This window comes from Kitasatospora sp. NPDC056800 (genome assembly GCF_042789775.1).
In the GTDB taxonomy this organism is placed as follows: domain Bacteria; phylum Actinomycetota; class Actinomycetes; order Streptomycetales; family Streptomycetaceae; genus Kitasatospora.
On the sequence record NZ_JBHUAL010000057.1, the window covers coordinates 1 to 41899 of the forward strand.

Sequence of the window (41899 nt, forward strand, 5' to 3'; positions counted from 1 at the left end):
CTCACCGGGCGGGGGCGCTCGTCACGCGCGGGGCGGGATCAGCCCTGGGCGGCGATGATCTCGCGGGCCAGGCGGGCGGTCTCGGACGGCGTCTTGCCGACCTTGACACCGGCGGCCTCGAGGGCCTCCTTCTTCGCCTGGGCGGTGCCCGAGGAGCCGGAGACGATGGCGCCGGCGTGGCCCATGGTCTTGCCCTCGGGGGCGGTGAAGCCGGCGACGTAGCCGACGACCGGCTTGGTGACGTGCTCGGCGATGAAGGCCGCGGCACGCTCCTCGGCGTCGCCACCGATCTCACCGATCATGACGATGAGCTCGGTCTCCGGGTCCTCCTGGAAGGCCTTGAGCGCGTCGATGTGGGTGGTGCCGATGACCGGGTCGCCACCGATGCCCACGGCCGAGGTGAAGCCGATGTCCCGCAGCTCGTACATGAGCTGGTAGGTCAGGGTGCCGGACTTCGAGACCAGGCCGATCTTGCCGGAGCTGGTGATGTCGGCCGGGATGATGCCGGCGTTCGACTGTCCGGGGCTGATCAGACCCGGGCAGTTCGGGCCGATGATGCGGGTCTTGTTGCCCTTGGCACCGGCGTGCGCCCAGAAGGCGGCGGTGTCGTGCACCGGGACGCCCTCGGTGATGACGATGGCCAGGCCGATCTCGGCGTCGATGGCCTCGATCGCGGCGGCCTTGGTGAAGGCCGGCGGGACGAAGAGGACCGTGACGTCGGCGCCGGTCTTCTCCATGGCCTCGGCGACGGTGCCGAAGACCGGGATCTCGGTGCCGTCGACGTCGACCGTGGTACCGGCCTTGCGCGGGTTGACGCCGCCGACGATCTGGGTGCCGGAGGCGAGCATGCGGCGGGTGTGCTTCATGCCCTCGGCGCCGGTCATGCCCTGGACGATGACCTTGCTGTCCTTGGTAAGGAAGATAGCCATGGTGTTAAGTCCCCTTCCTTACTTGTTGGCCAGCTCGGCGGCGCGGTCAGCGGCGCCGTCCATGGTGTCCACGCGCTGCACCAGCGGGTGGTTGGCGTCGTCGAGGATCTTGCGACCCAGCTCCGCGTTGTTGCCGTCCAGGCGGACGACCAGCGGCTTGGAGACGTTCTCGCCCTTGCTCTCCAGGAGCGCCAGGGCCTGCACGATGCCGTTGGCGACCGCGTCGCACGCGGTGATGCCGCCGAAGACGTTGACGAAGACCGACTTGACGTCGGGGTCGCCCAGGATGATCTCCAGGCCGTTCGCCATCACCTCGGCGGACGCGCCGCCACCGATGTCGAGGAAGTTGGCGGGCTTGACGCCGCCGTGGTTCTCACCGGCGTAGGCGACCACGTCGAGGGTGCTCATGACGAGGCCCGCGCCGTTGCCGATGATGCCGACCTGGCCGTCGAGCTTGACGTAGTTCAGGCCCTTGGCCTTGGCGGCGGCCTCCAGCGGGTTGGCCGCGGCCTTGTCCTCCAGGGCCTCGTGCTCGGGCTGGCGGAACTCGGCGTTCTCGTCCAGGGAGACCTTGCCGTCGAGCGCGATGATCTTGCCGTCACCGGACTTGATCAGCGGGTTGACCTCGACGAGGAGGGCGTCCTCCTTGATGAAGACGGTCCACAGCTTCTGCAGGACCTCGGCGACCTGGTCGGCGACCTCGGCCGGGAACTTCGCCGCGGCGACGATCTCGGCGGCCTTCTCCGGGGTGCAGCCCTCGTTGGCGTCGACCGGGATCTTGGCGAGCGCCTCGGGGTTCTGCTCGGCGACGACCTCGATCTCCACGCCGCCCTCGACGCTGGCCATGGCCAGGAAGGTGCGGTTGGTGCGGTCCAGCAGGAACGAGACGTAGTACTCGTCCTTGATGTCCGCGGTCTGGGCCAGCATCACCTTGTGAACGGTGTGGCCCTTGATGTCCATGCCGAGGATCTGCTCGGCCTTGGCGACGGCGTCCGCCGGGTCGGCGGCGAGCTTGACGCCGCCGGCCTTGCCTCGGCCGCCCACCTTCACCTGAGCCTTGACGACGGCGCGGCCGCCGAAGCGCTCCGCGATGGCGGCAGCGTCTGCGGCGGTCTCGATGACATCGCCGTCAAGCACGGGCACACCGTGCTTGGCGAAGAGGTCCCTCGCCTGGTACTCGAACAGGTCCACGTGTTTGTCCTTGTTCGTGGTCGCGGATTGTGTCTCTACGAGCGTGCCACGGCAGGATCTTCGCTGCGGGTCGTCGGGGCGGTGCGGGTACGCAGAGGTACGGCCTTGCGGCCCACACAGCCACGGGCGCTCACGTCAATCAACACGCGCGTCACGTCCGTCTGGCAGGTTATCCCCGCAGGGCCGGGCAGTTCCGCCCGGGGCCTGTCCACCCCGGGTGAGAACCGTCACAAACAGCCCGGCGGGACGGGGTGGACGGCCGGTCCGCCGATCGCGCGGATTAGCGCGTCCGGGTGAATTCCTCACGCCCCCTGGTCGGCCCCCCTGATCAGGCCCCGCGGGATCGGGCGCTTCTCGATGGCCGCCGCCATGATCTCCGGGAACGCGTCCGGGGTGCAGGCGAAGGCCGGGGCGCCGAGCGAGGCCAGGGCGGCGGCGTGCGCGTGGTCGTACGCCGGGGCCCCCTCGTCGGAGAGCGCCAGCAGGGCGATGAACTGGACGCCGGCCGCCTTCATCGCGGCGACCCGCTTGAGCATGCCGTCCCGGATGCCGCCCTCGTACAGGTCGCTGATCAGCACCACGACGGTCTCGGAGGGCCGGGTGATCCTCGACTGGCAGTAGGCGAGCGCGCGGTTGATGTCGGTGCCGCCGCCGAGCTGGGTGGCGAACAGGACGTCGACCGGGTCGGTGAGCTGCTCGGTGAGGTCGACCACCGAGGTGTCGAAGACGACCAGGCGGGTGTCCAGGGTGCGCATCGAGGAGAGCACCGCGCCGAAGACCGCCGAGTGGACGACCGAGGGCGCCATCGAGCCGGACTGGTCGACGCAGAGGATGACGTCCTTCTTCACGGCGCGCTGGGCGCGGGCGTAGCCGACCAGCCGCTCGGGGACGACGGAGCCGTGCTCGGGCAGGTAGTTCTTCAGGTTGGCCCGGATGGTGCGGTCCCAGTCGATGTCGCGGTGGCGGGGCCGGTTGACCTTGGCACTGCGGTCGAGGGCGCCGCCGAGGGTGGCCCGGGTGCGGTCGGCGAGCCGGCGCTCCAGGTCGGCGACCACCTTGCCGACCACCGCCCGGGCGGTCTCCCGGGTGGTCTCGGGCAGCGCGTGCTTGAGCGACAGCAGGGTGCCGACCAGGTGCACGTCCGGCTCGACGGCCTCCAGCATCTCCGGCTCCAGCAGCAGCCGGTCCAGGCCGAGCCGGGAGATCGCGTCCTGCTGCATCAGCTGCACGACGGTGGACGGGAAGTACGTGCGGATGTCGCCCAGCCAGCGGGCCACCTGCGGGGCCGAGCCGCCCAGCCCGGCACTGCGGCGGCCGCCGCGGGCGGCCCGGGCGCCCTCCTCGGGGGCGCCGCGGTAGAGCGCGCCGAGGGCGCCGTCCATCGCGGCGTCGCGGCCGCGCAGGGTGCAGCCGGTGCCGTCGGCCTCACCGCCGAGCACCAGCCGCCAGCGGCGCAGCCGTTCGTCGGTCGTGGGCGCTGCCATCTCGTCCTCCTTCGCCGGGTCGGGCGTCATGGGTCGGGTGTCGTGGGTGTCGGGTGTCACGGGTGGGGTGTGCGGGCCGGGGGTCGTGGGCCGGGGGTCAGGTGTCCCGGCCGGCGGCCTGCCGGGGGATCGTCGGACGGATCCCGAGCAGCAGGGCCACCACGGGGACGGCGGCGTCGGCGCGGGCCCGGTCCAGCTCGCCGGCCTCGGCCCGGACGGCCGGGAGCTCGTCGAGCGGACCGGCCGCGACCCGGCCGCCGATCGTGGTGCGCACACCCGCCTCCAGGGCGGCGAAGGTGCGGCGCAGCAGCGGCAGGACGTCGGTGAAGACCTCGTCGCCCACCCCGGTCAGCCACTCGTCCAGCAGGGCGAGCAGCCGCGGGTCGTGCAGCAGCAGGGCGCCGCCGCCGGTCAGGAAGCCCTCGACCCAACCGGCCGCGTCCGCCGGGGCGTTGGCGACGGAGAGCACCAGCCGGAGCCGGCGGCCGGCCTCCTCGGAGTCGAGCCGGCCGTCGTCCAGCAGCAGTCGCACGGCCCGGCCGCGCAGCAGCCCGGGGGCTCCGGTGGCCGGGCCGCCGGCCGGCTCGCGGCGGGCCAGCGAGCCCAGGGCGGCGGCCCAGCGGTCGGCCAGGCCGGCCAGGCCGTCGGGCTCCGGCACGGCGTCGGCGGCGGTGCCGGCGGTGGCGGCAGCGGTGTCGGCGGCGGTGCCCGGATCGGCGGCCAGCAGGCCGATCGCGCCGTGCACCTCGTCGAGGCGGCCGCGCATCGTCGCCGCGCCCTCGGCGTCCAGGCCGACGCAGGCGGGCGGCAGCCCGACGCAGATCCGCTCGGCCAGGCCCGAGGCCGCCCCGGCCAGCGCGCCGTGGTCGGTGCCGCGCACGTCGCCGTAGCGCAGCGCCCGGACCAGGGCGGGCAGCGCGCCCGCGAGGTGCGCGACGTCGGTGTCCAGGGCCGCGCAGTCGGCGAGCACCCGCATCACCGCGGGCAGGGCGCCGGACAGCCCGGCCAGCAGGCAGGTCTCCACCAGGCCGGTCAGTTCGGCGAGTTCCTCGGCGGCCCGGGCGGTGCCGACGGCCTTGTTGGCCGCCGCCTCCTCGACCGTGGTGCCCCACTGGGCGGCCTCGGCGATCCGGACCGCGAACTCGGGCTGCCAGCACAGCCGCCAGCTCTCCCGGAACGTCCCGGTCGAGTTCACCGAGGAGCGCGCGGGCACGCCCCAGTCCACGCCCAGCAGCCGCAGCCGGTGCAGCAGCCGGGAGCGGGCCGCGTCGTTCTCCTTGCGCAGGTCGAGGTCGACGTCCTTCGGCGCGGCCTCGGGCTTGAGCCGCAGCGAGCGCTGCAAGCGGGTCAGGTCGCGCTGGAGCGGCACCGCCGGTGCGGCGTCCGGGACCTCGCCGAGCGCGTCGCCGACCACCAGGCGGTCCCGGACCAGCTCCAGGGCGACGTCCGAGCCCTCGCAGAGCACCGCGCGCACGGCGTCCAGGGTCTCGGTCAGCCCGGCGAGCGGGCGGCCGCGCAGCACGGCCAGGGTCTCGGCGAGCCGGACCGCCTCGATCACGTGCGCGGAGGAGACCGGGTGGTCCTCGGCGCGCAGCAGGTCGGCGGCCCGGGTGAGCCAGCGCGGCACCGGGTCCCCGTCGGTGGTGAACAGGTGGTGGTACCAGCCGGGCGACTGCACGCCCGCGCCGTAGCCGGTGGCCTGGGAGAGCCGGCGGTGCGTCCACGGCACCCAGGTGATGTCCGTGCGCACCTTCTTCGGCAGGCCGGCGAGCAGCGCCCGGTCGTGGGCGACGGTGGGCATCCGTTCCAGCGCGGGGACGTGGAAGGCCCCGCAGACCACGGCGATCCGCAGGTGCCCGGCGCGCCGGGCGGCGCGGATCTGCTGGCGCATGTACGCCTCGCGCAGCTGGTCCCGGCGGGACTCGCCGAGGCCCTCGGCGCGCAGCGCGCCCATCGCCTCGGCGACGGCGGCGAACGGCGCCAGCGCGTCGGTGCCGGGCGCGCGGTGCTCGACCACGTCCTCCCACCAGCGCTCGGCGTCGTCGTGCCCGGCCGCCTCGGCGAGCAGCGCCAGCGGGTCGGCGACCGGGTCGGCGCCGGCCTCATCGGCGTCGTTCTCCTCGGCGTCGCAGGCCTCACCGTCCTCGGCAGGAACGGCGGGACCGACGGGCTCGGCGGGCGCGAAGCCGTACGCGGCGGGCAGGTCGATGAAGCGGACCGGCAGGTCGTGGTCCACGGCGTGCCGGATCGCCACCCACTCCGGGGAGAACTCGGCGTACGGCCAGAAGGCGGCCTTCGCCGGGTCGTCCACCGCGTGGGCGAGCAGCGCCACCGGCGGGACCAGGTCCTTCTCGGCCGCCAGGTGGACGATCGCGTCGGCCTCCGGCGGGCCCTCGATCAGCACCGCGTCCGGCCGCCACTGCGCCAGCGCGGCGGCCACCGCCCGGGCCGAACCGGGACCGTGGTGGCGGATGCCCAGCAGGGCGACCTCAGGGCTCGTCATACGGTCACCTCGCGGGCGGCGCGGTAGAAGTCCTTCCAGCCGTCGCGCTCGCGCACCACTCCTTCGACGTACTCGCGCCAGACGGCCCGGTCCGCCACCGGGTCGCGGACGACGGCGCCGAGGATGCCGGCCGTCACGTCCCCGGCCCGCAGCACGCCGTCGCCGAAGTGGGCGGCCAGCGCGAGCCCGTTGGTCACCACCGAGATCGCCTCGGCGGTGGAGAGGGTGCCGCTCGGGGTCTTGACCTTCGTCCGGCCGTCCACCGTGATCCCGGCCCGCAGCTCGCGGAAGACGGTGACCACGCGCCTGATCTCCTCGGCGCCGCCGGGCAGTTCGGGCAGGTCCAGGGAGCGGCCGAGCTGGCCGACCCGCCGGGTGACGATGTCGACCTCCTCGTCCAGCGAGCCCGGCAGCGGCAGCACCACGGTGTTGAAGCGGCGGCGCAGCGCGCTGGACAGCTCGTTGACGCCGCGGTCGCGGTCGTTGGCGGTGGCGATCACGTTGAAGCCGCGCACGGCCTGCGTCTCGGCGCCCAACTCCGGTATCGGGAGCGTCTTCTCGGACAGGATGGTGATCAGACTGTCCTGCACGTCGGCCGGGATGCGGGTGAGCTCCTCGACCCGGGCGATCTTCCCGTCGGCCATCGCCCGCATCAGCGGCGAGGGCACCAGGGCGTCCCGGCTGGGCCCGTTGGTGAGCAGCTGGGCGTAGTTCCAGCCGTAGCGGACGGCCTCCTCGGGGGTGCCGGCCGTGCCCTGCACCAGCATCGTGGAGTCGCCGCTGATCGCCGCGGCCAGGTGCTCGGACACCCAGGTCTTCGCGGTGCCCGGCACGCCGAGCAGCAGCAGCGCCCGGTCCGTCGCCAGGGTCGTCACGGCGACCTCGACGATCCGGCGCGGGCCGATGTACTTGGGGGTGATCCGGGTGCCGTCGGGCAGTTCGCCGCCGAGCAGGTACGTCGCCACGGCCCACGGCGAGAGCTTCCAGCGCTCGGGGCGCGGACGGTCGTCCTGCGCGGCCAGCGCGGCCAGTTCACCGGCGAACGCGTCCTCGGCGTGCTGCCGCAGAACGTCGGTCATGGGGGCTCCTTCGGGTCGGCCGCCGGGCACACGGGTGCCCCGGGCGGAGTGGTGATCGGGGGGAGCCAGGTCGGCGTCCCGGCCTGTGGAACCAACCCTGCACCGAGCCACTGACAACCCGCCGGGGGCTGCGGACGGGCCGTCAGCCACTGTCAGTGCCGCCGCCTACGGTCGGTCGCATGGAGGAACGCTGGAGCACCGAACACGTCCTGTCCCTGGCACCTGACGCCGCCTCGCAGAAGGCGGCGGGCAAGCTCTCCGCGCCCGCGCCGTGGTCCGGCACCGGCACCGACGGCACCGCGCTCTGGGGTGAGTGCAAGGGCAGCGGCCGCACGCCGTACCGCACCGCGATCGAACTCGCCACGCCCGCCTACCAGTGCACCTGCCCCAGCCGGAAGTTCCCGTGCAAGCACGCGCTCGGGCTCCTCCTGCTGTGGAGCGGCACCCCGGCGGCCGTCCCGGCCGGCGAGCCCGCCGACTGGGTCTCCGAGTGGCTCGCCTCCCGCCAGGAGCGCGCCGAGAAGCGCGCGGAGAAGAAGGAGGAGGACCCGGAGGCCACCCGGCGCCGGCTCGAGAAGCGCGGCGCCAAGGTCGCGGTCGGCGCCGCCGAGCTGCGGCTGCGGCTGGCCGACCGGGTCCGGCACGGCCTGGCCGACCAGTCCACCGCCGGCCCCTGGGAGGAGGTCGCCGCCCGGATGGTCGACGCGCAGGCCCCCGGCCTGGCCGCCCGGGTCCGCGAACTGGACGCGCTGCCGCAGGAGCGGCTGCTGGAGGAGTACGCCATGCTGCACCTGCTCGCCACCGCCGCCACCCGGATGGACGAACTGCCGGCCGAACTGGCCGCCACCGTCCGCACCCGGGTCGGCTTCCCCGCGGACCCCGGCACGGCCGGCCCCACCGTCCGCGACCGCTGGCTGGTCCTCGGCACCCGGGACACCACGGACGAGCGGCTCACCACCCGCCGGGTCTGGCTGCGCGGCGCCAAGACCGGCCGCCCGGCCCTGCTGCTCTCCTTCGGCCACCAGGGCCAGGCCCCCGCCCTCGCCCTGCCCACCGGCCGCCTGGTCGAGGCCGACCTCGCCTACTTCCCCGCCGCCCACCCGCTGCGCGCCGACCTCCGCGAGCGCTACGGCGCCCCCGAGCCGGGCCCCGCCGGCCCGCCCGCCGGGCTCACCGTCGCCGAGGCGGTGGCCGGCTACGGCACCGCCGTCGCCGACGACCCGTGGCTGGAGAGCCGGCCCACCGTGCTCGGCGACGTCGTCCCGGTCCGCACCCCGGACGGCTGGTTCCTGACGGACGGCCACCACACCGTGCCGGTCCGCGCCTCGGCCGTCCCGGAGGCCGCGCTGTGGCGGCTGGCCGCGGTCTCCACCGGCCGCCCGCTGACGGTCTTCGGCGAGTACGGCCACCAGGGCTTCGCCCCGGTCACGGCCTGGGCCGCCGACCAGCGCCCGGTCGGCCTCACCAACCTTTAGGGCGTGTCTTGTGGATCCCTGCCGGGCGCGCGACGCTCCCCCAGCCTTCGGCCGGGAGGTACCCCCAGGGCACAAACGCACCTCGCCGCGTTGTCGTCGGTCGCCAATGGCCCCCAGCCTTCGGCCGGGAGGTGCCCCCACCGCAGTGGCTCCCTCCTCCGCCTTGCGATGCACGCACCCCAACGCCGCGCCCTGATCCGACAAAACCCACAAGACACGCCCAGGAGCACCAGGAATGACGATCACCCAGGACCCGTGGGAGACCCTGCACACCAGCGCCCTGCTCGGCACCGACCGCCGTCCGCTCCCGGCCACCGCCCTGCCGCTCGCCGACGCCGTGGACCAGGGCGATCCGGCCACCGCCCTGCTGGAGCTGGCCGCGCTGGCCGCCGTCCGCCGCCGGGCCGGCGCGCTGCCCGTACCGGCCGACGGGCCGCCCGGCCCGCCCGCGGCCGAGGACACCCGCCCGGAGCTGCCCGAGCCGGCCGCCCGCCGGCTGGCCGTCCTGCTCTCGGGGCGCACCGGCGGCGGCACCGGCGCCGGCGGCACCCTGGCCAACCTGTCCGAGCTGCTGCCGCAGTGGCTCGCCACCGCCCGGGCGAGCGGCCTGCGCCCGCCCGCCGCGCTGATACCCGGCCTGCTCGACGCCGCCCGCGCCCGCAGCGAACTGCGCTCCGACGCCGTGGCGTTGGCCGGTCCGCCGGGCCGCTGGCTGGCCGAGCAGAACCCCGACTGGCGGTTCGTGCTGCGCACCACCGCCCCCGAGCTGCCGCAGCGGCCCACCGACGACCGGCTCTGGCACGAGGGCCTGTTCGCCGAACGGGTCACCCACCTCACGCAGCTGCGCCGCCGCGATCCCGCGGCCGGCCTGGAGCTGCTGCGCGGCACCTGGTCCACCGAGCGCGCCGAGGACCGCCTGCTCTTCCTGGACGCCCTCCAGGACGGCCTCTCCCCCGCCGACGAACCGTTCCTGGAGGCCGCCCTCGGCGACCGCAGCAAGAACGTCCGGGCCACCGCCGCCGAGCTGCTCTCCACCCTGCCCGGCTCCGCGCTGGCCCGCCGGATGGCCGAGCGGGCGCGGGCCGCCGTCCGGCTCGCCGACACCGGCACGCACCTGCTGGTCACCCCGCCGACCGCGTGCGACGCGCAGATGCAGCGCGACGGGATCGCCCCCAAGTCGCCCACCGGGCGCGGTGAACGGGCCTGGTGGTTCGGCGAGTTGGTGGCCGCCGCACCGCTGTCGCTGTGGCCGGAGAGCACCGGGCTGACGCCCGGGCAGCTGCTCGCCCTGCGGGTCGGCGACAGCATCGACGAGACCAGCAGCAGCTGGGCCGACGACCTGCGGGAGGCCTGGGCGCGGGCCGCCGTCCGCCAGCAGGACGCCGACTGGGCCCGGGCGCTGCTCGGCCCGGCCCCGGTCCCGTCCGGGCGCGGCGCCCGGACCCGCGCGCTGCGCACCACCGGCGCCCCGGCCAAGCTGCTGGCCGTCCTCCCGCCGGAGGAGCGGGCGGTCTGGACGGCCGCGTTCATCACGGTGCACGGGCTGGGCGAGGCCTTCCAGCTGCTCGGCGCCTGCGCCACCCCGTGGACGCCGCCGCTGTCCACCGCCGTGGTGACCGCCCTGGCCCGGGCGGCGGCCTCCGGGGCGTACCCGTGGAGCCACAGCGGGGTGCTCGGGATGACGGAGCGCGCGCTCGCCCCGGAGACGGCCGCTGCGGTGGAGGAGCTGGCCGCCGGGGCCGCCCCTGACTCCGCGTGGTCCGAGACCTTCTCCCGGCTGGCCGGCACCCTGCGCTTCCGGGCGGCGATGCTCGCGGAGCTGGCGGGCTGAGGGCGGGCCGGGCCCGCGGTACGCCTCCGAAGACGACGGAGACGACGGAGACGACGGAGACGACGGAGACGACGGAGCGGGCCGGCCCCCGGGAGGGCCGGCCCGCTCGACGCGCCGTGGCTCAGCCGGCCCGCAGGTTCGACTCGACCCAGGCGACCACGTCCCGGGTCGGCGTGCCCGGGGTGAAGATGTCCGCGACGCCCAGCGCCTTGAGCTCGGCGATGTCCTCGTCCGGGATGATCCCCCCGCAGAAGACCTTGATGTCCTCCGCGTCGCGCTCCTTCAGCAGCTCCAACACCCGGGCGCACAGCGTCATATGGGCACCGGAGAGGATCGACAGCCCGATGCCGTCCGCGTCCTCCTGGATCGCGGTGTCGACGACCTGCTCGGGCGTCTGGTGCAGTCCGGTGTAGATGACCTCCATACCGGCGTCGCGCAGGGCTCGCGCGATGACCTTGGCACCACGGTCGTGACCGTCGAGCCCGGGCTTGGCGACCACCACACGGATCGGCCCCGACACACTCATGACTGCCTCCTGGACCTCGTCGTCCACCATCCGACCGGGCCTCGTGGGCCGCCGGCGCGGTTAACGGTCGATAACCAACCTGAGGGGAGGTTAGCGCCACCCGGCACGGTTGACCGCGCCACCCCCGAAGAGGAGGGCAAAGTCACAGCTCCGGGCCTTGCTACCAGCGGGTATACCCGTCCTTCCCGCAACCTCCGCACAGACCCCCCGGCCGACCCCTTGACATCCGGAGGTTTTTCCGGGGCGTCGCCCTTGGGACTACAGTCACGGCTGCCCTTGGGACTACAGTCACGGCTGTTCTCCCCTCGTCCGACGACGCCCGAGGCCCACCGAGGAGGCAGCCCCCGATGGCTCCCGATGCAGCCGCCCGTCCGACCCGCGCGGAGCTGCGCCTCGCCGCCCGCGAGCAGTCCCGTGCCCAGCGCCGCGGCGCCGCCAAGGCGGCCACCCGGACGGCCCTGTTCCGGGTCGCGCTGCCCTCGGTGGCCGCGCTCGGGGTGGCCGCCGCCGCGGCGGTCACCGTGCAGGGGGAGGCCGACCAGCAGCGCGCCCAGGCCGCCGGACGGACGCCGCAGGCCACGGCGCCGGACACCGCGGCCGCGCACGCGGCGACCCAGGCGCTCGCGGCCGGCGCGCCGACCCAGGCCTCGCGCGGCGACGCCCGCCAGCCGCTGGCCGGCGCCCAGCCCACCGAGGCCCCCACCGCGCAGCCCACCGCCGAGCCGGCCCCCGAACCGGTGAAGCCCACGGTGGTCATGCCGGTCGCCCGGCACGGCCTCGGCGAACTGTTCGGCGAGGCCGGCACCCACTGGGCCAACCGGCACACCGGCATCGACTTCCCGGTGGACGGCGGCTCCGAGGTCTACGCCGTGACCGACGGCACGATCCGCACCCAGTGGAACCCGTTCTACGGCTACATGACGATCCTCAAGATGCCCGACGGCACCGAGGCCTGGTACTGCCACCTGCGGGCGTACAAGGTGCGCAAGGGCCCGGTGAAGCAGGGCGACGTGATCGCCTTCGTCGGCAGCAGCGGCAACAGCACCGGCCCGCACCTGCACTTCGAGATCCGGCCGCAGGGCAACGGGCCGATCGACCCGCTGCCCTGGCTCCTCTCGAACGGGCTGGACCCGCGCTAGCGGGTCGGAGCGGCTCCACGGGGCAGAGCCGCTCCGCCGCTCAGAGCTTCTCCACCGGCGCGTAGCGCAGCAGCAGCTGCTTGCGCCCGTCGGTGCCGAAGTCGACGGTGGCCTGCGCCCGGTCGCCGACGCCCGTGACGGCCACCACCGTGCCCAGCCCGAAGCTGTCGTGGGTGACCCGGTCGCCGACCGCGAGCGAGACCGCCTCGCGCTCCACCAGCTGGCCGCCGCGCCGCGCCGACTGCCCCCAGCCGGCCTTCGGCTTGGCCGCCGCGGCCGACGAGGAGGAACGCGAACTCCCGCCCCCGGACGAGGACTTGCCCCAGGACGAGCCCGATGAGTAGCCGCGCTGGACCGGCGCCTGGGCCGCCCCGGTGCGCTTCCACTCCACCAGCGTCTCCGGGATCTCCTCCAGGAACCGCGAGGCCGGGTTGTAGGCCGGCTGCCCCCAGGCGCTGCGCAGCACCGAGCGGGTCAGGTACAGCCGCTCGCGGGCCCGGGTGAGCCCGACGTACGCGAGCCGGCGCTCCTCCTCCAGCTCCTTGACCTGGTTGAGCGCCCGCATGTGCGGGAAGATCCCGTCCTCCATGCCGGTCAGGAAGACGACGGGGAACTCCAGGCCCTTGGCGGTGTGCAGGGTCATCATCGTGATGACGCCCTGCCCGTCCTCGTCGTCGTCCGGGATCTGGTCCGAGTCGGCGACCAGCGCGACCCGCTCCAGGAAGTCGGCCAGCGAGCCGACCGGCGGCGTGCCCTCCTCGTCGGCGTCCGGCCGCTCGCCCGGGTCCTGCTCGTACTCCAGGGCGACGGAGGCGAGCTCCTGGAGGTTCTCCACCCGGGTCTCGTCCTGCGGGTCGGTGGAGGCCTGGAGCTCGGCCAGGTAGCCGGTCTCCTCCAGGACGGCCTCCAGCACCGCCGCCGGGCCCGCGCCCGACTCGACCACCTGGCGCAGTCCGGCCATCAGGGTGTTGAACTTCTTGACGGCGTTGGCCGAGCGCGCGGCCATCCCGTACGCCTCGTCGACCCGCACCAGCGCCTGGGCGAAGGAGATCCGCTCCCGCGAGGCCAGCGCGTCGATCATCGCCTCGGCCCGCTCGCCGATGCCGCGCTTGGGCACGTTGAGGATCCGGCGCAGCGGCACGGTGTCCTCCGGGTTGGAGAGCACCCGCAGGTACGCCAGGACGTCCCGGACCTCCTTGCGCTCGTAGAAGCGCACCCCGCCGACGACCTTGTACGGCAGGCCGACCCGGATGAACACCTCCTCGAACACGCGGGACTGGGCGTTGGTCCGGTAGAAGATCGCGACATCGCCGGGCTTGGCCTCGCCCTTGTCGGTGAGCCGGTCGATCTCGTCGGCGATGAACTGGGCCTCGCCGTGCTCGTCGTCCGCGACGTAGCCGACGACCTTCTCACCGTGGTCCCCGGCCGTCCACAGCTTCTTCTCGCGGCGGTTGGCGTTGCGCTCGATGACGGCGTTGGCGGCGCTCAGGATGGTCTGGGTGGAGCGGTAGTTCTGCTCCAGCAGGATCGTGGTCGCGTTCGGGTAGTCCTCCTCGAACTGGAGGATGTTGCGGATGGTCGCGCCGCGGAAGGCGTAGATCGACTGGTCCGCGTCACCGACCACGCACAGCTCGGCCGGCGGCACCTCAGCCAGCCGCCCGGCCGCCGGGTTCACCAGCTCCCCGTCCACGGTGCGCCTGGGCGCGGCGGCGACGGATCCTCCGCTGAGCTCCCGGACCAGCATGTACTGGGCGTGGTTGGTGTCCTGGTACTCGTCGACCAGGATGTGCCGGAACCGGCGCCGGTAGTGCTCGGCGACGTCGGGGAAGGCCTGCAGCAGGTTCACCGTCGTCATGATGATGTCGTCGAAGTCCAGCGCGTTGGCCTCGCGCAGCCGCCGCTGGTAGAGCGCGTACGCCTCGGCGAGCTTCTTCTCCATCGGGTTGGCGGCCTGGTCGGCGAAGGTCTCCTCGTCGATCAGCTCGTTCTTGAGGTTGCTGACCTTCGCCGTGAACGACTTCGGCGGGTACTGCTTCGGGTCCAGGTCGAGGTCGCGGCAGACCAGCGACATCAGCCGCTGCGAGTCGGCCGAGTCGTAGATCGAGAAGCTGGAGGTGAAGCCCAGCTGCTTGGACTCGCGGCGCAGGATGCGCACGCAGGCGCTGTGGAAGGTGGAGACCCACATCGCCCGGGCGCGCGGGCCGACCAGCGCCTCGACGCGCTCGCGCATCTCGCCGGCCGCCTTGTTGGTGAAGGTGATCGCCAGGATCTCCCCCGGCTGCACCCCGCGGGCGCCCAGCAGGTGGGCGATCCGGTGGGTCAGCACCCGGGTCTTGCCCGAGCCGGCGCCGGCCACGATCAGCAGCGGCGAGCCCGCGTGCAGCACCGCCTCGCGCTGCGGGTCGTTCATCCCCTCCAGCAGCTGCGCCGGGTCCACCACCGTCCGCGCGGCACCGTTGCGGTACCAGGCGTCCCGCTCCGCCTCGGCGGCGTGGTTGGTCTGGAACAGGCCATCCGGGATGGCCTCCTCGTACGCGTCGTACGGGGCCTCCTCCTCGTACGGCGGGGGCTCCTCACCGATGGCGTCGACGGGCGCGTCGGGCTGCTTCGACCCGGCGGCGGGTGCCTCGAAACCGGGGAGCGGAAGGTCGTCAAAGAGGCTACTCATGGCACATCGAGTCTATGGCCACCCACCGACAAGCCCGCCCGCCCCGGACGATCCGGGGCGGACGGGCTCCGTAGCGGCGCCCCAGGACGCCGGGGTGCCTCAGACCAGGCGGCGGGCGGTGGCCCAGCGGGTCAGCTCGTGGCGGTTGCTGAGCTGGAGCTTGCGCAGGACGGCGGAGACGTGGCTCTCGACCGTCTTCACCGAGATGAAGAGCTGCTTGGCGATCTCCTTGTAGGCGTAGCCGCGGGCGATCAGCCGCAGGACCTCGCGCTCGCGCTGGGTGAGCCGGTCCAGGTCCTCGTCCACCGGCGGGGTGTCGGTGGCGGCGAAGGCGTCCAGCACGAAGCCGGCCAGCCGGGGCGAGAACACCGCGTCGCCGTCGGCGATCCGGAAGATCGCGTTCACCAGGTCGGTGCCGGTGATGGTCTTGGTGACGTAGCCGCGCGCGCCGCCGCGGATGACGCCGATGACGTCGTCGGCGGCGTCCGACACCGACAGCGCCAGGAACTTCACCCCGCCCTGCTCGCCCATCACCCCGACCGAGCGGCGCAGCACCTCGACGCCGCCGCCGCCCGGCAGGTGGACGTCGAGCAGCACCACGTCCGGCCTGGTCTCGGCGACCACGCGGACCGCCGAGTCCACGTCGTCGGCCTCGCCGACCACGTCGATGCCGGTCACCTCGGTGCGGCCGATCTCGGCCCTGACCCCCGTCCGGAACATCCGGTGGTCGTCCACCAGCACGACCCGGGCCGTGCGCTCCGGAGCTGCCTCAGTCATTCGTTCTCTCCATCTCCAGCTCGACCTCGGTGCCGCCGCCCGCCGCCGGCCGCACCCGTGCGGTGCCGCCGTTGCGCTTCATCCGGCCGATGATCGACTCCCGTACGCCCATCCGGTCCTCGGGCACCGTGTCGGGGTCGAAGCCGGGGCCGTGGTCGCGGACGAACACCGACACCGTCCTCCCCTCGACCTCGGCATAGACCTGGACCGGTCCCCCGCCACCGTACTTGGCCGCGTTGACGGTCGCCTCCCTCGCGGCCTGCATCTGGGCCGCGATCCGCTCGTCCATCGGGCAGTCGCCGACGATCACCAGCTCGACCGGGACGCCGTGCCGGTCCTCGACCTCGGCGACGGCGGCCCGCAGGCTCTCCGCCATGGTGTCCGGCGCCGCCTCGGCGGCGGCCTCCGGGCGGTACAGCCACAGCCGCAGCTCGCGCTCCTGCGAGCGGGCCAGCCGCAGCACCTCCTTGGGGTCCTCGGCCCGGCGCTGGATCAGGGTCAGGGTGTGCAGCACGGAGTCGTGGATGTGCGCGGCGATCTCGGCGCGCTCCTGGGCCCGGATGCGGGCGGTGCGCTCGGCCCCGAGGTCCTGCCAGAGCCGCAGGCCGTACGGGCCGAGCAGCACCAGCACACCGGCCAGCACGGCGAGCGAGGCCTCGATCACCGAGGCGAGCGTGGAGCCGCTGCCCTGCATGGCGAGCAGCGCGATGGTGCCCGCGACCGCGAGCAGCACGCCGGCGCCGACCCGGGTGTAGGCGCCGCGCCGCTTCTCGCCCTCCTCGATGCCGAACCAGCGCTGCCAGCGCGAGTCGTCGGCCTGCCGCCAGACCAGCGCCACGCCGACGCCGATCGCCAGCAGCGGCCAGGTGTACGGCTTGGCGGTCTGCCAGCCGAGCACGTTGAGCAGGGCGATCACGCCGACCACCGTCATCACCAGGGCGGCGAGCTGGCCGAGACCGCCCTGCCCGGCCTTGCCGGCCGACTCGGCCTCCTCCCCCTCCGCCGGGGCGCCCACCGGCTCGCCCTGCAGGGTGAGCTGGAGCAGCCGGCGCATCCGGCCCACCCAGCCGCCGGCCTGGCCGGCCTTGCTCAGCAGGCCGCCCTGCACCCCCGGCGAGGCCGGGACGAACGCCCCGTTGAAGTACACCCACTGGGCGCCGGCGCGCTGCGAGGGCTCGCCGATGCCGATCGGCACCACGAACCAGAAGGCGGCGTACAGCAGCGCACCGATCCCCTGCGCGAAGAACAGCACGACGAAGGCGATCCGCACCCACCGCACCGGCAGCCCGAGGTGCACCGCCAGGCCGTGCGCGACGCCGCCCAGCATCCGTCCCTGCGGGCTGCGGTAGAGCCGGCGGTAGGGCGGCCGCCCGTCGTCGGGCGCGCTCGGGTCGGCGCCGGCCGACGACGCGGTGTCGGGGGCGATGGATCGGGGATCGGTACCGGGGGCTGCCACGCCACCGATGGTTCCACGCGGGCACCCGCGGGCGCATCAGGGTGTGTCCCCATCCCGTATCAGGGACAAGTCAGGGTACGGACAGGGCTCGACCCGGTTGGGCCGGGCGGTCCTCTGCCGGAAGGATGGTGTCCATGACCGAGGACCCCCGCATCGAGGAAACCGGGCCCGCCGCCCCGCCGGAACCGGACCGCCCGCCACTGACCAGGACCGAGCACCACCGCGTGGTGGCCGGCGTCTGCGGCGGCCTCGGCCGGCACCTGGACATCGACCCGGTGGTCTTCCGGGTCGTCACGGTGGTGCTCTGCCTCTCCGGCGGCCTCGGGCTGTTCCTGTACGGCCTGGCCTGGCTGATCGTCCCGACCGACGACGGGGCCAAGGGCCGCGGCGGGCGCACCGAGCTCCAGCGGGTGCTCACCGGGCGGGTGGACGGCCAGTCGGTCGGCGCGGTGCTGCTGACCGTGATCGGCACCGGGGTGTTCTTCTCCTCGATGGGCGACGGCGGCCAGCTGTTCCCGCTGCTGCTGCTCGCCGCCCTGGTCTTCCTGGCGGTGCGCTACGACCCGGACCGCCGCCGGGGCCGGGGGCGCGAGCACCGGAACGGCGGCCCGTACGACCGCCACTTCCCCGGGTCCGAGGGCACCGGCGGCACCGCCGCGGACGGTGCCGGGGCCTACCGCTGGCCGCGGCCGGAGCAGGACGGGGCCGCCCGGGCCGCCGGGAAGGCCCCCGCCGACGGCGCCGGCGGCTACCTGTGGGACCCGCGCCACCCGGAGCGCAACCCGTACGGGGCCACCGCCCCGGCCGCCCCGACCCCGCCCCACGGCACGCCGACCCCGCCGTACGGCACCCCGGTGCCGCCGGCCGGCACCCCGGCCCAGCCCTGGTGGCAGCGCGCCGACCTGCCGGAGGGCGACCCGCTGCGCAAGGAGGGCGCGAAGCGCCGCCCCGAGGCCGCCGCCGCACGGCGCCCCCGGGAGCGCTCGGCACTCGGCTTCTTCGGCTTCCTGCTGGCGATCGGCGCCGCCGCCGCGGTCTGGTCCGCCTCCGTCGACCGCGGCCACAACCCCACCGTGCTGAGCGCGACGGTGCTGGCCACCGCGCTGCTGGTGGTGGGCCTGACGCTGCTGGTCGGCGCGAAGTTCGGCCGGGCCCGGCGGCTGGCGGTGACCGGTCTGCTGCTCACCCTGGCGCTGGCCTTCGTCGGCCACTCGCCGGACTCCGTGCGCGACGCGGTGGGCGACCGCGCCTGGACCGTCGCCTCGGCCTCCGACCTGCACGACCGGTACAACCTGGGCGCCGGGGAGATCAGGCTGGACCTGTCCGGACTCGACCCGGCCGGGGCCGCCCTCGCCACCAAGGTCGACCTGGGCGTCGGCGACATGACCGTCACCGTGCCGGACGACGTGACGGTGAACCTGGTGACCCGGATCGGCCTCGGCAACGTCGCCCTCCCCGGTGACCGGAGCGACGGCACCGGGCGGCACACCTACCTGATCGGCCCTGCCAACGGGCAGCCGGCCAAGGGGACCCTCAATCTCGAACTCGGGATCGGGCTCGGCAACATCAAGGTGGTCCAGCAGTGAGGAAGCACCGGCTCGACCTGTTCTCGCTGATCGCGGGCGCGCTGTTCACGGTGATCGCCGTGCTCTACCTGGTCGCGGCGCTCAACGACCAGTCGGTGAACGGGCGGATCGTCATCCCGGTCACCTTCATCGTGCTCGGCGTCGGCGGCCTGGCCGGCGCGGTCGCGGCGGTGGCCCGGCGCGGCCGGCCCGACCGCGAGGAGTGACCCGCCCCGCCCGACCCTGGGGCGTCAGCTCTGCTGCGGGCCCAGGGTCAGCCGGTCCCCGTCCTTGCTGACGGCGTACCTGGGCAGCGGCTTGACCGCCGGCCCGTTGACCACCGCGCCGGTCGCGGCGTCGAACCGGGAGCCGTGGCAGGGGCAGTACAGCTGGCCGTTCTTCGGCGCGTCCACGGCGCAGCCCGCGTGGGTGCACACCGCGGAGAAGGCGCAGTACTGGCCGGCCTTGGGCTGGACGATGTAGACGGCGTCCCCGGTGGCCGGGTCCTTGACCTGGGCCGAGCCGCCGACCGGCACGCTCGCGGCGGGCACCGCGGGGGCCGGGGCGGTGGCGGCCGGGGCACCGGGGGCCGGGGCGCCGGAGGCCGGGGCCGCCGACTGCTTGGGCGCGACCGTCCGGTCCCGGCCGAAGGTGCGGGTCAGCGAGCCGGTGAGCAGCCCGGCCCCGCCGATCGCGACGGCCGCGATCCCGCCGTCCACCAGGGCCCGGCGCTTGACGTGGTCCTCGCCCAGCCCGCGCTCGTGGTCCCGCCCGGCCCGGCGGGCCAGGTAGCCGTCCACCGACAGGTACGGCGTGCCGGCCAGCAGCAGCGGCGTCCAGGCCATCAGGTAGGCCAGGTCGTTGCCGAGGTAGTACGGCGAGACGCTCCAGCTGACGGTCAGCCACAGGCTGAGGTTGAGCAGGGCGCCGCCGAGCGCGGCGGCCCGGCCCCAGAGGCCGACCAGGGTGCCGAGGCCCACCGCCAGCTCGCCGAAGGCGATGGCGAGCGCGAACAGGGTCGGGTGGTCGAGGGCGGGGCCGAGCAGGAAGGAGATCGGGCTGCCGCCCGCCTTGGCGGCCTGGGTCTGCGAGACGAAGGAGGCCGGGTCGCCCGCTCCGGCCAGGAAGTGGGCGTCGGAGAGCTTGTCGAGGGCGGCGTAGACGAACGTGACGCCGAGGAAGAGCCGCAGGGGCAGCAGCGCGTACCTGGACGCGAGCGCCCTCCGCTGCGCCGCCCGGGCGGCCCGGCCGGCCGCTCCCCCACCGGCCGGCACCGGGTTGCTGGCCTCCGACATCCCTCACACCTTCCCTCGCCGCCCGCCACTCCCTGACAGGTCCGGTCCGCATTCTGCCCGCTCCCGACCGCTTTCGGTGGGAGGTCCCTCCCGGAGAGCGGCGCCCGCACCGCGAAACGGCCGCGCCGTCGCTCCCTTCAGTACGGGAACGACGGCGCGGCCGTTCAGGCATCGGCCTCAGGACGAAGAAGCGCCCCGGCGGCCGGTGGGAGGGGTCACTCCCACTCGATGGTGCCCGGCGGCTTGCTGGTGACGTCGACGACGACGCGGTTCACGTCGCGGACCTCGTTGGTGATCCGGGTGGAGATCTTCGCCAGCACGTCGTACGGCAGGCGCGACCAGTCGGCGGTCATGGCGTCCTCGGACGAGACCGGGCGCAGCACGATCGGGTGACCGTAGGTGCGGCCGTCGCCCTGCACGCCCACGCTGCGGACGTCGGCGAGCAGCACGACCGGGCACTGCCAGATCTCGCGGTCCAGACCGGCCGCGGTCAGCTCCTCGCGGGCGATCGCGTCGGCGTCGCGGAGCAGGTCCAGACGCTCCTTGGTGACCTCGCCGACGATCCGGATGCCCAGGCCCGGGCCCGGGAACGGCTGGCGCTGGACGATCTCCTCCGGCAGGCCCAGCTCCTGGCCGACCATCCGGACCTCGTCCTTGAACAGCTTGCGCAGCGGCTCGACCAGCTGGAACTGGAGGTCCTCGGGCAGGCCGCCGACGTTGTGGTGGGACTTGATGTTGGCGGTGCCCTCGCCGCCGCCGGACTCCACCACGTCCGGGTACAGGGTGCCCTGGACCAGGAAGTCGACCGACTCGCCGTGCTCGCCGGCCTCGGCGATGATCTCGGCCTGGGCCTGCTCGAACACGCGGATGAACTCGCGGCCGATGATCTTGCGCTTCTCCTCGGGGTCGGTGACCCCCTTCAGCGCGTTCAGGAAGCGCTCGGAGGCGTCGACGACCTTCAGCTGGACGCCGGTGGCGGCCACGAAGTCCTTCTCGACCTGCTCGGTCTCGCCCTTGCGCATCAGGCCGTGGTCGACGTAGACGCAGGTCAGCTGGTCGCCGATGGCGCGGTTGACCAGCGCGGCCGCGACCGCGGAGTCCACGCCGCCGGACAGGCCGCAGATGGCGCGCTTGTCGCCGACCTGCTCACGGATCAGGGCGACCTGCTCCTCGACCACGCTGCCGGTGGTCCAGGTGGGGGCGATGCCGGCGCCGCGGTAGAGGAAGTGCTCCAGGATCTGCTGGCCGTGGTCGGAGTGCAGCACCTCGGGGTGGTACTGGACGCCGTACAGCCGGGCCTCGTCGTTCTCGAAGGCCGCGACCGGGACCAGGTCGGTGGAGGCGGTGACGGCGAAGCCCTCCGGGGCGGCCGAGCAGGCGTCGCCGTGCGACATCCACACCGAGTGCTGCGCCGGGACGCCCTCGAACAGGGTGGAGCCGCTGCGGGAGACGGTCAGCGGGGTGCGGCCGTACTCGCGGGCGCCGTTGTTGTCGACGGTGCCGCCGAGGGTCTTGGCCATCAGCTGGAAGCCGTAGCACATGCCGAAGACCGGGACACCGGCCTCGAAGATCGCGCGGTCGATCTGCGGCGCGCCCTCTTCGTAGACCGACGACGGGCCGCCGGAGAGGATGATCGCCTTGGGGTTCTTGGCGAGCATCTCGGCGACCGGCATGCTGCTCGGCACGATCTCGCTGTAGACCCGCGCCTCACGCACCCGACGGGCGATGAGCTGGGCGTACTGGGCGCCGAAGTCGACCACCAGAACGGGGTCGTTGTCCGGCGCGGACTGGACGGGAATTGCAGAGGACACAGACGGCCTTCCGGCAGCGGTATCGAGGTGCCCGCGCGTGACCGCCTCCCCGGCAGGGGGGCTGCGGCTGCGGCGGACGGTGTGGGGTGTCTGGACACCGATTCTACCGGGCTGTCCGGTTTCACTCGTCTGCCCGTCCGAACGACCGTGACCGGGCGGGGCGGCGGTTCGTTGCTTCCTACGAACGTACGGCCGCGCCGCGTCCGCCAGACGCGCCGCCCGCCCCCGCGGGGGCACCGCCGTACGGCAGCAGGACCACGCGTGGAGTTCCATCCCAGTCCACCGGCGCACGTGGTGCCGCCGCCCGGCCCGCCGGGCAGCGGCACCGTGGGACCGTGCGCGGGTGCCGCGGCCGGCCAGCAGGGGACAGCGACCCCGGCCGCGACTGGGCCGAGAGGTGGGACGGCCGGAGTCCGGGGACGCCCGGGGCCGGCCGTCGCACCCCCGGTCCGGTCCGGTGCGCGCCCGGGCGCACTCCCCCCTTCACCCCGCGCCGCTACGCGCGTCCCCGTGCGCCACAACCATCCAGACCACTACGCACCGTGATCATCGACGGCGGCCCCGGCAGGAAATGCTCTGTGCCGAACTGTGCCGAACCGGTTGCAGAGCGAGCCCTCCGTCCAGCACGATGCTCGTTGTACGCGGTTCTCCCGGCGCCTCACGGCTCACCGAGGGGGCCCGCGACGGCGTTCTCCGCAGCCGCGCCACGGAAGGCGGCCGCGGTTCCTCAGTTCACGCTCCGTGAGCGTAGGACCGGCGCGACCTGTGCGCCGAGCCACCGCGCACGGGCGTGCGCGCCCCGCGCGGCCGGCCACCCACGCCGGAGCCGCGCGGCGCGCCCCGAAGCCGACCGACCCGACGGCGCTCCTCCCCCGGCGCCGTCACCCCAGCACCGGCGCGGCCCTGACGCCGAGTGCTGAACGACAAAGGGCCCCGTTCCCCCGCGGGGCCCTTTGCCCTTTCCTCTTCCTCAGGGATGCGCGCTCAGGGGTGCCCGCTCAGGGGTGCTCGCGCCACACGCTCGGGTCGACCGGCTCCTCGGCCGGAGGCGGCGGCACCGCGCCGGGCACCGGCCTCCCGCCGACCGGGGCGGGCGGCTCCTCGTGCGAGCCGAGCACCTCGCTCACCCCGCCGCCGGGGGCGAACGGCGCGTCCTGCGGCGCGTCGGCCTGCGGCGGCACCCCGTGGCCCGGAACGCCCTGGGCCGGCACCCCCTGGGCCGGAACGCCGTACGGCGGCGTCGCGTACGGCACCGCCGGATGGGGCACCGTGCCCCGCCCCGGGGCGAACGGGGACTCGGCGTACGGCACGGCGCCCTGCGGCGCACCCGCGCCCCGGCCGCGGAAGGCCGCCAGCAGCGGCGGCACCAGCAGCGCGCCGGCCAGCGCCCAGACCGCGTTGGCCACCAGCACGCTCACGAAGGCCAGCCCGCCCGACTCCTCCTGGGAGATCTCCATCCGCGCCGAGCCGATCCAGCCCGAGCTGGACGTGGTCCGCGTCATCAGCACGCCGGAGACCGTCATCAGCAGGGTGAGCGCCCCGGCGTGCACGGCGGCCAGGCGCAGCCGGTCGGCCGCGTCCAGCCCCCGCCGGAACGCCACCCGGCCGAGCAGGGCCGCCGAGACGAGCGCGAGCAGCCCGGCCCAGCGCCAGTCGCCGGTCAGGTCGTGCAGGTCGAAGAAGGAGAAGTCGGTCTCGCTGCTGCGGTCGCCCCAGGAGGAGTCGCCGCGGGAGCCGTCGCTGCCGGACAGTCCGGAGTGCGCCCGGAAGGTCGCTCCCGAGCCGAAGCCGAGCAGGTTGAGGCCGAGGTTGGGCAGGAAGGCCAGCGAGATCCCGGTCTGCGCCCCGCTCTCGCTGGTGGCCGCGACCAGGACGAAGGCCGTCACCGAGGACAGCCCGACCGTGACCGCCAGCGCCTGGCCGGCGGCCAGCGCGGACACCGCCCAGCCGCGCACCGCGCGGCTGCGCCAGGCGGCCCAGCGCAGCGCGTCGGTGCCGTGGACGAGGAAGGCCAGCAGGCCGGCCAGCACCGCGGTCCAGGCGACCGCCTCCAGCCAGCCGGAGCCCGCCGTGATCAGCGGTTGACCGGACTTCTGGGCGCCGGAGCCGAAGTCGCCGAAGTAGTCGGGTTTCGCGGCGCGGCCCGAGGGGTTCCATTCGGTGCCGCCGAGCAGCCCGAGCAGTCCGCTCACCGCCGCGAGGACCAGGGCGGTGCGCAGCGCCTCGGCGGCGGCCTGGCCCCGGGTGAGCTGGCCCACCACGGCCTTGCGCCGGCGCAGCCCGGCCCGCAGGCCGAGCCAGAGCGCCAGGCACCACAGGACGGTGACGGTCATCGGCAGCACCCGGAGGGCGATCTCCAGCCGGTCGGTCCGGTCGTGGCCCAGCGGGCTCTGGTACCCGAGCCGGAACGGTGCGCCGAGCGCGTTCAGGGCCATCGACACCGCCGAGCCGAAGCGCTCGCCGAAGCCGGCCGACTGGAACCGGTACTCGTACTGGTAGTCGCTCGGGATCGCCGCGATGAGCGCGGCGGCCAGCAGGACGAGGGTCGGCGCGACGGCGACCTTGACGGCCGGGCGCCAGTCCGCGGCGGTCAGCAGGCGCTGGAAGGCGGGCTGCTTGTCGTACTCCTGCCCGGCACCCCAGCTGCCCAGGGCGGGCGGGACCGCGGCCACCGGCCCGTACCCCGGCTGGGGTCCGTACCCGGGCTGCGGTCCGTACGGCGGCGGGACGGGCGGAGCCGCACCCGGCGGAGGCGGTGGGACGGGCGGGGCGGCGGGCGGGGCGGCGGCCGCCGGGGCAGGGGGCGCGAACGGCCGACCGCACGACCCGCAGGCGGGCGCCCCCTCCTCCGAAGTCGCCCCGCACGATGTGCAGTTGGCCATGGCCCGCGTTCCCCCCGCTCGACGAGTCCCTGGCCGCTCCAGGGAGCCCGTTTATCCCATCGGACCCGAACGGATGTCAACCGGGAACCGGGGCAGGCGGATTGGCCCGTCGGGCCGGTCTCAGCCGCGCTTCTTCGGGACCTCCGGGACGGGCAGCAGCGGCAGCCGCAGCGCGCCGAACGCGCCCTCGGGCACGGCCGGCCGGGCCGGCGCCACCGCCGCCACCCGCAGGTACTCCGCGCCCTGGGCCGGGCGCTGGTCCGCCTCGCCCTTGTTCGGCCACATCGACATGGCGCGCTCGGCCTGGGCGGTGATGGTGAGCGAGGGGTTGACGCCCAGGTTGGCGGAGACGGCCGAACCGTCCACCACGCTGATCCCGGGGTAGCCGTACAGCCGGTGGTACGGGTCCACCACTCCGGTCTCGGGGGCGTCGCCGATCGGGCAGCCGCCGAGGAAGTGCGCCGTCATCGGGATGTCGAAGATCTCGCCGACGGTGCTGCCCGGGAAGCCGTTGATCTCGTCGGCCAGCGCCTGGGCGCCCCGCTCCGCCGCCGGGATCCAGGTCGGGTTGGGTTCGCCGTGGCCCTGGCCGGAGGTGAGCCGGGCCTTGCCGAGCGGGCCCTTCTTCAGCGAGACGGTGATCGAGTTGTCCAGCGACTGCATCACCAGGCCGATGATCGTCTTCTCGGACCAGCGGCGCTGGTTCATCGAGCGGGCGAAGGTCACCGGGTGGAGCGCCGTGTTGCCCAGGTAGCGCAGCCAGCGCGGGACCGCCCCACCGCCCCTGACCTGGGCGATGGACAGCGCGCCCATCGCGTTGGAGCCCTTGCCGTAGCGGACCGGCTCGATGTGGGTGTTGGCGTCCGGGTGGATCGAGGAGGTGATCGCCACGCCCTTGGTGAAGTCCGCCTTGCTGCCGTAGCGCCGGTCGGTGGTCTGCGCGCCCACCAGGGCCTCGGAGTTGGTGCGGGTCAGCTCGCCCAGCCGCGCCGAGATCCGGGGCAGGTGGCCGCCGTCCCGCATCCGGTGCAGCAGCGACTGGGTGCCGTAGGTGCCGGCCGCGACGACCACCCGGGCCGCGGTGACGGTCCGCGCGCCCGCCTTCACCCGGTCGGTCCTCGACCGCGCGTCGGTGCGGCGCACGTCCACCGCGTAGCCGCCGCTCCCGTCGGCCCCTTCGATCTCCCGGATCCGGGCCACCGTGGTGAGCGGGTGGATCTCCGCCCCGCCCCGCTCGGCCAGGTACAGGTAGTTCTCGGTGAGCATGTTCTTGGCGCCGTGCCGGCAGCCGGTCATGCACTCGCCGCACTCCACGCAGGCCTTGCGGGCCGGGCCGGCGCCGCCGAAGTACGGGTCGGCGACCTCGCTCCCGGGGGCCGCCTTGGCGGTGCCGTCGGTGTCCTCGCCGTCGCCGAAGAAGACCCCGACCGGCGCCATGTGGAAGGTGTCGCCGACGCCCATCCGCTCGGCGGCCGCCTTGAGGTGGACGTCGGAGGGGGTGAGGGTCGGGTTGAGCCGGACCCCGAGCATCCGCTGCGCCTGGTCGTAGAACGGCGCCAACTCCTGCTGCCAGTCGGTGATGTGGCGCCACTGGCGGTCCTCGAAGAAGGCCTTCGGCGGCACGTACAGGGTGTTGGCGTAGTTCAGCGAGCCGCCGCCGACCCCGGCGCCGGCCAGGATCAGCACGTTGGCCAGCAGGTGGATCCGCTGGATGCCGTACAGCCCGAGCGCCGGCGCCCACAGGTAGTTCGGCAGGTCCCAGGAGTTCCTGGGCAGTTCGTCCCGGTCGAAGCGCCGGCCGGCCTCCAGGACGGCGACCCGGTAGCCCTTCTCGGTCAGCCGCAGGGCCGCGACCGAACCGCCGAAGCCGGACCCGACCACCACCACGTCGTAGTCGAACTCCGCCGCACCGCCGGACTGCACCATCTGCCACCGCTCCTTCACCGGGTGAACCTGCCTGTGGGTACCGCGAACCGGGCCCCGCCGCAGGTGCGGGGCCCTGGGGCCTGTCTGCGGGGGCCTACTTGAAGCGCAGCGCCTTGAGCACCCGCAGCCCGCCGGTCATCAGGGCGGCGAACTGCTTGTCGTCCAGGCCGAACGAGGGCGCGATCGGCATCAGCCGCTGGGTCGCGACGGTCTGCGCCTCGGTGAAGCGCAGGATGCCCTCCGCGCCGTGCCGGCGGCCCAGCCCGGAGTCGCCCATGCCGCCCATCGGCGAGCCGACCGAGCCGTACGCGGCGGCGTACGCCTCGTTGACGTTGACCGTGCCGGTGCGCAGCCGGGCCGCGACCGCCCGGCCGCGCCGCAGGTCCCTGGTCCAGACGCTGGAGTTCAGGCCGTACGGCGTGGAGTTGGCGGCGGCCACCGCCTCCTCCTCGGTGTCGAAGCGGTAGAGGGAGACGACCGGGCCGAAGGTCTCCTCGGCGCAGACCGCCATCTCCGGGGTGACGCCGTCGAGGATGGTCGGCTCGTAGAAGAGCGGGCCGAGGTCCGGCCGGGCGCGCCCGCCGGCCACCACGGTGGCGCCCGCCTTGACCGCCTCCTCCACGTGCCGGCCGGTGGTCTCCAGCTGGCGGGCGGAGACCAGCGAGCCCATGTCCGCACCGTACGCGAGGCCGCCGCCGAGGCGCAGCGCCCGGGTGCGGGCGGCGAAGCGCTCCAGGAACTCGTCGGCCACCGAGCGGTGCACCAGCAGCCGCTCGATCGAGATGCAGAGCTGTCCGGCGGAGGAGAAGCAGGCCCGTACGGCGCCCGCGGCGGCCGCGTCGAGGTCGGCGTCGGCGAGCACCAGCATGGCGTTCTTGCCGCCGAGTTCGAGCGAGGCGCCGACCAGCCGGGCGGCGGCGCGCTGGGCGACGTCGCGGCCGGTGCGGGTGGAGCCGGTGAACGAGACGTAGTCGGCGTGCTCCACCACGGCGGGGCCGATCACCGGGCCGTCGCCGATCACGATCTGCCACAGGTCGGCGGGCAGTCCGGCCTCGATCAGCAGCTCGCGGGCCCACAGCGCGGTCAGCGCGGTCTGGGTGTCGGGCTTGTTGACCACCGCGTTGCCGGCCACGAAGGCCGGCAGGGCGTCACCGACGGACAGCTCCAGCGGGTAGTTCCACGGAGAGATGTGGCCGACCACGCCCTTGGGGCGGCGGGCCTCGACGGCGTGGGTGAGCACCGGCAGCGCGCCGCCGTGCCGCTTGTCCTTGAGGTACCCGTGCGCGGCCCGCCCGTAGTGCCGGGCGGCCATGGCGACGGCCAGCACCTCCTCGAAGGCGTGCAGCCGGGCCTTGCCGGTCTCCGCCTGGACGAGGTCCAGCACCTCGTCCTGCCGCTTGAGCAGCAGGTCGTGGAAGCGCAGCAGGACGGCGGCGCGGCGGCGCACCGGCAGCGCGGCCCAGGCCCCCTGGGCGCGGCGGGCCAGCTGGAAGGCGACCTCGACGTCGGCCGGGGTGGACTGCGGCAGGCTGGCCAGCCGTTCGCCGGTCAGCGGGGCGACGGTCTCCACCAGGTCGGGTTCACCGGTGGCGGTGACGCCGGTGGCCAGCCTGGCGACCAGGGACGGCGGGACGGCCGCGGCGACGGTCCGGCCGCCGCCGGGGGCCGCCGGGTTGCCGGCGCCGGAGGGTTCGGTGGCCACTGCGTCTGCTGTGAGGTCCGACATACGGCGCAGCCTAGGCGCTCGGCGGCCGGTCCGGTACCCGTCGGTAACAAGAATCTGCCGCAGTCGGGCGAAAGCGGGCGCCCCCGCCCGACCCGGTCAGCGGCTCGGGGCGAAGTTGTTGAGCACCGCGTAGAAGCGCTGCTCGGCCTCGTTCCACTCGTTGCCCCGGTCCGGGCTGGACGAGTAGATCGCGTAGCTGGTGCCGTCCTGGCTGATGAACTCGGTCTCGATCGCGCGCCGGCGGCCGCCCTCCTTGGCCAGGTAGCTGAACTCCCAGACCGCCGCCTCCTGGCCCTTCACCGCCGTGCCGGCCATCCGGTGCTGCTTGTAGTCCTTGAGCGACTTGGCGACGGTGGCCTCCATCTGCCGCATGTGCTCCAGCGGCTTGACCGACTGGCCGACCGTGACGGCGAACTGGAGGTAGTGCACCTTGCCGTCGGGGCTGTAGTAGATCTGGTTGTCCCCGGCGCTGATCCGCTGCCAGGACGGGGTGCCGTTCGGCAGCGGGAAGCGGAAGCCGGCCGGGTCGTCGACCCAGTGGTAGCCGCTGGGCGGCGCCGCCGCGGGGGTGGCGTCGCTGGTGGGCTCCGGTCCGGTGGACTCGGCGGCGGTCGGCGTCGGGTCGTCGGGGGTGTCGCCGCCGACCACGTGCCGGGTGACCAGGAAGGTGCCCGCGGCGGCCAGCAGGCCGACGGCCACCGCTATGCCGACGATCTTCAGCAGGTTGCGGCGCTTGGCCGGTCCCCGCTCCGGCGCAATGGAGTGCGGCACCGGCGCGACGGGACCGGTGTGCGCCCGGGCAGCGTCCTGCGCGCCCCCGGCGGTGTCCGGTTCGGCGAGGACGGGCGCGGCGGGAACAGCGGCGACCGCAGGGACGGCGGGCGCGGCGGGGACAGCGGGGACGGCGGCCCCGGAGGCCTTCGGCTCGGTCGGCTCCTCGGAGCCTTCGGCCGGCTCCACCACGGCCACCGGGCCCTCGGTGCGGTCCACCACCGGCACCGACCGGGTGGGCGTACGCACCGACGGGACCGACTTCAGGCCCATCGTGTGCCCGGCCCGCACCTCGGCCAGCATCGCGGCCGCCTCGTCCGCGGTGGGCCGCTCGGCCGGGTCCTTCGCCATCAGCGCGGCCAGCACCGGCCCCAGCGGCCCGGCCCGCCGCGACTCCGGCAGCGGCTCGTCGACCACCGCGGCGAGCGTGGTGATCGGCGAGTCCCGCCGGAACGGCGACTGGCCCTCGACCGCCGCGTACAGCGTCGCCCCGAGGCCCCACAGGTCGGAGGCGGGACCGGGCCGCTCGCCCTGGGCGCGCTCCGGCGCCAGGTAGTCCGGCGAGCCGACCAGGTCGCCCGGCCGGGTCAGCTCGGTCGAGCCCTCGTACTTCGCGATGCCGAAGTCCAGCAGCACCACCCGCCCGGTGCCGCGCTCCAGCAGCACGTTGGCCGGCTTCACGTCCCGGTGCAGCACGCCCAGCTGGTGGCCGCGGTGCAGCGCGGCCAGCACCTGGCTGCCGACCTCGGCGGCGGCGCGCGGCTGCAGGGTGCCGTCCTGGCTGATCACGTCGGCCAGCGAGCGTCCGTCGACCAGCTCCATCACGATCCACGGCCGGCCGTCCTGCTCCAGCACGTCGTGCACGGTGATCACACCGGGGTGCTTGATCCGCGCGGCCGCGCTGGCCTCGCGCTTCATCCGGGTGTGCAGGATCTGCAGGTCCTCCTCGGGCAGGTGGTTGACGGTCAGCTCCTTGACCGCGACCTCCCGGTCGAGCATCCGGTCCCAGGCCCGCCAGACGGTGCCCATGCCGCCCCGGCCGAGCCGCTCGCCGAGCTCGTACCGCCCGGCCAGCAAACGCTCCGCCTCGGCCGCCTCCGGCCGGTCCTGCACGCCCATCTGCGCCCGCTCCCCCACACATTCCGCCTGCCGTCACCGCGACGGAGGGCCTGGTGCAGACCACTGTTCGAACAAATCCCACGCACACATTAGGCGCACCTTGCCGCCCCCGGTAATCACGCCCACCCCCCGGACCGGTGGAACGGAATCCGGGCGGGCCGTCAGCCTGCGAACAGCACCACCGCGACGATTCCCAGCACCAGCAGCACGAACACTCCGCCCACCAGCAGCGGGCCCCACAGGGAGGGGGGTATCCGGGGCGGCTTCGCCCCGCTCCCTGCCCCCAAGTCCCCACCGTTCCGGCCCTTTCGGGCACTCCTCCCGGCCCTGGAGCCGACGGCCCTCCCGCCGCGCCCGCGCGGCACCGCCGGCGTCTCCGGCACCGGCACCGGCCCCCCTGCGGCCCGGCTCCGCTCCTCCGCCTCCCCGTCGACCGGCTCCGGCGCCCCCGCCAGCAGCCCCGCCAGCTCCTCGCGCACCGCCTCCGCCGTCGGCCGCAGCACCGGATCGGGCTGCAACAGCCGCTCCACCAGCGGCGCGAGCGGCCCGCACACCACCGAGGGCTCCCGCCGCCCGTCCCGTACGGCCGTCACCAGCTCCGGCACGTCCCGCTCCGGGTACGGCGAACGGCCGGTGACCAGCCGGTGCACCAGCACCCCGAGCGCCCAGCAGTCGCCCGCCGGGCCGCCGTCCAGCGGCCAACGCTCCGCCACCGGGCCGACCAGGGTCGCCCGCACCTCGTACCGGCGCCGCCCGCCCGGCCCGCCGAGCTCCTCGGCCAGCGCCTCCTCGGCCACCCCGGCGAGCAGCCCGCCGAGCATCGCCGCGCCGTCCTCGCAGACCAGCACCGCCTCCGCGGTCAGCGCGCCGTGGGTCAGCCCGGCCGCGTGCAGCGCCCGCAGCGCCCCGGCCAGGTCCGCCGCCAACTCGGCCGCCCGGTACGGCGGCAGCGGCCCTTCGGCGAGCAGCTCGGCCACCGTCCGCCCGACCGGCCGCTCCTCCACCGTCCACAGCAGCTCGCCCTCGACGAACGCGCCGACCCCGCGCAGCAGCCGCGGATGCGCGACCGGCGCGGTCGAACCGACCGCCGCCACCCGGCGCACCATCCGGTCCGCCTGCGCCGCGGCGGCCGCCTCCGGATCCTGGCCCGCCGTCAGCACCCCCGGCAGCTCCAGGGCGCCCAGCAGCACCGATTCACCGGTCCGCTCGTCCACCGCCTGGGCGCGCAAGGGTTCGGGGCGGTCCGTCAGCCGGTACCGCCCCGCCAGCAACTGACCGGGGCCGCCTCGCATGCCAGTTCCTCTCACTCACCGAGCAGCCTACTGAGCGGCTCCCAGGGCCTGCCGTCGAATTCCCTCGCCTCCGGGCGAACGACGGGAGTCCGACGACAGGCCCTAGGCTCGATCCCATGGACTGGACCGATCTGATCGACACCGCCTTCGAGGCATCCGGGAACAGCAGCAAAGCCAACCAGGCCGAGGCCGTCCGCGCCGTCGAGGCGACCGTCATCGACGGCGAGAAGCCGGTCGCCTCCACCGCCGGGCGCCACCCCGACCACTTCCGCAAGGGAGTGCTCGTGCTGACCACCCATCGGCTGCTCTTCCTGAAGGACGGGAAGCCGCCGGTCCCGGTTCCGCTCGCCGCCGTCACCGACGTCACCGTGACCCGCACCAAGCTCAACGGCGAAGTGCTCCTGGTGGTGGCGCTCAGCGGCTCGCACCGCTTCGAGGACGTGGCCAAGGCCGAGTTCTTCGCCGAGCAGCTCCGGGCCTCCGCCCGGGCCGCCCGGAACGCCCCGAAGGCCGGGCCCGCCGCCACCCCGGTCGAGGCGTCCGCCGGCGAGCAGCTCATCGGCCAGCTGGAACGGCTGGCCGCCCTGCGCGCCTCCGGTGCGCTCACCGAGGACGAGTTCACCCGCGCCAAGCAGCGCCTGATCGGTTAGGACCTGCCGCCCTACGGCGCGGGCTGGAAGCTGTTGAAGACGACGTCCCGGAGCGGGGCCTGGGCGGCCCACTCCGCGTCCGGGACTATCCAGTAGATCGAGTACCCGTACTTGGGCGGGGTCCCGGTCACGAAGCCGCGGTTGAGCGAGTGCATCCTGGGCGTGCCGTTGGTCCACTCCCAGTCCGCCGCGTTGGTCCACTGCCGGTAGGTGATCGCCGCCAGGTTGAGCCGCTGGTAGTTGCTGACCTGACCGCGGACGTTCGGCTCCGACTCCTGCCAGTCCGCGACCGCGCTCGCCCCGGGCGACGTGGTCCACTCGATCCGCAGCTGGCTGCCGTCGGCCGCGTTCTTGAAGATCCGCCGGTTGGCGTCCGACCCGGTCGGCTGCAGACCGTCCGGCAGCACGACGGAGAAGCCGCTCGGGTCCTTGTACTCGTGGTACCCGGCCGGCACGGCACCCGGCGCGGCCGACGCGGGCTGCGCCGGTGCCGCCGGGGGCTGGACGGGAGCCGCCGGCGCACCGGCGGACTGCGCGGGCGCGTCCGGCGCCGCGGCCGGGTCGCCGGTCGGCTGGGCGGGCGCCGGGGCGGGCGCGGGTTCGCCCGTCGGTGCCGACGTCGGCACCGGCTCGGTACCGGTCGCCCCCGGCGAGGTGGCGACCGCGCTCTGCGAGGCCGCGCCGTTCGCGCCGCCGTCGTCGGTGCCGACCATCCGGACGACCGCCACCACTCCCGCGATCAGCAGCAGCACCACGATCACGGTGGCGATGGCCAGCCGTCGCCGGCCGGTGCGCGGATCGGCCCCGGCCGCCTGGGTCGCGCCCATCGTCCACTCGCTGGTCACCGGCCGGATCGGCTCCGCGCCCGGCTCCTCGGACGGCGTCCCGGCGGGCTCCGCGTCCTGGGCCCGACTCCCGACCCGGACCGTCCCCAGCAGCCCGCCCACCGACCGCTTGCGGCCGTTCCCGGTCTGCTCCGGCTCCTTCGGCGAAGACTCCGAGGGCTCCGAGGGCTCCGCGGACTCCGCCGAGGTCGACGCCGACGCCGACGGCTCGGACGGCTCCACGGCGTTCGACGCCTCCGCCGGCCCCGCCGCCTTCGACAGCCCCGCCTTCGACAGCCCCGACGCCTTCGAGGCCTTCGGCTCCTCGGCCGGCTTCTCCAGCGGCACCGCGTGCTCGGTGGTGGACTCGGCCCGCGCGGTCGCCTCCGCGACCACCCGCTTGAGCATCGACCGGGTCTGCGAGGCGTCCAGCCGCTCGGCCGGGTCCTTCGCCAGCAGCCCCTCGATCACCGGCTGCAGCGGCCCGGCGTTCACCGGCGCGATCAGGTCCTCGGTCATCACCGCGGTCAGCGTGGCCAGCGCCGAGCCCCGGTCGTAGGGCGGCCGGCCCTCGACCATCGCGTACAGCGTGCCGCCCAGCGACCACAGGTCGGCCGGCGGCCCGGGCTTCTGCCCGCGGGCCCGCTCCGGGGAGATGTACGAGGGCGCGCCGACGAGCATCCCGGTCGAGGTGACGGAGGCGTCGCCCTCCACGCTGGCGATGCCGAAGTCGGTGAGCACGACCCGGCCGTCCTCGCCGATCAGCACGTTGGACGGCTTGACGTCGCGGTGCAGGATGCCGAGCGCGTGCGCCGCGCTGAGCACGCCCAGCACGTCGAGCGCGATCTCCGCCGCCCGGGCGGGGGCCAGCGGCCCGTCCTCCCGGACCACGTCGGCCAGCGAGCGGGACTCGACCAGCTCCATGACGATCCACGGCCGGTCGTCCTCGTCGACCACGTCGAAGACCGTCACCGCCGAACTGTGCCGGATCCGCGCGGTCGCCTTGGCCTCGCGCAGCGTCCGGGTGATCAGCCGGTGCTTCTCCTCCTCGTCGACGCTGGCGTTCATCCGCAGTTCCTTGACCGCGACGGTCCGGCCCAGCATCTCGTCCTCGGCGCGCCAGACGGTGCCCATGCCGCCGCGCCCGAGCACGCCGTTCAGGCGGTAGCGGCCGGCCAGGAGGCGGCCGGTGGAACCCTGCGCCTGGGTCATTCGGAACGTTCCCCCATGTGCTGCTGGCGGTCGTGGTGACGGCGCGTCGGCCCGACCTGGGGCCCGGACGCCCAAGCCTCCATCATCTCCTGTCCGGAGGGCCCGCGACCACCCGGCCCCCGCATCGAGCCGGTACGAACCGGAACGGAGGCGGCGCTCCGTGCCCGATCTGTGATCGAAAACTCGCCAAGATCTGTCCGGACCACTGCTACCGTTCGGCAGCTCATCGTATTCCGGGGGGATTCGACGCCCATGACCGCACCCGCACCGGGCACTGACGGCCCATCGATCCGGCCGCACACCGCCCAGCACTACTCGGTCGCACCACCCCCCGTCTCCCCCGAGGGCTACGTCGCCCCCGGCATGCCCGGCGCCCCCGTGGCCGGCTTCGACCCCGTCGAACCCACGCCCAGGACCGCCCCCCGGCACCGCACCGCCCTGGCCGTCTCCCTCGCCCTGCTCGCCATGCTCCTCGGCGGCCTCGCCTACGGCAGCGCCCCGCTGCGCGCCGCCGACAGCCTCGGCTGGCTGGCCATCGCCCCGGCCGGCCTGGTCGCCCTCCCGCTCGGCCGGCTCGGCGGCCAGGGCCGCTTACTCCCCCCGCTCGGCGCGCTCCTCGCCGCCGGCGCCCTGCTCCTCGGCCAGCTGATCGAGCACCTCCGCCGCGTCCACGCCGACGGCCCGGCCCCCGGCGGCCTGCTGCACGACACCGTCACCGCCTGGCGCGCCGACCTCCGCCCCCTCGACGCCGCCTTCTACGCCATCGCCCTCATCGGCGGCTTCCTCCTCACCCGCCGCAGCGCCACGCGGAGTTGACCGCCCGCCCCGTCCCCTCCCCGCACCGCACCCGCCTCCCGCACCGGGAAAAGGAGAAGGCCCCCGCCGTCACCCGGCAGGGGCCCCTCGATCAGGTCAGGTCAGGTCAGGACTCAGCGGTGGTCGAGCGCCGGGTTGACGGTGACCTCGACCCGCTGGAACTCCTTGAGCTCCGTGTAGCCCGTGGTGGCCATCGCCCGACGCAGCGCGCCGAACAGGTTCATGGTCCCGTCCGGCGTGTGCGAGGGCCCGGTCAGGATCTCCTCGGTGGTGCCGACGGTCCCGAGGTCCACGCGCTTGCCGCGCGGCAGCTCCTCGTGGACGGCCTCCATCCCCCAGTGGATCCCCTTGCCCGGGGCGTCCGTCGCCCGCGCCAGCGCGGCACCGATCATGACCGCGTCCGCGCCGCAGGCCACGGCCTTCGGGATGTCCCCGCTGTAGCCGACGCCGCCGTCCGCGATCACGTGCACGTAGCGGCCACCGGACTCGTCCATGTAGTCGCGACGGGCGGCCGCCACGTCGGCCACGGCGGTGGCCATCGGCACCTGGATGCCCAGGACGTTCCGCGTGGTGTGGGCGGCGCCGCCGCCGAAGCCGACCAGCACACCGGCGGCACCGGTCCGCATCAGGTGCAGGGCCGCGGTGTACGTGGCGCAGCCGCCGACGATCACCGGGACGTCCAGCTCGTAGATGAACTGCTTGAGGTTGAGCGGCTCGGCGGCGCTGGAGACGTGCTCGGCCGAGACGGTGGTGCCGCGGATGACGAAGACGTCGACGCCGGCGTCCACCACGGCCTTGGAGAACTCGGCGGTGCGCTGCGGCGAGAGCGCGGCGGCGGTGACCACGCCGGAGTCGCGGACCTCCTGGATCCGCTGCTTGATCAGCTCGGCGCGGATCGGCGCGGCGTAGATCTCCTGGAGCCGGCGGGTCGCGGTGGACTCGTCGGTGATCGCGGCGATCTCGTCCAGCAGCGGCTGCGGGTCCTCGTAGCGGGTCCACAGGCCTTCGAGGTTCAGCACGCCCAGACCGCCGAGGCGGCCGATCTGGATGGCCTGCTGCGGCGAGACCACGCTGTCCATCGGGGCGGCCAGGAACGGCAGCTCGAAGCGGTAGGCGTCGATCTGCCAGGCGATCGAGACCTCCTTCGGGTCCCGGGTCCGGCGGCTGGGGACGACGGCGATGTCGTCGAAGGCGTACGCCCGTCGGCCGCGCTTGCCTCGCCCGATCTCGATCTCAGTCACTTCGAGCCCTTCTGCTTTGTTGCTCATGCCCGCCGGGTCACCCCGGCCGCCCCCCAGTATCCCGTACTGCCGCTGGTCCCGCCCCGACGGCCCGCGCCCGGGCGCACCGGCAGGGGCCCGCCGCCGCGGTGCGGCAGCGGGCCCCTCGGTGGCCGGTGGCTCAGCGGGCCGAGTAGTTCGGCGCCTCGACGGTCATCTGGATGTCGTGCGGGTGGCTCTCCTTGAGGCCCGCCGAGGTGATCCGGACGAAGCGGCCCTTGCTCTCCATCTCGGCGACGGTGCCGGCGCCGACGTAGCCCATGGTCTGGCGCAGGCCGCCGACCAGCTGGTGCAGCACGGCCGACAGCGGGCCGCGGTAGGGCACCTGGCCCTCGATGCCCTCGGGGACGAGCTTGTCGTCCGAGGCCACCTCGGCCTGGAAGTAGCGGTCCTTGGAGTACGAGCGGCCCTGGCCGCGGGACTGCATGGCGCCCAGCGAGCCCATGCCGCGGTAGGACTTGAACTGCTTGCCGTTGATGAACATCAGCTCGCCCGGGGACTCCTCGCAGCCGGCCAGCAGCGAGCCGAGCATCACGGTGTCGGCACCGGCGGCCAGCGCCTTGCCGATGTCGCCCGAGTACTGCAGGCCGCCGTCGCCGATGACCGGCACGCCGGCCGCCAGGCAGGCCTGGGCGGCCTCGTAGATGGCGGTGACCTGCGGGACGCCGATGCCGGCGACCACGCGGGTGGTGCAGATGGAGCCGGGGCCGACGCCGACCTTGACGCCGTCCACGCCGGCGTCGATCAGCGCCTGGGCGCCGTCCCGGGTGGCCACGTTGCCGCCGACCACGTCGATCCCGACGGCCGACTTGATCTTCGCGATCCAGGCCAGCGCGTTGTGGCTGTGGCCGTGCGAGGTGTCCACCACCAGGAAGTCCGCACCGGCCTCGACCAGGGCCTGGGCCCGGTCGAACGCCTCGGCGCTGGCACCGACGGCGGCGCCGACCAGCAGCCGGCCCTCGGCGTCCTTGGCGGCGTTCGGGTACTGCTCGGCCTTGACGAAGTCCTTGACGGTGATCAGGCCCTTGATCCGGCCCTCGTCGTCGACCAGCGGCAGCTTCTCGATCTTGTGGCGGCGCAGCAGGGCCATGGCGTCCACGCCGGAGATGCCGACCTTGCCGGTGATCAGCGGCATCGGGGTCATGATCTCGCGGACCTGGCGGGTGCGGTCCGACTCGAAGGCCATGTCGCGGTTGGTGACGATGCCGAGCAGCTTGCCCGCCTCGTCGGCGATCGGCACGCCGGAGATGCGGAACTTGGCGCACAGCGCGTCGGCCTCGCCCAGGGTGGTCTCCGGGCCGACCGTGATCGGGTCGGTGACCATGCCGGACTCGGACCGCTTCACCAGGTCGACCTGGTTGGCCTGGTCCTCGACCGAGAGGTTGCGGTGCAGCACGCCGACGCCGCCCTGGCGGGCCATCGCGATGGCCATGCGCGACTCGGTGACCTTGTCCATCGCCGCGGACAGCAGCGGGATGTTGACGCGCACGTTCCGGGAGACCCGGGAGGAGGTGTCCACCTGGTTCGGCAGCACCTCGGAGGCCCCGGGCAGCAGCAGGACGTCGTCGTACGTGAGCCCGAGCATGGCGAACTTCTCGGGTACGCCTGCGGCGTTGTAAGACATTTGGGGGGTACCTTCCGTGGCCGGCCTAATCCGCTCACGCCCTGAGGGTGGGGGCGCATTCATCGCTCACTCGCGCAGACCGCCGAAGCCGGGTACGAATAGGAGGATCCTCCAAGGGGACCCCGCGCGCACCCGTCAAACTTTGGCAACCCGCCCAGGCGCCGATACCCCATGGTACTGGCACCGCGAATGTGTCCTCGTGTGCCCTTGACAACAACCCCGCCCCGTGGATCATTCCGCCCGCAACCGGCGGAAACGGCACGCAACGGGAGGAGTGGTCAGGAGGACTCCTCCGCGAGCGCCCGCAGCCGGCTGAGCGCCCGGTGCTGGGCCACCCGGACGGCACCCGGTGACATCCCGAGCACCTCGCCGGTCTCCTCCGCCGACAGCCCGGCGGCCACCCGCAGCAGCACCAGCTCGCGCTGACGGGCCGGCAGGTTGGAGAGCAGCTCCTTCGCCCAGGCCGCGTCGCTGCTCAGCAGCGCCTGCTCCTCCGGGCCGAGCGCCTCGTCCGGCACCTCCGGCAGGTCGTCCTGCGGCACGACGGTCGAGCCGGGCCCGCGCATCGCGGCCCGCTGGAGATCGGCGATCTTGTGCGCGGCGATCCCGTACACGAAGGCCTCGAACGGGCGCCCCTGGTCCTTGTACCGGGGCAGTGCGCAGAGCACCGCCACGCAGACCTCCTGCGCGACGTCGTCCACGTGGTGGCGGGCCCCGCCGGGCAGCCGGACCAGCTTGGCGCGGCAGTACCGCAGCGCCAGCGGGTGGACGTAGGCGAGCAGCGCGTCGATCGCCGGGTTCTCGCCGCGCACCGCGGCCGCGACCAGTTCGCCCACCAGCGGCGAGCCGCCCGTGCCGAGCACCGGCCGGCGGCCCGGCCCGGTCCCACCGGCGGAACCGCCGGGTTCGGCGTACGACGGACCGTGGCCCGGACCGGAGGGCTCGGCCTCCACCGGGTCCGCCTGGCCGGTCGCACCGGCGACGTCGTCGCGCATCGGTCCATGGTGCCTGGTCGAGCGGGAAAACGCGGCACCGCGTCCGGAGTTGTGCACCGGAACGTTATGCGCTGCGGCACCGTCCGGCGTCCCGCGCACCACCGGCCCCTCCTGCACCGTGCCGCCTCCCGCCCCGCCGCCGTCGGCGGTCCCGTCCGTCGCGCCGTCCGCCGAGTGTCCTGCGGCTGCGTGGTTCGCCGCAGTGCCTGTCCGCTGGTCCCCGAGGTGCTCCACTCCTCCATGGTGCAACCTCGGGACCGTAACGTCACACGCCCGTGCGGCGCCCGCTCCGGGAACCTCCGGCGGCACGCCGCAACCGGCGGCGCCGCCGGTGGTCAGCGGACCAGGCCCCAGCGGAAGCCCAGCGCCACCGCGTGCGCCCGGTCGGAGGCCCCGAGCTTCTTGAACAGCCGTCGGGCGTGGGTCTTCACGGTGTCCTCGGAGAGGAACAGCTCGCGGCCGATCTCGGCGTTGCTGCGGCCGTGGCTCATGCCCTCCAGCACCTGGATCTCACGCGCCGTCAGGGTGGGCGCCGCGCCCATGTCGGGGCTGCGCAGCCGGCGGGGGGCGAGCCGCCAGGTCGGGTCGGCGAGGGCCTGGGTGACGGTGGCCCGCAGCTCGGCGCGCGAGGCGTCCTTGTGCAGGTACCCGCGGGCGCCCGCGGCCACCGCGAGCGCGACCCCGTCGAGGTCCTCGGCGACGGTGAGCATGATGATCCGCGCGCCCGGGTCGGCGGACAGCAGCCGCCGGACCGTCTCGACCCCGCCGAGGCCGGGCATCCGGACGTCCATCAGAACGAGATCGGAGCGGTCGGCCACCCAGCGGCGGAGGACCTCCTCCCCGTTCGTCGCGGTGGTGACCCGGTCCACACCGGGTACGGTCGCGACCGCGCGGCGAAGCGCCTCGCGGGCGAGCGGGGAATCGTCGCAAACGAGAACGGAAGTCATGACCGTCGTCCTCCGCAGCTGATCCGCGTCACGTTGAGCCTCCTGGCTGGTACGAACCTCTACGACACGGCCGATCGGCGACGGACTCCGCGGTGATCGCCCCAACCTGCCCGCGATCGTTCCCGACGTCCGGCGCCCGCTAACCGCCTCCGCACTTCCAACGACCGTCACTCGAATGAGTTACGGCCTTCGGGGCCATCTCCACCACTGTACGTGGCCAACCCATTACCGATCAGCCGCATCGCGGTGCACACGCCGCTCTTTTGCGCAGCTCGCGCGCGGTCGGCGTACGACCCGCACATCGATTCGGCACCCCGCGCGCCCGTCGACCACCCGATTGCCACGTCCGCGCCCGCTGGAGCCCCTTGCCCACTATGCCCGTTTTTATAGCTTTCGTATGGTCATTGACTGTTGTGCCAGTGTGTGGGTGACTTGTCCATGGAGTTGCCTTAAGTCATATTTCCAGGTGTCCACACCAGTGCATCGAAGCCCCGCCGCACCGCTCGGCAGCAGCCCCGCCGAACGCCCGGCCGACGGCCGACAGCCTCTGAAGGGAATGAGCCATGGCAGATTTCTCCCGCCTCCCCGGTCCCAACGCGGACCTCTGGGACTGGCAGCTCTCCGCAGCCTGCCGTGGCGTGGACAGCTCGCTCTTCTTCCACCCCGAGGGCGAGCGCGGGGCCGCGCGCAGTTCTCGCGAGGCCAGCGCCAAGGAGGTCTGCATGCGCTGCCCGGTGATCGCCGAGTGCGCGGCGCACGCGCTGGCGGTCCGCGAGCCGTACGGCGTGTGGGGCGGGATGACCGAGGACGAACGCGAGGAGATGCTGGGGCGCTCGCGGCACCGACTGGTCGAGGTTCCGCTGGCCCCGCCGGCGGTCGCCCAGCGGTAGACCCGTCTCCTTGAGCGCCGTGAAGAAACGTTTCTTCGCGGCGCTTCAGTCTTCTGGCTCACCGTACGTACCGGACCCCGGCAGCCCCGTCACCCACCGTCAGCGGTCGGCGGCCGCCCCCGCCAGCCGCTCCAGCATCAGCGCCACGGCCGGCACCTCGGCCAGGTCCGGGAGGGTCAGCGCGACCACCTGGCGCACCGCGGGCGCCCCGGAGGCCGTCCGCACCGGCACCGTCGACACGCCGTCAGGACGCACCGACCGCAGCGCCAGCCGGGGCAGCACCGCCACCCCGAGACCGGCCGCCACCAGGCCGACCACCGCCGGGTAGTCGTCCGTCGCGAAGTCGATCCGCGGCTCGAAGCCCGCCCCGGTGCACAGCTCCACCAGGTGCCCCCGGCACTGCGGGCAGCCGGCGATCCACTGCTCCTCCGCCAGCTCGGCCAGCCCCACCGCCCCGCCCCGCCCGGCCAGCGGGTGGGCGGCCGGCAGCACGCCCACCAGCGGGTCGTCCAGCAGCGGGGTGACCACCAGGTCGGACCAGTCGGTCCCGGCGGTCAGCTGCTGCGCCTCCAGGTTGGCCTCGGCCCGGGCCTCGCGCGGCGTGCCGTGGGCGGGCGCCGGGAGCGCGACGGCGCCGTCGGACTGCGGGTAGCGGAAGGCCAGCGCGATCTCGCACTCGCCGCCGCGCAGCATCGCCAGCGACTCCGGCGGCTCGGCCTCGACCAGCGACACGCGCACCCCCGGATGGCTGTCCCGCAGGCGGGCGACCGCGGGCGGCACCAGGGTGGAGCTCGCGGTCGGGAAGGAGACCAGCCGCACCCGTCCGGCCCGCAGCCCGGCGATCGCGGCCACCTCCTCCTCGGCGGCGGAGAGCCCGGCCAGGATTCCGGTGGCATGCTTGAGCAGGACCCGGCCGGCCTCGCTGAGCTGCATCCCGCGGCCCGAGCGGACCACCAGCGGGGTGTCCACCGACTTCTCCAGGGCCTTCATCTGCTGACTGATGGCGGGCTGCGTACACCCCAGCTCGCGGGCGGCGGCGGAGAAGGAGCCGGTGCGGGCGACGGCACGCAGAACGCGCAGATGGCGGGCCTCGATCATGCCTTAGTTATAAGGCAATCTTTGCATTCTGCAAAATTCTGCTGATAGTTGAAGCCTCAAGCGGAACCTCGGACGGAACGCCGGAGGCCCGGTCCGCTCCCCCCGGGGGGAGCGGACC

30 protein-coding genes are annotated in these 41899 nt (G+C 74.3%); 8 read left to right on the forward strand and 22 right to left on the reverse strand.

From position 1 onward, the window contains the following. Window positions 1–38: 38 nt before the first annotated feature. From sucD to ACFRQN_RS15455, 5 genes are all read right to left on the reverse strand, one after another. A complete protein-coding gene (sucD, locus tag ACFRQN_RS15435; RefSeq protein ID WP_074003930.1) occupies window positions 39–929 on the reverse strand; it encodes a succinate--CoA ligase subunit alpha in 891 nt (296 codons plus the stop codon). A gap of 18 nt (window positions 930–947) precedes the next feature. Then, window positions 948–2120 carry an ADP-forming succinate--CoA ligase subunit beta gene (gene sucC, locus ACFRQN_RS15440; RefSeq protein WP_049659288.1) on the reverse strand — a complete coding sequence of 391 codons (1173 nt, stop codon included), beginning with the start codon at window positions 2118–2120 and terminating at the stop codon, window positions 948–950. 302 nt (window positions 2121–2422) lie between these two features. Then, window positions 2423–3604 (reverse strand): VWA domain-containing protein, encoded by a 1182-nt coding sequence (locus ACFRQN_RS15445; RefSeq protein ID WP_380740828.1) that lies wholly within the window; start codon window positions 3602–3604, stop codon window positions 2423–2425. A gap of 97 nt (window positions 3605–3701) precedes the next feature. After that, on the reverse strand, window positions 3702–6107 hold the full coding sequence (locus ACFRQN_RS15450) for a DUF5682 family protein (RefSeq protein ID WP_380740829.1): 2406 nt from the start codon (window positions 6105–6107) through the stop codon (window positions 3702–3704). After that, window positions 6104–7186 (reverse strand): AAA family ATPase, encoded by a 1083-nt coding sequence (locus ACFRQN_RS15455; RefSeq protein WP_049659200.1) that lies wholly within the window; start codon window positions 7184–7186, stop codon window positions 6104–6106. Before ACFRQN_RS15455 ends, ACFRQN_RS15450 begins: the two co-directional genes overlap by 4 nt. Before the next feature lie 179 nt (window positions 7187–7365). Between ACFRQN_RS15455 and ACFRQN_RS15460 the strand changes: the two genes are divergently transcribed. Continuing rightward, the gene (locus ACFRQN_RS15460) at window positions 7366–8661 is read left to right on the forward strand and encodes an SWIM zinc finger family protein (protein ID WP_117488193.1); all 1296 of its coding nucleotides are present in this window, start codon (window positions 7366–7368) and stop codon (window positions 8659–8661) included. Between the two features lie 235 nt (window positions 8662–8896). Beyond that, the gene (locus ACFRQN_RS15465; RefSeq protein ID WP_380740831.1) at window positions 8897–10492 is read left to right on the forward strand and encodes a DUF5691 domain-containing protein; all 1596 of its coding nucleotides are present in this window, start codon (window positions 8897–8899) and stop codon (window positions 10490–10492) included. A gap of 121 nt (window positions 10493–10613) precedes the next feature. Here ACFRQN_RS15465 and ACFRQN_RS15470 read toward each other — a convergent pair whose 3' ends face one another. Continuing rightward, a complete protein-coding gene (locus ACFRQN_RS15470; RefSeq protein WP_049660544.1) occupies window positions 10614–11018 on the reverse strand; it encodes a cobalamin B12-binding domain-containing protein in 405 nt (134 codons plus the stop codon). A gap of 347 nt (window positions 11019–11365) precedes the next feature. Here ACFRQN_RS15470 and ACFRQN_RS15475 point away from each other — a divergent pair, with 347 nt between their 5' ends. Beyond that, on the forward strand, window positions 11366–12157 hold the full coding sequence (locus ACFRQN_RS15475; RefSeq protein WP_380740833.1) for a M23 family metallopeptidase: 792 nt from the start codon (window positions 11366–11368) through the stop codon (window positions 12155–12157). A gap of 40 nt (window positions 12158–12197) precedes the next feature. Here the strand turns inward: ACFRQN_RS15475 and pcrA are convergent, their stop codons facing one another. The 3 genes from pcrA to ACFRQN_RS15490 form a co-directional block, all read right to left on the reverse strand. After that, the gene (pcrA, locus tag ACFRQN_RS15480) at window positions 12198–14825 is read right to left on the reverse strand and encodes a DNA helicase PcrA (protein WP_380740834.1); all 2628 of its coding nucleotides are present in this window, start codon (window positions 14823–14825) and stop codon (window positions 12198–12200) included. A 99-nt stretch (window positions 14826–14924) separates the two neighbouring features. Continuing rightward, the gene (locus ACFRQN_RS15485; protein WP_049658372.1) at window positions 14925–15602 is read right to left on the reverse strand and encodes a response regulator transcription factor; all 678 of its coding nucleotides are present in this window, start codon (window positions 15600–15602) and stop codon (window positions 14925–14927) included. Then, window positions 15595–17058, reverse strand: a complete 1464-nt coding sequence (locus tag ACFRQN_RS15490) for a PspC domain-containing protein (RefSeq protein ID WP_380717728.1) — start codon at window positions 17056–17058, stop codon at window positions 15595–15597. The genes ACFRQN_RS15485 and ACFRQN_RS15490 overlap by 8 nt, the downstream gene beginning before the upstream one ends. Window positions 17059–17192: 134 nt before the next feature. Here ACFRQN_RS15490 and ACFRQN_RS15495 point away from each other — a divergent pair, with 134 nt between their 5' ends. Both ACFRQN_RS15495 and ACFRQN_RS15500 read left to right on the forward strand, forming a co-directional pair. Beyond that, on the forward strand, window positions 17193–18644 hold the full coding sequence (locus ACFRQN_RS15495) for a PspC domain-containing protein (protein ID WP_074003934.1): 1452 nt from the start codon (window positions 17193–17195) through the stop codon (window positions 18642–18644). Next, window positions 18641–18850, forward strand: a complete 210-nt coding sequence (locus ACFRQN_RS15500; RefSeq protein WP_049661234.1) for a hypothetical protein — start codon at window positions 18641–18643, stop codon at window positions 18848–18850. Before ACFRQN_RS15495 ends, ACFRQN_RS15500 begins: the two co-directional genes overlap by 4 nt. A 24-nt stretch (window positions 18851–18874) precedes the next feature. Here the strand turns inward: ACFRQN_RS15500 and ACFRQN_RS15505 are convergent, their stop codons facing one another. From ACFRQN_RS15505 to ACFRQN_RS15535, 7 genes are all read right to left on the reverse strand, one after another. Next, window positions 18875–19918 (reverse strand): Rieske 2Fe-2S domain-containing protein, encoded by a 1044-nt coding sequence (locus tag ACFRQN_RS15505; RefSeq protein WP_380740835.1) that lies wholly within the window; start codon window positions 19916–19918, stop codon window positions 18875–18877. Between the two features lie 215 nt (window positions 19919–20133). Next, window positions 20134–21729 (reverse strand): glutamine-hydrolyzing GMP synthase, encoded by a 1596-nt coding sequence (gene guaA / locus ACFRQN_RS15510; RefSeq protein WP_049659666.1) that lies wholly within the window; start codon window positions 21727–21729, stop codon window positions 20134–20136. Window positions 21730–22727: 998 nt separating this feature from the next. Next, window positions 22728–24401 carry a proline-rich domain-containing protein gene (locus ACFRQN_RS15515; protein ID WP_380740836.1) on the reverse strand — a complete coding sequence of 558 codons (1674 nt, stop codon included), beginning with the start codon at window positions 24399–24401 and terminating at the stop codon, window positions 22728–22730. A 330-nt stretch (window positions 24402–24731) separates the two neighbouring features. Next, on the reverse strand, window positions 24732–26537 hold the full coding sequence (locus ACFRQN_RS15520; protein WP_380740837.1) for a GMC oxidoreductase: 1806 nt from the start codon (window positions 26535–26537) through the stop codon (window positions 24732–24734). Between the two features lie 94 nt (window positions 26538–26631). Next, window positions 26632–28263 carry a succinic semialdehyde dehydrogenase gene (locus ACFRQN_RS15525; protein WP_049657028.1) on the reverse strand — a complete coding sequence of 544 codons (1632 nt, stop codon included), beginning with the start codon at window positions 28261–28263 and terminating at the stop codon, window positions 26632–26634. A 96-nt stretch (window positions 28264–28359) separates the two neighbouring features. Continuing rightward, complete coding sequence (locus ACFRQN_RS15530; RefSeq protein WP_380740838.1) at window positions 28360–30153, reverse strand: serine/threonine-protein kinase; 1794 nt, start codon at window positions 30151–30153, stop codon at window positions 28360–28362. 161 nt (window positions 30154–30314) lie between these two features. Next, window positions 30315–31445 (reverse strand): protein kinase, encoded by a 1131-nt coding sequence (locus ACFRQN_RS15535; protein WP_079272376.1) that lies wholly within the window; start codon window positions 31443–31445, stop codon window positions 30315–30317. Window positions 31446–31561: 116 nt separating this feature from the next. Between ACFRQN_RS15535 and ACFRQN_RS15540 the strand changes: the two genes are divergently transcribed. Continuing rightward, window positions 31562–32095 (forward strand): SHOCT domain-containing protein, encoded by a 534-nt coding sequence (locus tag ACFRQN_RS15540; RefSeq protein ID WP_074003941.1) that lies wholly within the window; start codon window positions 31562–31564, stop codon window positions 32093–32095. Between the two features lie 11 nt (window positions 32096–32106). On the opposite strand, the gene ACFRQN_RS15545 is transcribed toward ACFRQN_RS15540, so the two are convergent. After that, entirely contained in the window at window positions 32107–34131 is a 2025-nt protein-coding gene (locus ACFRQN_RS15545) for a serine/threonine-protein kinase (protein WP_380740839.1), read from the reverse strand. 252 nt (window positions 34132–34383) lie between these two features. On the opposite strand from ACFRQN_RS15545, the gene ACFRQN_RS15550 reads away from it, so the two are divergent. Beyond that, a complete protein-coding gene (locus ACFRQN_RS15550) occupies window positions 34384–34947 on the forward strand; it encodes a hypothetical protein (RefSeq protein WP_380740840.1) in 564 nt (187 codons plus the stop codon). Between the two features lie 113 nt (window positions 34948–35060). Here ACFRQN_RS15550 and ACFRQN_RS15555 read toward each other — a convergent pair whose 3' ends face one another. The 4 genes from ACFRQN_RS15555 to ACFRQN_RS15570 all read right to left on the reverse strand — a co-directional run bounded on the left by ACFRQN_RS15555 (window position 35061) and on the right by ACFRQN_RS15570 (window position 39793). Beyond that, on the reverse strand, window positions 35061–36188 hold the full coding sequence (locus ACFRQN_RS15555) for a GuaB3 family IMP dehydrogenase-related protein (protein ID WP_049654353.1): 1128 nt from the start codon (window positions 36186–36188) through the stop codon (window positions 35061–35063). A gap of 160 nt (window positions 36189–36348) precedes the next feature. Then, window positions 36349–37851 carry an IMP dehydrogenase gene (gene guaB, locus ACFRQN_RS15560; protein WP_074003944.1) on the reverse strand — a complete coding sequence of 501 codons (1503 nt, stop codon included), beginning with the start codon at window positions 37849–37851 and terminating at the stop codon, window positions 36349–36351. 278 nt (window positions 37852–38129) lie between these two features. Further along, entirely contained in the window at window positions 38130–38846 is a 717-nt protein-coding gene (shbA, locus tag ACFRQN_RS15565) for an RNA polymerase sigma factor ShbA (protein WP_074003945.1), read from the reverse strand. A 335-nt stretch (window positions 38847–39181) separates the two neighbouring features. Next, window positions 39182–39793 carry a response regulator transcription factor gene (locus tag ACFRQN_RS15570; protein WP_014136228.1) on the reverse strand — a complete coding sequence of 204 codons (612 nt, stop codon included), beginning with the start codon at window positions 39791–39793 and terminating at the stop codon, window positions 39182–39184. Window positions 39794–40356: 563 nt separating this feature from the next. On the opposite strand from ACFRQN_RS15570, the gene ACFRQN_RS15575 reads away from it, so the two are divergent. Next, the gene (locus tag ACFRQN_RS15575) at window positions 40357–40683 is read left to right on the forward strand and encodes a WhiB family transcriptional regulator (RefSeq protein WP_049654358.1); all 327 of its coding nucleotides are present in this window, start codon (window positions 40357–40359) and stop codon (window positions 40681–40683) included. Window positions 40684–40782: 99 nt separating this feature from the next. Here the strand turns inward: ACFRQN_RS15575 and ACFRQN_RS15580 are convergent, their stop codons facing one another. Further along, window positions 40783–41781: a LysR family transcriptional regulator gene (locus ACFRQN_RS15580; protein WP_375877209.1), complete on the reverse strand. Its 999-nt coding sequence runs from the start codon at window positions 41779–41781 to the stop codon at window positions 40783–40785. Between the last annotated feature and the right edge of the window lie 118 nt (window positions 41782–41899).

Excerpts from the sequence above, each read along its gene's own strand:
- sucD (WP_074003930.1), bottom strand. The coding sequence starts at position 929 with ATGGCTATCTTCCTTACCAAGGACAGCAAGGTCATCGTCCAGGGCATG.
- ACFRQN_RS15445 (WP_380740828.1), bottom strand. The coding sequence starts at position 3,604 with ATGGCAGCGCCCACGACCGACGAACGGCTGCGCCGCTGGCGGCTGGTG.
- ACFRQN_RS15450 (WP_380740829.1), bottom strand. The coding sequence starts at position 6,107 with ATGACGAGCCCTGAGGTCGCCCTGCTGGGCATCCGCCACCACGGTCCC.
- ACFRQN_RS15455 (WP_049659200.1), bottom strand. The coding sequence starts at position 7,186 with ATGACCGACGTTCTGCGGCAGCACGCCGAGGACGCGTTCGCCGGTGAA.
- ACFRQN_RS15460 (WP_117488193.1), top strand. The coding sequence starts at position 7,366 with ATGGAGGAACGCTGGAGCACCGAACACGTCCTGTCCCTGGCACCTGAC.
- ACFRQN_RS15465 (WP_380740831.1), top strand. The coding sequence starts at position 8,897 with ATGACGATCACCCAGGACCCGTGGGAGACCCTGCACACCAGCGCCCTG.
- ACFRQN_RS15470 (WP_049660544.1), bottom strand. The coding sequence starts at position 11,018 with ATGAGTGTGTCGGGGCCGATCCGTGTGGTGGTCGCCAAGCCCGGGCTC.
- ACFRQN_RS15475 (WP_380740833.1), top strand. The coding sequence starts at position 11,366 with ATGGCTCCCGATGCAGCCGCCCGTCCGACCCGCGCGGAGCTGCGCCTC.
- pcrA (WP_380740834.1), bottom strand. The coding sequence starts at position 14,825 with ATGAGTAGCCTCTTTGACGACCTTCCGCTCCCCGGTTTCGAGGCACCC.
- ACFRQN_RS15485 (WP_049658372.1), bottom strand. The coding sequence starts at position 15,602 with ATGACTGAGGCAGCTCCGGAGCGCACGGCCCGGGTCGTGCTGGTGGAC.
- ACFRQN_RS15495 (WP_074003934.1), top strand. The coding sequence starts at position 17,193 with ATGACCGAGGACCCCCGCATCGAGGAAACCGGGCCCGCCGCCCCGCCG.
- ACFRQN_RS15505 (WP_380740835.1), bottom strand. The coding sequence starts at position 19,918 with ATGTCGGAGGCCAGCAACCCGGTGCCGGCCGGTGGGGGAGCGGCCGGC.
- ACFRQN_RS15520 (WP_380740837.1), bottom strand. The coding sequence starts at position 26,537 with ATGGTGCAGTCCGGCGGTGCGGCGGAGTTCGACTACGACGTGGTGGTG.
- ACFRQN_RS15525 (WP_049657028.1), bottom strand. The coding sequence starts at position 28,263 with ATGTCGGACCTCACAGCAGACGCAGTGGCCACCGAACCCTCCGGCGCC.
- ACFRQN_RS15530 (WP_380740838.1), bottom strand. The coding sequence starts at position 30,153 with ATGGGCGTGCAGGACCGGCCGGAGGCGGCCGAGGCGGAGCGTTTGCTG.
- ACFRQN_RS15535 (WP_079272376.1), bottom strand. The coding sequence starts at position 31,445 with ATGCGAGGCGGCCCCGGTCAGTTGCTGGCGGGGCGGTACCGGCTGACG.
- ACFRQN_RS15540 (WP_074003941.1), top strand. The coding sequence starts at position 31,562 with ATGGACTGGACCGATCTGATCGACACCGCCTTCGAGGCATCCGGGAAC.
- ACFRQN_RS15545 (WP_380740839.1), bottom strand. The coding sequence starts at position 34,131 with ATGACCCAGGCGCAGGGTTCCACCGGCCGCCTCCTGGCCGGCCGCTAC.
- ACFRQN_RS15550 (WP_380740840.1), top strand. The coding sequence starts at position 34,384 with ATGACCGCACCCGCACCGGGCACTGACGGCCCATCGATCCGGCCGCAC.
- guaB (WP_074003944.1), bottom strand. The coding sequence starts at position 37,851 with ATGTCTTACAACGCCGCAGGCGTACCCGAGAAGTTCGCCATGCTCGGG.
- shbA (WP_074003945.1), bottom strand. The coding sequence starts at position 38,846 with ATGCGCGACGACGTCGCCGGTGCGACCGGCCAGGCGGACCCGGTGGAG.
- ACFRQN_RS15570 (WP_014136228.1), bottom strand. The coding sequence starts at position 39,793 with ATGACTTCCGTTCTCGTTTGCGACGATTCCCCGCTCGCCCGCGAGGCG.
- ACFRQN_RS15575 (WP_049654358.1), top strand. The coding sequence starts at position 40,357 with ATGGCAGATTTCTCCCGCCTCCCCGGTCCCAACGCGGACCTCTGGGAC.
- ACFRQN_RS15580 (WP_375877209.1), bottom strand. The coding sequence starts at position 41,781 with ATGATCGAGGCCCGCCATCTGCGCGTTCTGCGTGCCGTCGCCCGCACC.